This is a genomic window from Kocuria sp. WN036 (genome assembly GCF_002287015.1).
Classification (GTDB): domain Bacteria; phylum Actinomycetota; class Actinomycetes; order Actinomycetales; family Micrococcaceae; genus Kocuria; species Kocuria rosea.
The window spans coordinates 1-57,213 of the sequence record NZ_NSKF01000024.1 but is presented as its reverse complement, the minus strand read 5'-3'; the positions used below and the strand labels follow the sequence as shown (position 1 = coordinate 57,213).

Sequence of the window (57,213 nt, the reverse complement as noted above, 5' to 3'; positions counted from 1 at the left end):
GCGGCGAGGTCCACGATGGTCTGCAGCACCTCGCGGGAGTAGACCGCGCCGGTGGGGTTGTTCGGGTTGATGATCACGATGCCCTTGGTGTTGGGGGTGATCTTCGCCGCGAGGTCCTCGAGGTCCGGGTTCCAGTCGTTGTCCTCGTCGCACCGGTAGTGCACGGGGGTGCCGCCGGACAGAGCCACCGAGGCGGTCCACAGCGGGTAGTCGGGGGACGGGATGAGGATCTCGTCGCCCGGGTTGCACAGCGCCTGCAGCGTCATGGTGATGAGCTCGGAGACGCCGTTGCCCAGGTAGACGTCGTCGGTGTCGAGGTTCATGATCCCGCGCGTCTGGTAGTACTGCACCACGGCCGTGCGCGCGGAGTAGATGCCGCGGGAGTCCGAGTAGCCCTGCGCGTGGGGCAGGTTCTTGATCATGTCCACGAGGATCGCGTCGGGTGCCTCGAAGCCGAACGGCGCGGGGTTGCCGATGTTGAGCTTGAGGATCCGGTGCCCCTCCGCCTCCATGTGCTCCGCCTGCTCCAGCACGGGGCCGCGGATGTCGTAGAGGACGTTGGCGAGCTTGTCGGACTGCTGGAATCTCTGCTGGTTGTTCATGGATGCGGTGTCTTTCCGGTACGGGTGGTCGGTGCGTGGGTGGTGGGGGAGGGGCGGGCTCCTCGGTGACGGCGCCGTTCCTTTAGGTTCTGGCCGGTGCGGTGGTGCCGAGCCGGATGCGCACGGCCAGAGTCGCGCAGAGGATCACGGCCACACCGCCGAGGACGGTGGTCATGGTGAGGTGCTCGCCCAGCAGCCACGCGGCCCAGAGGATGCTCAGCACCGGCTGGACGAGCTGGATCTGGCTGACCTGGGCCATGGGTCCGATGCCCAGACCGCGGTACCAGGCGAAGAAGCCCAAAAACATGCTCACGACCCCGAGATAGGCGAACGCGGCCCACTGCACCGACGTCCCTGCCAGGGGTTGTTGGATCATCGCCACGACCGTGAGGGTCACCATCACGGGGGCGGCCAGCACCAGGGCCCAGGAGATGGTCTGCCAGGCGCCGAGCTCCCGGGCCAGCAAACCACCCTCGGCATAACCGACGGCGGCGGCCACGACTGCGGCGAACAGCAACGCGTCCGCCCAGTGCAGCTGCCCCAAGCTCCCGGACTGCACGGCGGCGAAGGCGATCGCCACGACCGCGCCCACCCCAGTCATGACCCAGAACGCCTTCGGAGGGCGCTCACGGGTCCGCCACACCACCACGACCGCGGTGGCCGCCGGCAGTACAGCGATGACCACCGCCCCGTGACTGGCGTCAGTCGTGGTCAACGCGTACGAGGTCAGCAGCGGGAAGCCGGCCACGACCCCGCCGGCGACCAGCGCCAGCCGTAACCACTGGGTCCGGTGCGGAAGGTGCTGCCGGGTCAGCGCCAGAGCGGCGCCGGCCAGGGCGGCGGCGATGACAGCTCGTCCTGCGCCGACGAACAGCGGGGAGAGCCCGTCGACGGCCACCCGGGTGAACGGCACCGTGAAGGAGAAGGCCGTGACTCCCAGCAGCCCCCACCACAGTCCTGCGGCGGAGCGGGACGATATCACAGGATACGCAGAGACAGTAGCGCTACTATTGCTAGTCATGAACAACGATAACAGTTCACGGATTGTCGAGGGGTTGCGGAAATGGATCGGTGCCGCGGCGCCAGGGGCCCGGCTGCCCTCCACCCGAACGTTGGTGGCCCAGTATCAGGCCAGCCCCGTGACCGTGCAGAAAGCCCTGCGGACTCTGGCCACCCAAGGCCTGGTCGAGACCCGGCCCGGGGTGGGGACCTTCGTCCGCGCCGTACGCACGGGACGCCCGGCCGACTACGGGTGGCAGACGGCCGCGCTACGGGCCCCGCACGCACCGGCCCGGTCGGTGGCCACCGCTCTGCGCAGCGCGCCCCACGACGTGATCGGCTTCCACTCCGGCTACCCCGACCGGGAGCTGCTGCCGGAGCGGCTGGTGCGCACCGCACTGAGTCGGGCAGCACGTTCGGAAGCGGCCATCGCCCGTCCCCCGGTGGCCGGGCTGCCAGAACTCCAGTCGTGGTTCGCCCATGAACTGCGCGCGGCCACCCCGGTCGGTGTCACCGCACCCACCCCCAACGACGTGATCGTGCTCCCCGGTACCCAGAGCGGGCTCAGCTCGGTGTTCCGTGCCCTGGCCGGTGCCGGGCAACCGGTGATCATGGAGTCCCCCACCTACTGGGGTGCGATCCTGGCCGCCTCCCAAGCCGGAGTGCATATCGTCCCCGTGCCGACTGGGGTGGATGGCCCGGATCCGGCGGAACTGGACCGGGCCTTCCATGACAGCGGTGCCCGCCTGTTCTACGCCCAGCCGAACTACGCCAACCCCACCGGTGCACAGTGGCCGGCCGAACGGGGCCAGCAGGTGCTCGAGGTGGTGCGCGCCCACGGTGCCTTCCTCGTCGAAGACGACTGGGCCCACGACTTCGGCATCACCACCACCCCCGTGCCCCTGGCTGCCGGCGACGACTCCGGGCACGTCATCTACCTGCGGTCCCTGACCAAGAGCGTCTCCCCAGCCCTGCGGGTGGGCGCAATCATCGCCCGCGGCCCAGCACGGGAACGCATCCTCACCGACCGGGCCGCCGAAGCAATGTACGTCTCCGGGGTCCTCCAAGCCGCCGCCTTGGACGTGGTGACCCACCCCGGGTGGCAAACCCATCTGCGCGGGTTGCGCCACCAGCTGCGCACCCGCAGGGATCTGCTGTTGGCCAACCTCACCGAGCACGCCCCGCGGGCACACGTCGAGCATGTGCCACCGGGCGGATTGAACCTGTGGGCACGCCTGCCCGATGACACCGACCTGGCCCAGCTCACCCACGACTGCGAGCACGCCGGCGTCATCATCGCCGCCGGCACCGAATGGTTCCCCGCCGAACCCACCGGCCCCTACATCCGACTCAACTACTCCGGACCCAATCCCGCATCCTTCCTCGACGGGGCTCGAATCCTCGGGGCAACCCTTGGACGCCACCACGGCTGAGACCGAGCCGCGAGACCAACCCTGCAGAGCGCGAAACTCGCCCGCTAGCTACTCAGTGCTCCAGCGTTGCAGTTGGGGTTCGTGTCCGCGGGGCCAGCGCCACAGCAATACCCGCCTGCCGTACGAGCCGACGGAAGCCGCATCTGGGCGGACAGACCGGACCGGAAAGGCCTCGCGAGCACGACGGGGCGTCCCATCAGCGGAAGTGGGGACATGATGAAAGTCGATCTTTTCCTTACTGGTCGGTACGGTTGGGTCATCGCGCACGGTGCTCAGTCGGGGGGCTGACCCACCCAGCGTGGACTGTGTCGGAGTGCTCAGCCGGGGGGCTGACCCGCTCCAGACCGGTCGAATGACCGCCGTCCTGGCGGCAGAAGACCTGGGGGCCTTGGGCTCCGTCGTCGGGGGGCGACTCTTCTGCCGCCAGAGCGGCGGCCCCACACAGCACCCATGACAAGGCCTCTGGCTCTGTGGCGGCACGAGGACCACCCTCAGGTAGTTGTCCCGGTTGAGGAGGCCCGCATGAACGATCTCTACCGTGCCGGGGAGCACGCTAGTTGGGCGAGTCCCGTGATGGATCCGCTGTCCCGGGCAGCGGCCTTCGCAGCGCTGCGCCCGGCCCTGGAGGCCCTGATCCACCAAGCCGGCGCCGACTCCCGGCTGAGCCCGGAGGCCCGTCGAGTGCTGCGCGCGGTGGCCCGCACCCGTCCCGAGCACACGCTGGCCCTGGCCGAGCTCGCCGCCCGCGCCAGCACTGCCAAGGCCCGGGTTCCTGTCGCGTTGACCGAGCTGGAGACCTGCGGCTATCTCGCCCAGCTGGCACGCATCGCCCCGCACCTAAGCGCAGCACTGCCCCCACAAACCCCCTGCACCCCTGCAGCGACCGCCACGGTCGACCCCGTCGAGGCAGACACCGCCTGAACCTTTTCGCACCTATTCCGGTCTCCGTGTGACGACCTCACGCCGGATCCGGTGGCGCCTGATGCGGGGAGGGTTCGGTGTGGGCTCATCATTCGTTGATGCCCACGACCGTGGTGTCGGCGGGTACATCGTGGGTGACCACAGCACCCGCGCCGATTCTCGCCCTGGGCCCGAGCGTGACGGGGCCGATGACCTTGGCCCCGGACCCGATGAGCACCCCGTCCCCGACGAGGGCGTGGCGCCGCCCCGGGGTGCCGTCGCCGACGAAGCTCGCACCTTGGTAGATGGTCACGTCGTCGCCGATCACGCTGGTTTCCCCGATGACGACCTCGCTGCCGTGGTCGATGAACAGCCGATGCCCGATCACCGCACCCGGGTGAATGGTGATACCGGTGACCTTCGCCGAAGCGGTGGCGATGGCCTGGGCGCCCGGTTTGCCCCACCGGGTGGACCACAGGCGGTGGGCGAGTCGATGGGCGGCCACCGCGTGCAGGCCCGGGTAGCTGAGGAGGGTGGCCGCGGTGCCTTGCCCGGCGGGGTCGGCAGCGGCGATCGCACGGGCATCTGCCAGGACACTGGGACGGGTGGAGGCGGCCATGGCCACACCTTAGAAGACATCCGGTCCAGGTGGCCTACCACCCGCTTTACGTATGGCCCGGTTAGCGGCGTCGAACCCCCGGGAGTCCGCGCATCTGGTGGAACCCCGGCCCGTGGGTTGATAAGGGCATGAATCCCTTGGTAGAGCACCGCGGATGGGTGCGTCCGTGCCATACGACTGGCCTGAGACAGTCGCACGCGGCGGTCAATCCGCGTCGATGCCAGCGATCGTGTCCTCCAACGGTTGCGGTGACACGATTCCCGAGATTCGGCCGGGCCGCCCTGGACGGCGCTCCACGACGCCGTGCACAACAACAGTTGTCCCATGATCCATCCAGTGATGGATCTGAGAGAGCTCCTCCTGGCGCACCTGTGCCTCTACACGGCCGAACCGTGGGCCATTCGGGCTCGGCGTCTGGATCGCGATCTCACCGAACACGTCGCCCGGCGTGTGGCTGATGTGAATGATCGGTCCCGTGATGACGCGCAGAGGCTCGTTCTTCGGGGCCGAGAGTAACCGAACGGACCTCGTAACCAGCTCGCGCGCCTCGGTGTCCGCCGGGATCATTACTTTGCTCGGCGATTCCGCCGCCGCCGCTTCGATCGGCGCCCATGTGAATCCGGTCTCCAACCATGAGACCCCCGGTTCCGCGATCGCGCGACTGATCTGCGCGAACATCTCCTTCGTGCCACCTGCAATCACCACGGGCGTAAGGTCGCGCATGCGTGGCTCGCGCGCGGGCTGGATCACGTGTTTCTCGAACGCGGCGACAGCCTGAGCCAGCGTCCGCGTCACGCGCCGCTCCGGGGATTCAGGCCTTACGGACTCGACGCTCACGCCCGGTAGCGGCTGCTCAACCTCGGGAGTCGGGTCGGGCTCGCTCACTTTCAGCACGACGGGGAAGACGAACGAACCGACCTCGGTATGAGCGAGCCGGGCCTCGCGGACGATCTCGTCGCCCAGCTTGGAGTAGTTGCTCCCGATCGACTGTCGAGGGCGACGCGCGGTCGTGGCCGCGGCACGAAGCATTCCGAAGGCAGAGCCCACGACAGTGGCCCCGGCTTCGAGAGGGATCGTCAGTGCGCCGGGATCGTCGTTGTCCACGCGGAACCGTGTGACATCGAAGCGGACGAACTCGACTGCCCGCTCTACCGACGACGAGTGCTCGTCGTGCGCAGCCGCGATCCGCTCTGTGAGGTCGCTCCACTCGAATGAGCCCTTCCTCACCACAGGCGGCAGGTACATCTCTGCACGATTCCTGAGCGACCAGAGGTTAGAGCCGTTCGCGTTCTCCTTGGCGACGGACCAGCCACGCGTACGGAGCAGCGCAGAAAGGTCGTCTGCGACGTTCTCGCTCATGCGTTAATTCCAGTGCGGTTCTCGTGGAATTCGTAGACCTCGTCGCGCCAGTCATACAGCGATTCGGCCGTCAGCAGGTTCTCGCGCGTGAACTGCATCGTCGTGGTGTGGACGCTGCGGTCGAAACGCTTGCCGAACGCCACCGTTTTGTGGAGCGTGCTCGATGGCCTGCCCTCGATCCATTCACCGACATCCGATGGGACCTTCACAAGGACCACGTACACCGGGTGGAAACTGCTGGCCCATTTCCGGACCCACTCCGGTTCGAGCTGGAGGGTAGCCTTACCTGACCCGACCTTGAATTTACCGGTGCACTTCACCTGCACTTCGGCACTCGCTCTCCCGAACCTCAGGATGACGTCGATTGCGTCTACGTCCTCGTCCGGCGAGTTCTCGGTAAAGCCGACTCCGGCGTGAGCCGCAAGCGACCGCAAGTATGCGACCCCGTAGCGACCTCGTCGGCCGTTGTCCGTGAATCGTGGATTGGCCGCCGTCCCCAGACGCGATGGCAGAGGGTCCGGGCTCGGACCGGCGGTGCTCGATCCGGCGGTTGTCATCGCACTTAGATTAGCCACGCCGCCTGAGTCGTTCAGATTAGCCACGCCGCCCGAGCGGTATCGATTCGTGGGACGTTGAGCGGGGGCGGGCCCGCCCTCCTGGCTGGATGAGTCAGCTGCAGGTTTCATGCGCTCCAGTAGTTGCGGCGCTGCCTGGCATTCAGCGGAACTCTATGGGGATCGGCTGATTGAGCAAGCGCTGGCCCTCCGATCGAAGCTGCCGGATCCATCGACTCTCTGCGTCGTAGGCGTCGCGCCGTCGTCCATGGACCTGTTCCAAGAGACGGATGCCAGGCCATTGTTCTTGGGCTTGCAGTTCCTGGATCCATTGATTCTTGGCTGTGCTCTTGCGATGAGCCTCCTGGCAATGGGCCATCAGGCGCTTGTCTAGGCTCTCGCTGGTTTGGCCCACATACCGGGCTTCGTTGCTGTGGGGATCGAAGAGGGCGTAGACGTTGAACGCTTGGATCTGCCGCGATGCGGGGCTCATGGCCGAAGCGTATTCCCGGTACTCCTTAGCGCCCGCGCCAACGCGCGTGATGCTTGCTGGGTGCCGAGTGTCGCTGACGAGACCGCCAGCCTTTTACCTCGACAATGCGTGCTCTACACCGTGGCGAGGCGGGCAAGGGCGCGGACCCCGGCGGTGAACTGGTCGAATTTCAGGCGCACATGGCCGTTCTGGAGGCCTTGTCCTTTGACGCCGAGCTCGCTGAGTTTGAGCTCCATCAACTCCGCAGGGACGAGGCGGGGCTTGGTGATGTTGACCCAGGGCCAGCGGTCGATGACGCCGGGATGGGTTTCTCTCATCTCTTCGATGTAGCTGGCCGGCTGGAAGAGTGGATCGGAGACCACCTCGACGACGGCGTAGCAGTCGCGGGTGTCCTGGGCGCAGATGAAGACGAGGTCCCCGGGTTTGAATTTGGGTTTGCCCTTTTTGGGGCTCGCGAACCGCGACTCTTCCCGCCACCCCTCCAGTGAAGGATCCCCGTATTCGAGTTTCAGCCACAATTCTCGTCCGGGGTCGCGAGCATCATCGAGCAGCTGCTCGGCCAGCTGGAGCGCGGAGACCGCATCCAACCGGTTCTGCTGCGTGCGCTCCGTGCGAGTGAGGTCCTTCGACCGCTCGAGCAGCTGATCGAGATCGCCTGCGTCTGCGGCGCGTGCCGGCCATGAGGCGATCACGGCCCGTGCTGAGGCAGTCTGCTCCTGGTCCAGCTCTACGCCAAGCTCACGGTTTGAGCTGGACGAGCTTCCCAATCCCGCTCCGGTGAGATTGGCAGAGCCCAGCATGGCGCGGTGGCCGACGATGAAGCATTTGGCGTGCAGCCGTTCGACGTGCCGGATCTCGACGCCGGATTCCAGCATTCGCCGGAGACCTTCGACTGAGAGATAGCCGTTGGCCACTGCGCTCGGGTCCAGTGTTGTCACAAGCGTCCAGCTCACCTGGGAGGATCGCGCGGCCGTAGCGATCTGCTGGCATACGTTGAATGCCAGATACGGGCTCGTGAGGACGACGTCACCGTCCGGATCGGTGATGGCGGCTTCCAGCCACTCCGTCGCAGCGTGAATCACGCGCCCCATTGAACTCATGAGGTGACTGTAACGACCGTCTCCAGGATGGGTCCGCCGGCGCGCGCCCTCTGTTGAGGTGTGGTCTTTCTGTGTGAGGGCCCTAAACGGCCCTATTCACGTACGTTTCGGGAGCCTGTCCCTCGATGCACGAATGAAGTTCCTGGATGTGCGTGGAGGAACAGGCAGTGCTTCAGCCATAATGTTGACATATCAATATTCTGTGAGTTAGCTTGTGCGTGTTCTCGAGGAAGGCTCTGGAGCGGCTGGGTAGCGTGTGTGAGAGCTTCCCGACCGCACTCAGGAGACCCCCCATGGCCCGAGCCCGCAAGAGGAAACAAGTCGAGGGGCAGTTGAGCATTGATGCCTTTCTCTTCCCGGAACCCGAGGAGGTTCGTGATGAATACGTACGGCAAGTTCGCTCAGGAAGCGTGGAGGATGACCGCGCCGGCGGAGTACGCCCTGATCCCGGATCCGGACGCGTGGTTCGAGAGGCTGGGGGAGGAAGCGACCCAGCGGGTGGGCGAGCTGATGATGGAGCTGGCCGGCCCGGACCCGGTGGGGGAGACCTACTTGGAGAAGGTGGGGCGGTTGAACGCGTCGAAGATGCAGGCCGAGGAGATCGTGCGGGCCGAGATGCTGACCCCGGATCCGTCGGTGCGGCAGGAGCCGGAGGAGGAGGACGAGGAGGAGTCCGGGGTGGCTCAGATGCTGCGGGTCGTGGAGCAGCTGAACCGGGAGGACCGGGAGTACTGGGACGAGGTGGCTCGGAAGGACGCCGAACAGGCGTAATCCCGGCTGAGTCTGAGGGTTCGGGGCGTTTCGTCCCCCGCGCCCAGGACGATCTGGCCCCCTCTGGGGCCCAGGCACGCTTCCGGGCCAACCTCGCCGCGCTGCGCGTGCTGCGCACCATCCAGGCCGAAAATCGGACGGCCACCTATGCTGAGCGCACCACGCTGGCCCGGTGGGGGTCCTGGGGCGCGACCGGGGTCGCGGAGATCTTCGACGAGTCCCGCACCGAGTACGAGGCCGACCGAGCGGAGCTGCGCGAGCTGCTGGATGAGACCGAGTACGCGGCCGCGCGCCGGACGGTCATCAACGCCCACTACACCGACCCGGCGATCGCCACCGAGGTCTGGGACGCCTTAGAGCGGCTGGGTTTCCAGGGCGGGCGGGTGCTGGAGCCCGGCTCCGGTGCCGGCACCTTCATCGGCCTGGCCCCGGACTGGGCGCAGATGACCGGGGTGGAGCTGGATCCGGTCACCGCGGCGATCTCCCAGGCCATCTACCCGGAAGCCATCATCCGGACGGAGTCATTCGCGGACACCCGGATGCCCGGAGGGGTCTTCGACGCGGCGGTGGGCAACGTCCCCTTCTCCCGGAACACCCTGCACGATCCGCGGCACAACGCGGCCGGGCACTCGATGCACAACCACTTCATCCTCAAGTCCTTAGCCCTGACCCGGCCCGGTGGGGTGGTCGGGGTGCTCTCCAGCGCGTTCACCCTGGATGCGCAGAACCCCGCAGCGCGCCGGGAGATGGCTCAGACCGCCGACCTGCTCGGCGCGGTGCGACTGCCCACCGGCGCCCACCGGCGTGCCGCCGGCACGGACGCGCTGACCGATGTGCTGATCTTCCGTCGCCGTCTGCCCGGAGAGGAGCCGTTGGATCAGGGGTGGGTGGAGACCGCCCCGGTGGAACTGAATGGGGCGCAGGGGCGCATGAACGCCTACTTCCTCGCCCACCCCGAGCGGGTGCTCGGTGAGCCGATGATCGGCAACGGGATGTACGGCTCCGCCACCTTGACCGTGCGCGCGGAGGACCTGACGGCCACGGGGGACCGACTGCGTGAGCAGCTGGCGGAGATCACCGAGCAGGCCGTGGCGGCTGGGCGTGGAATGGCCGAGCGTAGTGGCGAGCAGGAGCTCGAGGTCGCTGCCTTGATCCCGGCGGGGGAGCAGGAGCAGATCGGGCACATCACCGATCGCGGTGCGGAAGGCTTCACTCAGGTCACGATCGAGAAGGTCCACGCGCCGCTGAAGGTGGCACGTACCCGGCACGGGGAGCTGCGGGCATTGCTGGGCCTGCGGGATGAAGCCCGTGCCGTGCTGACCTTGGAGGCCGCCAACGTCGATGACACCCCTGAGCTGGACGCTTTGAGGGCTCAACTGGCGGCCAGCTACCGGGCCTATGTGGATCGCTACGGGCCGATCAACCGGTTCACCGAACGCCGCACCGGACGCACCAATGAGGCCGGTGAGGAGATCCTGGCCCGCATCACCCCACCGGCGGTGGCTCTGCTGGGGGATGATCCGTTCGGGCCGCTGGTGCTGGCCCTGGAGCACTTCGATGAGGGCACCGGCACTGCGGCTCCGGCTGGTCTGCTGTCGCAGCGGCAGGTGCAGCCGCGTAAGCCCGTGCTCGGGGTGGACACCGCTGATGAGGCCCTGGCCGTCACCCTGGACACGCTGGGCACCGTGGACCTGGCCCATGTCGCCCGCCTGCTGGGCACCGATGAGGCCGGGGCGCGAGAGTCCCTGGGAGGACTGGTCTATGAGGTGCCCGGGGAGGACGGGGTCTATGAGACCCGGGCGGAGTACCTGTCCGGGGATGTGCGCGAGAAGCTGGACACGGCCCGCGCCGCCTCAGCCGCCGATGAGCGGTTCCAGGCCAACGTTGAGGCGCTGGAAGCAGTGCTGCCGGCCCCGCTGGGAGCCGATGAGATCGAGGCCCGGATCGGGGCGGTGTGGGTGTCACCCCAGATCCATGAGCAGTTCCTACGCCACATCATCAAGGACCCCTCCGCCCGGGTGGACCGGATCAGTGGCGCGACCTGGGACGTGAAAGCCAGCCGTCACCTCTTCGCTGCCCGCAACGACTGGGGCACCGACCGGATGGCCGCCGGGGACATCTTCAAGAATCTGGCCGAGCAGCGCCGGGTACAGGTCACGGACCCGGACCCTACCGACCCCGAAGGCAATCGCCGGGTCGTCAATGCCACCGAGACCACCGCCGCCCAGGAGAAGGCGGCACTGATGCAGGAGCGGTTCGGCGAGTGGGTGTGGGCGGACCCGGCGCGGGCGGCGGGGTTGGTGGATGAGTACAACCGGCGGTTCAACTCCATCGTGCTGCGCGACTACTCCGTGGAGGGGGAGCGGCTGAGCTTCCCTGGGCTGGTCAAGGACTTCACCCCGCGCGGCCACCAGCGGGCGGCGGTGGCGCGGATGCTCTCGGAGCCCTCGGTGGGGCTCTTCCACGAGGTGGGGGCGGGCAAAACCGCCGAGATGGTGATGGGTGCGATGGAACTGCGCCGGTTGGGGATGGCCCGTAAACCGGTCGTGGTGGTGCCCAACCACATGCTCGAGCAGTTCACCCGGGAGTGGCTGCAGCTTTACCCCCAGGCGCAGATCCTTGCCGCCTCCTCGGCTGATCTGAAGGGCGAGAGGCGGCGGGTGTTCGTTGCCCGCGCAGCAGCTAGTGACTGGGACGGGATCATCATGACGCGCACCGCGTTCGAGCGCATCGAACTGTCCCCTGAGTCGAAAAGCGCCTACAACCTCTCAGAAATCGGACGTCAGCGAGCCGAGCTGGAAGCCGCCAATGAACGGGCGGCCGCCAGCGGGGCGGACACTATGTCGATCAAGCGCATGGAAGCCCGCTTGCAGGCGAAAGAAGAGAAGCTGAAGGAGAAGATGGATCGGGTCACCGATCCGGGGATCACCTTCGAGCAGACCGGCATCGACTACCTCGTGGTAGACGAGCTCCACGACTTCAAGAACCTCTCCACGCCGTCGAACATCCAGGACGCGGCCATTGATCCGGGGTCCGGCAGAGCCACTGACCTTCACATGAAGGTCGAGTACTTGCGGGCCAAGCACGGAGACCGCGTGATGACCGGTGCGACCGCGACACCGATCGCCAACTCGGTCACCGAGATGTATGTGATGCAGCGCTACCTGGGCCCGGAGCGGTTGGAAAGAGCCGGAATCCACGACTTCGACACCTGGGCGGCGACCTTCGGTCAGGTGGTGACCGAGATGGAGCTGTCGGTGGCCGGCGGGGACCACTTCAAGCTGAAGGAGCGCTTCGCGAAGTTCCAGAACGTGCCCGAGCTGCTGAAGATGTTCCACACCTTCGCCGACGTGAAGACCGCCGAGGACCTGCAGCTGCCCACCCCGGATTTGGTGGAGCGCGAGGACGGAAAACGGCTGCCGCGCATGGTCCCGGTGGAAGCCTCGACGGAGCTACAGGACTACATCGAGGACATTGGTCGGCGCGCTGAGGCGATCCAGGCGCGGCTGGTGGACCGGACCGAGGACAACATGCTCAAGGTCAGCTCCGATGGGCGCAAGGCCGCCCTGGACATGCGCCTGGTGGATCCCGAGCTGGGATCGGTCGTGGCGGAGAACAAGGTCAGTGTGACAGCGGACCTCATTGCCCGGGTGCACGAGGAGCACCAGGACGACGTGTTCCTGGATCCGGCCAGCGGCGAGGAGCACCCGACCCGGGGTGCATTGCAGATCGTGTTCTGCGACCAGAGCACCCCATCGACGGAGAAGTGGAACGTCTACGACGAGCTCAAGGATCAGCTGGTCGCCCGGGGCATTCCAGCGGAGAAGATCCGATTCATGCACGAGGCCAAGAACGATGCCGAGAAGGGCCGGCTGTTCTCCGCTGCCCGCTCGGGAGACATCGCCGTGCTGATGGGCTCGACCCAGAGGATGGGGGTTGGCACCAACATCCAGGCGAGGGCGGTGCACCTGGTCGACCTGGACGCTCCGTGGCGTCCGGCGGACATCGCGCAGCGGCACGGGCGCATCATCCGGCAGGGTAACCAGAACCCGGAGGTCGCTATCTCGCAGGTGGTCACGAAGGGTTCGTTCGACACCTTCATGTGGCAGACGCTGGAGCGGAAGTCGAAGTTCATCGACCAAATCATGCGCGGCCGGTTGGACGTGCGTGAGATCGAGGACGTCGGGGACAACACATTGTCCTTCGCGGAGGTCAAGGCCATTTCCAGTGGCAATCCGCTGATCCTGGAGAAGTCGAAAGCCGACCAGGAGCTCGCCCGGTTGGAGCGGCTGAACCGGGCCTGGCACCGCAATCAGTCCTCGTTGGTGTTTCGTAAAGACGCGGCTCTGTCGCGCGCGGAGGCACTAGAGCGCGAGCTGCCGGTGCTGCGTGCGGCCGCCCAGCGCACCACCGATGAGTTGGGCGGGGAAAGGTTCCGCATGACCATCGACGGAGTCACCGTGGAGAAGCGCACCGAGGCCGCAGAAGCGTGGCAACGGTGGGCCGGGGTACACGCCACCGCGCGTCCGCCCCGGGCTGGAAAGATCGACCTGGGGGTCGCCGGCCGGATCGGTGGCCACGACATCCGAGTGGTGCAGCGGTCAGGGAACCTGGCTGATCTGAGTGCTTCACCTGTGGAGTTGCGCATTGATGATGCCCCCGGTGTGGCGGTGGAAGTCACCCGGGCGACATCGTTGAATCCAAGTGTGGGCATGATCCAGCGGCTGGAGAACCAGGTGCTGAAGCTGCCCGAGGCAGTAACCAAACGGGAGACCGACTTGGCGGCCTCGCACCAGGAAGTCGAGGACGCCCGGGCTGCACTGGACGTGCCGTTCAAGCACCAGGAGGCCCTGGACGCTGCCCGGTGGGAGGTGGAGCGCATCGACCGTGCGATGCGCGGAGAAGAGACGCCGCAACCAACTTTGGATCCGGAGTTGGAGGCGTTGAAGAAACGGATGCGCATCAACTTCCCCAATGCTCCCACCGCGGGGCGCAACACTGCCGGGCGTGGTGGAAACGGCCCCGGGCGTCCGCTCGAGGTGGCGCGGCGGCACGACGAGCAACGTCCCCAGCAGGGCGGCTTGGAGCTGTAAATACTCGCTCTGCTTGGTCTGTTCAGATGGACGGTGCCCGCTCCCCATTGGGGGAGCGGGCACCGTCGTTGCGTGGTGACCACCTGCTCGGGAAGCCGTCCACAGCCGGCGGGAACGGAAGTGCGACGGTCGGACGTGAGGTGACCTGCCGGCTGTGGTCGGGTGGTCGGATGGGGTCCCCGCTGTCCATCATGGGTGCGGGCCGAACCGCGGAGCGATGGAGTTCGGGCCGTGCCCATGTGGGCACGGGGCCAGCGACTCAGCCACGGTGGTCCATCTCGCGGTCCGCTCGACCCTGGCGTGCCTCACGCCAGATCACGAGCAGCGAGGCCACCAGGAGTAGGCCAGTCAGCATTCCGATCTTCGAGCCTTGGGCCACCAGGATGATGGAGAGAATCAGGAGCGCCCCGTAGCAGGTAGTGAGAACCCAACGACTGGGCGTCACTGCTCCGACTCGGTGCCGCCACCGTTCTGCGCGGACGAGGCGTGAGTGTCCGGGGAAGTCGATGTGGCCTTTCGCCGGCGTTGTACGCGCTGCACCTTATCGGGTGCCGCCAGCCCGATCTTCTTCAGCTCCTCGGCGGTCCAGCCGCCGTTGTTCACCGCGGCTTGGAACGCCTGGACGTCGTTCTTCTCTGCCTCCTTGAGGGCTTCGCGTGCCTCGTCGAGGGCGCCGCGTGCCGTGATCGCCCGGCGGATGTAGTCCATCCGGTCGTTGAGCAGCCGCTGGGCTGCTTCTTCTGCCTGCTGGGGGTCGGTGAGCTTCGCCATGCCCCTAGGTTAACGGACGCACACCGTCCGTTCTAGAACCACCACGCGCTCCGCCGGCGCTTCGCACCCGTGGTGCCCCAGCGGAGCAAAGCTATGTTTTATGTGCCATAAAACGGGTCCACCGCTGGCCCTGCCGGTTTTGCGGTGGCACACTGGTCGTGTGGGGCCCACCGGGGTGGGGGCGCTGCGCTGGGCCGGTAAGGAGAGGGGAGGTGCTGTGGTGGAGCAGGAGAATCCGCGCCACGTGTGGAAGTCCCGTCGGAAGCGGATCGAGGGCAAGACCCAGTACGTCCGGGTGTCCATGTCCGAGGCCGAGCGTGCTCAATTGATGGTGCTGGAGCAGCAAACCGGGCTCTCACCCTCGGCGCTGATGGTGCAGGCGGTGTTCGGGTCGGCCGATCCGGTGGCGGTGCAGCTGCGGCGGAACCAGCTGGTCGAGTTGCTGGCGATGCGCCGGCTGATGGCCACGATCGCCAACAACGTGAACCAGATCGCCCGGCACGCCAACAGCACCGGCGAGGTCCTTCCCGAAACAGCCGAGACGATGCGCGAGGCCCGCCGGTTCAGTGAGGAAGTGCTGGCCAAGATCGAAGAGTTGATCCCGTGATCCCGAACATCACCAAGGGCGACAAGCCGGTCGGGCTGATGATGTACTTGGTGGGTCCGGGCCGGGCCAACGAGCACACCGACCCGCACCTGGTGGGCGGCTCCCCGCTCATCATGGCCTGGCACGACGACGCGCAGCTCAACGAGGAAGCCGCGATGTCCATTGCCGGCGAGATCGACCTGAACCGGCGTGTCTTCGGGGTGGACGCCGAGACCAAGTACATCTGGCACTGCTCCCTGTCGATCCCGTACCAGGACCGGGAGGTCACCGACCAGGAATGGGCCGACATCGCCGCCCGGTTCATGGACGAGATGGACTTCACCGAGGCCGGGGCCAAAGCCCCGTGCCCGTGGGTGGCGGTGCATCACGGGCGCTCCACCAAGGGCAACGACCACATCCACATCATGGCCTCCACGATCCGGGAGGACGGGACGAAGTGGGCCGATGGCAACGACTACGCCCGCGTGCAGAAGGTCGCCCGGGGCATCGAGAAGGACTTCAACCTCATCCAGCTCGGCAACCACTCCGAACGGTGGCTGCAGCAGGGCGAGATCAACCGGGACAACACCCGGGAGCCCACCCGGTTCGCGCTGGAGCGCACCGTGCGGGCGTGCGCGGTGGCTGCCGAATCGGAGGCGCAGTTCGTGCGGCAGATGCGTCGGGCGAACCTGCTGGTGCACCCGAGGTTCGCGGCCGGCACTGATTCGGTGGTGACCGGGTACTCGGTGGCGGAGCGTCCGCCGAAGGGGATGCGGCCGCTGTGGTTCGGTGGCGGCAAGCTCGCCCAGGACCTCACCCTTCCCTCTCTGCGGACCCGCTGGCCGGACACCCCGCACTCCTCTCAGGAGGCGTCGGAGGAGTGGATGGCGGCCAAGCGGCACCGCCGCATCGTCCACCCCGACGCCCCCGGTGCGGTGCTGGATGAGGAGACCGCCCGGCGGTTGGCCGGGGAGCTGAAGGAGGTGCGCCGGCGGCTGGTCAAGATCGCCCCGGACGATCACCAGTCGTGGGCGCACGCGGCGCGGGAAGCCTCCGGAGTGTTCGCGGCGTGGTCCCATGCGACCGAGGACGGCCAAGGGCCGCTGGGACGCACGGCCCGGGTGCTGGCACGGTCCGCGCACCGGTCCGGGGTGAAGATCACCACCCCATTGGAGGCGCCGCTGCGCACCAGCGGCACCACGGCCTTCTTGTTGGCTGCCACCCGCGCGCCTTCTCCGATGGCGCAGGCGCTCATCATGCAGCAGATGCTGCGAATGACTCGGGCGTTCCAGGACATGCACCAGGCCAACAAAGAGCTGCGCGAGACGCAGCTCATCAACGACGCCTTCCAACAGCACCTCTCGGTCGTGGCAGAGCCCCTGCCGGATGTGAAGCGTGAGGCGACGCAGAGTGCCGCGCACGCCGGTCCCACCCGCCACCGTGGTGCGCTGCGTGAAACCCAAGGCCCGACAGCTGAGCACCCCTACGTTGATCACACCCCCCGCACGGACCACGGAATGGAGCTGTAAGTGATGAGCACACAACCCGACGGCGTGAACGACCTGCTCTCCCGAGACCTCCAGGCGGCGATGGCCGTGGCCGGCCGATGGGGCGAGATGATGGCCCGCCAACGTGCCGAACAGGTCCGCCAACGTGTCACGGAGCAGCAGCACCGGCGGCGTGAGCTGGAGGAGCGCTTCGAGGCCGAACGCGCCGTGATGCGCACCGAGCTCGCCCCGGTAGAGCAGGACCGGTTCTGGGAGAACGCCAAGCCCGAAGACATCGCGGCCCACTACGGGCTGGCCCGGCAGTGGGAGCAGCACGACGAGGTCGCCCGCACCGCGCGAGGACGGATCGAGGCGGAGGTGAAGGGGCGCCACGGGTTGAGCGTGGAGGACTACCTCGAGGAACGTACTCCGGAACGTCAGCGCACTGATTCCGTGGGGCAAGAGACCGCCGCACGCGAGGCAGTGGACGCGCAGCGTGACCACGCCGCCGCTCTGCACGCCGCTGAGGTCCGCCGTGGCGATCTCCAGAACGACACCGATGCCCGCAATGCTGCCGCTGAAGCTGAGGAGCTGTGGGACTCCGGGGACCGTCGCGCCAACCTGGCCAGTCGGCTCATGGCCGCCCTCGGCGGCACCGAAGAAGGCCGTGATGGCGTGCGGGCACGGCTGGCGGCGGACCGGGACCAAGGCGCGCCCCCGATCGAAGCGGTGCGGTCCACCCAACGCGGCCCCAAGGCGCGCAAGATCACCGGGCGCGTGCAGGAACGCGAGAGGGACCTGGGGTTGGGATGAGGCCTGCAGCGGCTCAGAATAAAGGGTGCCACCCATGATGGGGTTACCGTGAGTAGCCCCAAAATGGCGACGGGGTAGGGTGTTTCGAATAGGTATATCAACCAGCTCTTGAGTGCACAAAAATAACGTTGGTTGCGGTCGATATAATTTTTCCTTCGGCACTTTACGAGATAAACTGGAAGTATCTCAAACTTATACTGAACACCTAAGGGCAATGAGTCTACAGACCATAAGAGTATCGGGTACTTTCCATAGAAAGCGACCAGAATGAGTCTTATTTCTGAGGCATCATGCAATTACCCGTCGCTCGCGTGCGCAGGTAACGATAACTAAAATGCGTATGGTGGGATAGAAGCCAAGCTTGATATTTAATATTCAAGACTATGACAGGTCGACAGCCTTCGATAATTACTGTAAGACCTACTCGATGCCTCGAGTCAAGCTATGATCCGTCGCCATCTGCTTGTAGGAGAGGCACGCCGGCCACATTGAGAGCAGGAATGGCGCGGTTCACATGAAGGGCATCCACCAAGCTCGCCTCTTGTGGTGCGTGTAATTGTGTGGCCACATCTTATGCATTCATATGTGCCTTTGGGAGACTTGGCTTGTGCCATGAATGGTGGCTCAGGTTCCAACACAGCGTTTGCGCCACCTTCCGTCATCGCAGCAAGTCCTTTTGCCACCAACTCCGCACGTGTCATTAATAGAAGTACTTCTTGAGCCCCAGAGCGCGTGCTAAGGAGGTAGTCAGATGCGCGACCTGAAGGGTAACTTTTTTTATTGGCCAACTTTTCAAACTCTTGCCGTGCATGGTCACTAGGATGTGCAATTGCGTTGCGTACAACCGTAAGCTCTTTTAATTCATCCGTTTCTGTTTTGCGATATTGAAGTCGACTAAAGGGATGCCCTTCATTGAGGTATGTATCGGCTAGATCCAATGTCTGATCAAATGGCAACCACGAAAGATACTTCACTCGCTGTTTACCACCAGAGGTGAGTACCAGCAAATTAATTTCTTCCTGTGTAGATACAGGGATGATGGAGCCTGTGCCCGCTACAGATGGGTCATTACGCATACACAGGTAAAAAAGCTCCTGAAGAAACGTTTCCAAGGACGAAAAGGCCCTTAAGGTGGCCAGTTCCACCACATTATTCAGGGTTTCAGTGGATACATTCTTTTGTTGGGCATCCAAAATGGTGGACTTCAGGCCGTCAATGTCCTGTTGCAGGACGCTTAATAGATATTGACCGGTCGGCACGTGTTTACTTCGCCTCAATCCTTTTTCTGAATCGAGGCGAGAAAGTCAATGCGAGCTTTACGGCTGGCCCGATCGGCAGTTGCACCACGCAAGATTTTTGCAATGTCCTCATCGAGAGCATCCGACCTAAGTGCCACCTCTACTTGCTCCAGTCGTCCCACCAGTTCTCGTGACGTTATTTTCCCGTACTCACCAGATGCCACGGCGAATACAGAATAGAACCATGCAGTGGACCTGAATCTGCGCAAATTGGAACGAGAACCTCCTTCACCATAAACCCCCTCAAGAACATCAAACGTACTTGTGAATGCTTGTTCTACTTCTTCGCGCTGAGGATAAATTTCGTCATAATCGCGATATAGGGCATTTATGGTCGCTTTGCTACGGGCGGTCACGCCACGTAACAGAAAACCCATCAAGTCAGCGGTTAGCTCAACCTCCTTCATCTGAGCCACTTCTTGACGCGAAAACACTCCCCATTTTTGCCAGCGTTGATTTTGACTGTATGCAAGTGCGTAAGAACTATCTTTGAACTCACCAAAGTAGGTGGCGTTCCTGATCTCTTGGTCGTTCAGTTTTAATCCAGTAGAATTCATTCGCTGAAAAATTGACAATACCGTCACGTCATCAACGTTCGACGGAAGGACATTTACTGAGAGCTCTGTTTGAAGTATTCGCCCTTGCACATCTTCAGGGAGTTGATTGAATGCTAGCCCCGCGTAATCTCGGTTATGCGTGCGCATAACTGTAAATCGGTCCCACTCTTCGACTTCACGCAAACTATCAATGTCAACGTAAGAAAGAATAGTTCTCAGTCGTTGCTGTCCATCTACAACTTGGCGAATAGTCTTTGATGTCGTTACGTCTAGGCGATTATGAAGAAACACCAGAGGAAGGGGGAATCCGCGCAATAAGGAATCGATTAGCAAACTTTTAACTTTTGGATTCCAAACCGCCCTGCGTTGATAGACGGGCTGCAGATCTAGACTTCCTTGCCGCTGCCATTCCAAGAAATCTACGACAGTATAGGTTGTTTTGTTTACGCCAAGGGGTTGGTCCATGCATCGCAGTATACGGGCGGACTGCATCAATGCTGGGCAAGCACACTACCTATGCTTCCCCCAAGGATTCCTCTGGCGTTCGTAGCGCCTGCTGAATCGGTAGCTACTCTGCCGCAGATGCCTGAATCAGTCGAAGAGTCCTGCTGGCGGTGGTTCCAAGGTCAGGGGCACTCCTTTGGGGCTGTGCGCCCTGGGGGTGCAACCGTGAAAGGGCCCTTTCTCCTCGAAAAGCACACGCATCGTGGGATCGGCGTAGTCACGCCACCACACGGCCAATCCCGTGGACGGGTCGGTGCGTAGCTTCTCCCACGCCCGCCACAACCCCGTCAGGCGGCTCACCGCTTCCTCATGTCGCCACCACTGGGCGCACCAGGTGAACGTGGTCGAGCGACCCGCAGGGTCCAGCTGACGTCGGTACACCGGCGCCAGCTGCTCGGTCACGAACTGGGCCACGTTCGCGTAGAACAGCTGTGCAGGAGGCTGTTCCTCGACGTCCTCGTTGCCTTCGGCGGCTTCCTCTTCCCAGTTCATGTCTACTCCTTCACCAGCGCCGCCCACCGGTTTCCGGCAGGCGCGGCCGCCGCTGGTTCAGCAGTCGGCTTCTCGGGCTCGTCGCCCGGGTCGACGGTGGCCGCTGTCGGGTTGTTGTGGGCGTCTTCGGAGGCCCTGGAGGCTTCCGCGTAGGGGCGGTGGTCAATCGGGATGGTGCGCAGCAGCACGGCCCTCGCCCCGGAGCCAAACATCACCGCCCTGCCCTTGGGCAGGGCGGACAGGTCAGCCACCGACATGATGTCGTCGGTGGCGTCCTGCCGGGAGGTGGACCCGGAATCCTTCTGCCTCGAGGAGGAGACCGAGGTGTAGGTGTACTTGCCGATCAGCTCCGAGAGCATCTTCAAGTAGCCCTCCTCCTTGACGTTGCCGCCGTAGGTGACGACGTTGGCGGTGGAGAACAGCTTGCGCATCCCGGACTCGCCCCACACGTCCACGCCCTGGGACCAGGACTGCAGGAACGTGGAGACCACGATGCCGCGAGACCCGTAGTGGCTGTAGAGGTTGGGCAGGTTCATCCATCGGCAGACGTTGGCGGCCTCGTCCAGCACGCAGAGCATAGGAGTGGCCAGTCGGCCCCCGGGCTGGGTGACGGCGTGCTCCTCGGCGGCGGTCACGGTGGCCACGGTCAGGGCGGTCACCAGGGGCCCGGCGGTGCCGGCCCCTTCCTTCGACAGTGCGTAGAGGGTGTGCTTGCCGGCCACGAACGCCTGGGGATCGAACTGCGGCCGATCGTCGTCCGGGCCAGTGGGGTTGACCCAGGCGGCGATCTTCTCGTTCTTCAGGCACGCGGCCATCTGCAGGGCGGTGGAGTAGACGCTGCCCCGGTACTTCTCCGGTTGCTGGATCGTGCTGGCCACCGAATCGGCTTCCTTGGTCCACCCGTGCTCATCCAGCAGTAGTGCCGGGGTCTCATCGGTGGAGCGGGTCAGCCAGTAGTGCACCCGCTCGATGGGCTCCCCGCCCACGGCGGCCGCGAGCAGCAGCCCGGCCAGGAGGTCCTTGCCGGCGGAGTCGAAGTGACCATCGCCCTTGGCTCCGACGTCTCGGGAACCAGCGGCGAAGTTGTTCGCCATCTCGGCGGCGCGCTCACTGTCGGTGACGTAGGTCAGCGGGTTCCACCACCAGGTCGGTTTCTCCCCGGCCACACCTTGGGGGTCGAAGACCCAGACGTCGCCGTCAGCGGCGCGGAGGTCGCGGGTCAGGTCGGAGAGGTCGCGTTTGTTGGAGGTGGCGATCACCGGGCCCGGGGCCTCGATGATCGCCGGGGCTGCCTGGGAGGTGGTCTTGCCGGTACGGGTGCCCCAGATGTGCAGGAGGGTGTCCTCCCAGGAGGCATACAACGTATGTCCGCCGCGGACCATCTTCCCGAGCATCACCCCCGGGGTGTCGACGCCGAAGCGATCCGCTTTGGCGCGCGCCTGCTTCTCGGTGAAGGGAGCGACGTCACGGACTGAGGCCATGCGCGGTGCGGCACGGTCGTGTGTGACGACCTTCTGGGACTTCTGGTGGCGCTTGAAGCCCCACAGCACGAACAGTGCCGCCGCCACCAGCCCGAGGGCGGCGGCCAGGACGATCTCGGTGGTGCGCCACGGAAGGTCTCCGGTGACCACACCCAGGGAGCGTTCCCAGTAGCCGGTGGGCAGCGGCTCGGTGCGCGGGGTGAGGGCATGTCCGGCGCTGGCGACGACGTAGAGGATGGCCGGGATGCCGACCAGAATGAGGAGCAGGGTGAGCAGCAGGGCGACCTCCCCGCCGCCGGCCTTGTACTTGCGGTCCAGGGAGCTCATCGTTGGCCCCTCTCCTGGGCGGCGCGGGACTTGGCCTCGTGCCACTTCTTCTCGGTGTCGTGGACCTGGGACCGGCGTTCGGTGGGGGTGAACTCCATCGAGAACGGGATCCCCGCCCTCGCACCGACCTTGATGAAGAACTTCCCCTGACCCGGCGGCGGGGAGGTGGTGCGATCGTCGAAGTACCACTCCCGGTTCTCGGGGTCCTCCAACCAGGCCCGCAGCTCGGCCTCATTGATGGCCGATGCGTCGGTGGAGGCGTACACGTCATCGTTGGTGTACTGGATCTCCTCGTCCCCCCGGCGGTTCCAGGCCGGCGGGTCCTGCCAGGCGGCCAGCTGTTCCTGCTCGCGCATCGACAGCGGCACGGACTCGGTCAGCAGCGGCATCTCCGACTTGGCCAGCCCGCCGAGGATCTTGATCCCGCAGCGGTCCATGATGCCCTTGGCCTTCGCCCGGTCCTCCTCACCGCGGACGGCCATCAGGTCGGAGGGGGTGTGGGAGGCCATGATCTGCCCGACCCCCATCTCCCGGTTCAGACGGGTCAGCGCGTTGACCTGATCGACGATGCCGGGCCCGGCCGCCAGGGTGTTCCACAGCTCATCGAGAATGAGCAGGAACCTCTGGCGCTCAATCACGCGATCGTCGGCCAGCATGTTGGAGGTCCGCACCGTTCCGGTGCCGATGGACCAGCACGCCAACAGGGTGGCCGCCCGCAGATCGGACTCGGACTGGGAGATCCGCGAGAGGTCGAAGACCATCGGCCTCGAGGCGTCGATCTTGTTGGTGGAGGGGCGGGCGAACATCTGCCCGAACGCCCCGGTCCCGCACAAGGAGTTCAGCGAGGACTCCAGACCCTCCGTGATGGCCTCGTAACGCTCATCGTTGCCGCGATCCAGGGAAACCTCGCGCACCTCGGCCGGCTTGTCCTTGAGCACCTGGCGCAAATCCGCCATGACCGGGACCGTGCCGGAGACGGCGTGGCGGGCTTCCAGGACGGTGAGGCACCGATCCAGGATCTGATCCTCGCGCTCGTCCAGCGGCTTCTTGCGCAGAATCGCGATCAGCGACCGGATCAGGTCGAACCGCCGGGTGTGCAGATCGGCCAGCAGCTCCTCCGCCTTCGCGGCGGAGAGCAGCTTGGCCGCTGCCACCGCTCCGGCGTCATCGAGCGGGTTGATGTGGCCGACCCCGCGCCCCAAGGGCAGGACCGCTCCGCCGAGGGCTTCGATCATGGCGACGTGTTCGCCCTTGATGTCGCCGAGGACCATCGGCCACACCCCGAAGGCGGCCAGCCCGATGGCCATCCGGCGCAGCAGGGAGGACTTGCCCAGCCCCGGGTTGGCCATGATGAAGGCCGAGGGGTTGGCGATCACCCGCAGCTTCTGGAACCAGGAGATCGGGTCACAGCACACCGGCTCCCCCGAGAGCAGGTTGCGCCCCAGCGGGACCCCTTCCAGCGGGGAACCGCCGCCCATGGGGAAGGGGAAGAGCCCGCAGACCTGGTAGTTGGTGCCGCGCATCTCGCGGATCGGGTGCAGCAGCTGCGCCTCGCCCAGTCCCCGGCCCTTGTGGCCCCGCGGGCCCGGGCGACGGGTGGAGGAGGCAGTAACCGAGGTGCTGCCGGTGCGCTGGGGCTTGGCGAAGACTTTGCCTAGCTTCGTGCGGGCGAAGGCACGGTCCAGGACGGTGGTTGAGGCGTTGCCCCGGCTGGCCGGGAGGATGATCTGCTTGACGTTCTTGGTGGCCATCAGAGGGCGTTCCTCACGGTCGAAGGCAGGGCCAGGTGGTCCGGGATGACCACACCGAGGGGCAGGCCGGCGGCGAAGGTGGAGTCCTGGGCGCCGTAGGCCTCCTCCAGGCGGATCCTCGCGGAGGTGCCGAGGTTTTCGATGATGGCTTCGGCCTCATCGAGCTCGCCCCGGGTACGGACGGTGGCGGTGACCACGAGCCCGAAGTTCAGCAGCCCGGCCCCGTCGGCCTCCTCAGCCGCGGTGGCCTGGGCGGCCCGGGTTTCGCGGGTGTCCCGGGCGGTGGCGCGGTTGCGGGAGGAGGCGTTGAAGGTGGCGGTGTTGATGTCGTTCTCCACCATCTGCGCCGCCCGGGCGGGGTCGATGGGGCGGTAGAGCAGCGTGACGCGCTTGCGCACCAGCTCCGGGTTCGGAGCGATGAGGGCTTGGAGCACGTTGGCCTGAACGGTGGAGCGCGGGGGCACGGACATCGCCCAGGACTTCGACCAGGAGTTGTTGTGGTGGTAGCAGTCCCAGAAGGTGTCGGCGGCCTGCGGGCCGACCTCACTCCAGTCCAGTTCCGGGGCCACCCCCTGGGCGTGGGCCCGGTCGAAGAGGATTGCCTCTCCCGGGTCGTAGGCCACCCGGATGACCTCGCACAGCTGCTGGGCCGTGAGCGGGGCGGCCACTCCGGCCCCGGTGTCGTTCAGGGACAGGGTGAGGTTGGGCAGCCGGGCGGCCAGGTCATCGGCGACCTCGGCTGCGTTGCGGATGCGTCCGCCGGCCCGCACGGAGGCTTTGAAGGTCACCGCGATGTAGGCGCGGGTGACGGTGGCCCCGGTGGGCAGCATCTGCACGGTCTCGTTGATGACGTCGCGGGCGAAGGCCGGGGCGTTCTCAGCCATGCGGGCCTCGATTTTCCGGGCCAGGCGGTATCCGGAGTCCGGGGCGGTCTCGATCGTCACCGAGGCGGCGGTGAGCCCAGGTTCGTCGGTGAGCATGCCCAACCAGTGCGCCCAGCGGTCCACCCACCGGTTGATGTGCTCCTGATCGACCATGCCCCCGCCGTCGGGCTCGGAGGAGAACACCACGGTGTAGTGGTGCTTCTGCGGGACCTCGAGCAGGGCGAAGGGGCGGCCGTAGCCGTCGACGTGCTCAGTGATCCTGGACCGGGCCGAGACCCCGGGCAGCTTCGTGGTCCCTGAAGGCACCCGGGACACCGGCCCGGCCCGGTAGACGTTGGCGCCGGAATAGACGGCGTTGGCCCACCCGGCCCGCCGGACGATGCGCTCGATCAGGGTGCGCCCGTGCTTGTTCTTCTGCATCGAGAGCGCGATCAGCGTCAGGATCACCGCTTCGAAGCCCAGGGCCACCAGCCACAGGTTGAGCATCATCAGCAGGATCCCGCCGACCACCCCACCGATCAGCAGCACGGTGCCGGCGGTCGACAGCCCGGCCAGGCCCTTGGAGGTCGGGGTGCGGAAGTTGCCGTACACCCGCGGACGGTTCTCGGTTTTAGCTTCGGTCTGCGCCATCAGGGCGGCCCTCGTTTCCGGTCTCGTTGGCGATCTGCGCCTTGAACGCACGCGCCTGTTGCTGGACGGCCTTCGCCGACTGTCTTGGGCCGGCGGGCCCCGTGGGACGGGCCCCGGAGCGTGCCGGTGCTGCACCAGCACCGGACCCCGGCGTGGGACGAGCCCCTGTCCTCGAAGCGGGCCCAGCTCCGGGACGGGGCGTTGCCCCTGCCGCCCCGGGGCCTGTGGCCGGTTGCGCCCCGGTCCCCGCAGCGGACTTCTGCGCACCGTCCTGGCCGGGGGTACTGCCCGTCGAAGCCGCGCCTGCCGGTCCGGTGCCGCCGGTGCTTCCTCCGGTGCTGGAGGTGCCCGCCGTCGCGCTGGACTCGGTGGCCTGGGAGACGGCTTCCCCGGTTTTCTGCACGGCGGTGGCGGCCGCCATACCCGCCGCCACGGGCGCAGCTGCAGCGCCGGCCGCCGCAGCACCAGCGGAGCCCGCCGTGCCCGTGGCACTGGCCCCAGCGGTGCCGCTGGCCCCACCTGCAGCTGGCGACGGACCGGCGGGCGCGGAACCCGATCCGCTCTTCGAGGGCGGCGTGGAGGAGGAGTCAGAGCCGAACCCGCGTCCCGAGCGAGCCAGGTGGGAGGCTCCCTGCGGGATCGCCGCGCCCATCGCTGCGATCCCCAGCGCCCCGCCGCCACCGCTGCCGGAGGAGGACATCGAGCCCAGCACGGGGCTGAGGAAGCCGATGAGCACGGGCAGGGCGAACACGGAGGCGACGATCATCATCAGCCCGGCGGCGAACTGGATCAGCCCGCTGCCGGAGTCCTCCCACACCCCGGTGGTGGACATCTTGATCGCCAACCCGTAGATCAGGGCCGCGGCGGGCTTGTAGAAGGCGAAGGCCAGGGTCCAGGCGATGACCTTCTGGAAGAAGTTCTTCCCCGTCTCGGTGTTCAAGAAGGCGGCGGAGAGCGGCAGGATCCCGGCCATCAGGAACAGCATCCCGGTGCGCAGCACCATCAGCATCAGCTGGATGATGTTCACGATGATCGCCACGATCCCGCCGACGATGATCAGGATGACGTTGCCGCCCAACCACACCGGATCCGCCGCCCCAGTACTGGTGGCGTTGTCCAGAGCCAACAGCTTGAGCACATCGGTCTGGAAGTCCTCGCCAATGGCGGAGTCGATGATCTGCACCGCCAGGGCGTCGGTGCCGGCCACCAGGACGTTGAGGATCGTCACCCCCGAGGCCGTGACCACGGCCAGGGTGAGCAGATTCTTCAGCAGGTCCCGGGCCGGTTCAGCCCGCTGCGTCCAGGCCATCTGGGCCCCGGCGATCATCACGCTGAGTGCGGCCACGGCCAGGGTGAGGTAGAAGGTCTGGTCCTGGATGAAGCCCACCGACCCGGACAGGTTCGGTGCCCGGGCCGGGACGAGGAAGCCGATCAGGCTGGTGGCCCCACCGATCAGGGCCGCCCCGGAGGCCAGCACGGTGGCCGTGTTGACCAGGCCGGCCCCGTCGCCGCGGCGGGCGTTGGTGGCCAGCACGATGCCCAGGAACAGCACCCCGAACACGCACACCCCCAGCCCGATCCAGCTCGCGTAGCTCAGCAGCAGATCGACCTGATCGTTGAACGCGCCCCGGACCGGCGCGTCGGCAGCGCCGCCGTTCTCGCTCGTGAGGCTGGCGCTACCAACCGTGGTCCACATCGACCCCAGGGAGGCGATCGTCTCGACCACGGCCGAGGTCACACCGTCCGCGATCTGATCCAGCGCATCCCCGGCCGCCCCGCTGAGCGTGCTGCTGATGCCCTCCTTGGTCTTACAGATGACGTCGATGGGGTTGCAGTTGTTTTCCTCAGCCATCGTGAGGACCCCACTCGATGTACCCGCTCAGGTCTGACACCTGACCGGACACCGGGCCGGGATCGCCGTTCTCCTGGAAGGAGACGTGCCAGTCACCCTCCGTCCATACGAGGTCAACGCCGGTGGTCATGTAGATGTCCTCGGTGCCGTCGTCGGCGGCAACGACGACCTCCACGGACGCTTTGTCTGCGGTGTAAGACAGCAGCCGGAAACCGCCGACTTCCAAGGGAACTGTCGCAGTGTCACCTGAGCTCAGTCGTTGCTGGACCTGGCCGATGGCCACGTCTCTGCCCGGGCCGTCCACGGCCTGCGCTTTGATGGTGTCCAGCAGTAGCTGCGGGTCATTGCCCGAAGTCAAGATGTTCGTGGTGGCAAGAAGTGCGCCCTCGGGGGTGTGGGAGTAGCAGGAGCGGACGCCGGTGGACTCATCCACGGTGCCAGGCCCGTGCTCCTCCGAGGACGGTGCGTAGATCGCCCCGAGAGCGGTCCATTCGAGGTCCTCGGGCGCTTTCGTGAGCGTGGTGCCGCCGGAGGCGTCCAGGCCGCACACCGACTCCGCGCCCGAGACCGGTTCGGCGGTCGTGGCCGGTGCCGGGGCGGCCTGGGTGGGCTCTTCACCGTCGGGCCACAGCCACAGAACTACCCCCAGCACGATCAGCAGCGCGACGAGGACGGCTGAGATGAGGAAGCGGGGGGCCTTCCACCAGGTGTTGTTGTCGTCGGTCTCGATCTGATCTGTCACCTGCTGCTCCTCTGCTGCGGGGGGTTGGTCTTGCGGAGGTCAGAGGTCATGCCCCGGAGATGAAGGAGAGGATCGAGGCTCCGCCGGAGATCAGGGCCACGGCCAGCACGATTTTGATGATCCCGGAGACCTCCTCGGTGGTCTCCCCGCGGCGGGCGTCGAAGGCCATCTTGCCGCCGACCACCAGCAGCCCCAGGACGGCGATGCCCAGGGCGATCCATTTGCCGACACCGACCATGCGGTTCCAGGTGTCGCCGATCCCGGGAGGGGCCAGCGGGTCGGAGTCGGGCAGGGCGGCCGGCAGCGCGAGCACGGTGTCCTGTGCAGCCAGTACGAGGTCGATCATTGGGGGGTCCTCTCAGAAGTTGCTTCATCGGCTGCCTCACCCAGGGCGGTGAGGACTTTTCTCGGCTCCCGGGCCATGGACGCCCAGTCCACGGCTCCGGTGAGCCGGAGCTCTTCGATCCAGGGCACCACCCAGGTGGAGGGGACACCACCGGAGATCACCCGGGTCGCTGCGGCCAAGGACTTCGGGGTGCGGCCCGGGGCATCAGCCACCAGGACCAGGCCTTGGAGATCGACATTGGGGTGGGCGCCGGCGGCCCAGTCGCGGGCGGCGAGACGAGCGGCATCGAGGCCCCGCTTGTTCTGCCGGGCCACGAGGAAGACCGGCGCTGGGACGTGCTGGATCTCCTCATCAGGGCGGGCGGGCCACCGGTGGTGGCAGGCCACGCCGCCGAACAGATCGGCCAACACAGACTCCCCGGCCCCACCGTGGACACCGAGCCAGAACACGTCATGGGCGTCGGTGAGAAACCGCCCCAGTCGCCCCTCGTCCTCGGAAAGACCGGCCACGCCTCGCTGGGGTCCCGAGGCGCCACGGAAGACCGTGACGGTCTCCTCGGGGACGTCCTCGAAGATCGGGCGGGTCTGCTCCTGGGTGGAGGGCGATACCAACTCAGCCCAACGGTTGTCCATCACACCTCCTCGCTTGCAGGGCCTCCAATAGACTGGACCCTATGTGCATTAGACAACACTGAGAGAGGATTAGCAATGTTAAACAATATTAGACAACAAACAAGTATGACTGTGTACAGTGACCATTATGAGGGCGCAGGTGATCGTCGTGTCTGACGCGCTGGACCGGCTCTTCGAAGGTCTGCCCGAGCGGCTGACCGTCGACCAGCTCGCGCAGGTGCTCGGACTCGGTGATCGCACCATCACCTACCGCTGGTTGCGCGACGGCATCGTGCCGGCGATCAAGCTCGGCAAGACCTGGCTGATCCTGCGTGACGACATCAAGGAACACCTTCGCTCTCAGTACAACGTCCCCCATTCCACCGACAATGACGGGGCGCACACGAACGAGGAGTAGGGAGAGCACCATGGCTCAGGCACTGGAGCGGCCGGTCTGCACGGCCAGGATCGCCGCCGACGACAGCGTGGAGGTGACGATCGACCGGGTCCCCTACGAGTTCGCCTCGATGCCGGCAGCCATCGCCCACGTCGTCTCTATCGCCGATGACCTGGGGCGACCTGTGAAGCTGACGGCCATCGACCCGGCCTCGGTGACCGAGCCGGAGACGCGACTGATCGTCGCCGCGGACGGATCCGTGACAGCAGATGCCAGTGCCTCGATGAAGAAACGACCCTCCCGTGGAGGTTCTTCACGTGTTGTCACAGTCGACGACCTCGTACCGGAGCCTGAGGAGACGACACGCCCAGTGGTGGCCACCGAACCAGCCGCTGACCTGAACGAACACCAGCCCGCGGAGCCTTCCACCGATGCGGAGACCCCGCAGACGCTTCCCGAGGCCGATGTCCCCCATTCGGGGGACGCATCCGAGCTCTCAGATGCGGACCCACGGCCAGAGACCACCGCGGGCGACACGCCCGCCGACGACCCAGCGAGCAGCAGCTCCACACCGACCCCGGTCGTCGCCGAGGCCGGAGATCCCCGCCTGCAGCTGCGCCGGGAGACGACCACGGATCAGCCTGAATCCCCCGCCCGGTACGGGTGGCGAGGATGGTGCAACCAGAGGCTCGGACTGTCCCTGGCGGCCTCGGCCGCCGAGCAGGCGTCCCGTGCCCGCCGGGTGCGAATCCAGCGGCCGCTGGAGACCCACCGCACCGTGGCCGTGCTCCAGCTCAAAGGTGGGGGCGGGAAGACCACCACGGCCTACCACCTGGCCGCCACCGCAGGGCGGGTGCGCGGGGGCAACATTCTGGCCGGGGAGTTCAACGAGAACCAGGGCACCCTGGCCGAACGCTCCCTGGCCGGCGGCCACGACCGCACCACCCTGGACCTGATCCGCAACCTGGACACCGTCACCCGCCGCACCGCCGACCTCGTGCGCTACGTGCGCCCCCAGGGCGACGACCGGATCCACGTGCTCGCCTCCCCACCCGAGGGCACCGATCGGACCCGGGTGGACGGACGCTCCGTGCGGGCCGCCCATGAGATCCTGCGCTCCCTCTACAGCCTGATCCTGCTCGACACCGGTAACTCCGCCCAGTCCTCCACCTGGCGCGCCGCCGTGGATGTGGCCGACTCCCTGGTGCTGGTGGCCCACAACCGCGAAGACGACGCCCGCCTGCTGGAAGCCACCGTGGCCGCCGTCGCCGCCGAAGGCCACGGGCCGAAGCTGGCCCGGTCCGTGCTGGTGGTCTCCAACACCGCCACCAACAACGCCGAACGGCTGACCCGCCTGCGCGAGTACGCCCAGGCGGTCGGGTTGGCGGGAACTGTCGTCATCCCCTTCGACAAGTCCCTCCAGGAAGGACGGGCCTTCCACTACGACGCCCTGCACCCAGCCACCGTGCGGGCCTACGAGGAAGCCACCGCCACCCTGATCGACCAGCTCTGACCCACACCCCCTCCCATCCCCCCAGGAGGCTGTGATGTCGGCTGGATCCTCGCGCGCCCTCGGCACCCTCGTGGCGCTGCTGCTCGTCTTCGCCATCGGCTCGATCGTGGCCCTCACCGTGCTCATCGCCACCCTGGCCGAGGACGAAGAACAGGCCTCAGCCAGCTCCTGCACCGTCACCGCCGTCACCACGGGCAACGACAGCGGTGAGGAGCGGGCACCGAACATCCCCAACGGCTGGGCACTGCTGGTGGAAGAAGCCGCCCAGACCGCCGGGCTGCCCGTGAGCGTGGTGGCAGCACAACTGGCCCAAGAATCCGGGTGGAACCCGCACGCCACCAGCCCGGCCGGCGCCCAAGGCATTGCCCAATTCATGCCCGCCACCTGGGCCACCTACGGCAACGGCGGGGACCCCTTCGACCCCGAGGACGCGATCCCCGCCTACGGCCGCTACATGGCCGCCCTCAAGACCGAAGTGCGACCGATCGCCGGCGAGGACGCCGGTGAGCTCGTGCGCCTGACCCTGGCCGCCTACAACGCCGGCCCCGGGGCCGTGGAGCAGCACCGGGGTGTGCCGCCCTACCAAGAGACCCGCGACTACATCGACACGATCCTGGACACCGGCCAGTCCCAGTTCTCCGCCCACTGCCAGGCCCCCACCGGGGCCCTGGCCTGGGACGGAGACCTCGGCGACGGCGAGTGGACCACCCCACTGCCCGGGGGCGTATTCACCTCCGGATTCGGCGGCCGAGCTTTGGCCGGAGTCCCGGGTTGGGCCAACCAGCACGAGGGCGTGGACATCGCCACCCCCGGGGCCGGCAACGGCCGCGGTGGAGCCGTCGTCGCCCCTACGTCCCTGCGGATCACCGGGTTCAACACCACCGATGGGTGCGTGATCGCCAAGGAGAACGGGGACGACCCCGACTTCGGCTTCGCCTTCTGCCACCTGCACTCCTGGGACGTGGCCAAAGGCCAGCAGCTCAAACGCGGTGACGTCATCGGCACCGAGGGCAACCGCGGACGGTTCGGCATGGCCACGCACCTGCACTTCGAAATCTACAAACCCGACGCCCCCGAGGTGGTCTTCCCCTACCAAGGGCACAACATCGACCCCGAGCCCATCCTCAAACAGAAAGGAGCATGGCCGAAATGACCCGACACCGCCTGATCACCGCCCTGGCCCTGTGCCTCCTACCCTTGACCGCCTGCGGGCCCGATGCAGCGCAACAGGCCAGCGAGCAGACCACCACCCCCGCCACGGCTACTCCCTCCCCCACCGAGCACACCCCCGGGCAAGGTTCTTTCCCCGACCCGGACACCGTGGACCGGGCCGATGTGGAGGCCACCGCCGAAACCGCAGCGCTGATGCTGCACTCCTGGGACGCCGCCACCGACCGCACCCAGACCGCCGCTGCGATCCGCGCCAGACCGTTGATGTCAGAGGATTGGGCCGCTAATCAGGTCGAGCCTGAGCGCAACGGCAACCAGGCCGCCTGGCTGGAACCCGCTGAGCACCAGGCCTACAGCGCACCCAGCCTTGTGCCAGCCGTTGGCGACGTCTCCCGCGACGTCGCCACAGACAGAGCCATCCGCGCCTACGACCTCACCTGGCGGTGGATCAGCCGCGACGGTCACGAGATCGAGGCCACCGGCCAACGCCAGGTCGTCATCTACCTCGAGAAGCACAACGGGCATTGGGACGTCGTTGGCCACCAGACCCATGACATGGGCACCAGCAAGTAAACCCGACACGGACACCCGATGCTGTTCAATGTCATGTACATGTGGCAGGCTGAGTCCATGAAGGAATACGAGCCCCCCAAGATGATCGGGCGCAGAGTCCCGTTCAGCATGCGGGTGCTTCCTGAACAGCACCGCCGCGCTTTCGAGAAGGCGGCCGCTCTCGGCCTGTCCCAGGCTGATTACATCGGTGCGCTGATCGACCGTGACTACGGATTACCCAACGCGATAGACGACCGGCAGAACGCTGAGGAGCTCCCCATCACCAAAACCGCTTAAACGACTGACGGCCCGCCGTGGAGGGCGGGCCGTCGAAGTCAATCAGCTGTCGCAAGTTTGCCGACCGAGACAGCTGGTTCAACAGAAACCGGATGAGAACCGCATATGAACCCATTACCAGGGGACTGTTGTGTCCCCTAGTGTACCTGAGGCGCGTCCGCAAGTGGACCCCGCCTTGCTGGATATTGCCCTTTTTTGCCCCGAGACCCCGGCCCGCCGGTTTCTGGCGCACCACCGGATCGAGTACTTCCGGTGCGGTCAGACCAAGTCGCAGGCGTTCCCGAACCGTGGGCGGCCTGCTGGTGACTTCGCGTTCATCCAGCTCAACCCGGCCGATTGGTTGAACTTCCTCGTCGTCGACGTCGATGACGAGGACGCATTATTGAACCTGATGCACCCGGCCGTACCCGAGCCGACCTGGATCATCGAGAACCCGGACACCGGTCATGCCCAGGCCGGGTGGGCGATCGAACCGGTCTACCGGGGCGAGGGTGCTCGGCCGGGTCCGATCCGCTACGCGGAGGCGGTGCAGCGGGCCCTGGACCGGCTGGTGGATGGGGATCCCTGCTTCACCCGGTACCTAGTGCGCAACCCGGCCGCTGCGTTCCCGGCCGGGCGCGTGTGGTGGGGCCGCAGAGCCAGCCCATGGTCCCTGGGGGATCTCAAGGCGCACATGGCCGAGTACATCGATCCGTTCCACGACGAGGCCATCGACGGGCCCGCCACACCGGCCTGGGACCCCGGCATGCCCCTGCTGGGGCATGCCGGCATCCCGCGGGTGCCTGTCGTGGACACCGCGACGGAGGTGGGGCGCAACACCGCGGTCTTCCGCGCCACCCGTCGGTGGCTGTGGGACCAGCGGCAGGCCCGCCACCAGACCCCGACGGAGGCCGCCTCGATCGCCCACGCTCGGGCGCTCAACGCCCAGCTGCCCCACCCTCTGGCTGATGGGGAGGTCGCCTGTCTGGCGCGCTCGGCCGTCCGTCAGGTCAACGCCGGCAAGGGACGCCCCACCTCCACCAGTGGTTCCGATGCTGCACACGAGTATCTAGCGCGGATGGGCCGCCGCGGCGGGAAGGCCAGGACCGAGGCCAAGGCGCGTGCGGCGGCAGACAACGCCGCCCAGGCCCGCCAGGCCCGCACCCGCCGTGTGGGGCAACTGCGGCCTCTAGCGGTGCAGTTACGGGCGGCGGGGGCGACCTACAAGGCCATCGCCGAGGCCGTAGGGCGTACTACACGCACCGTGATGGCCTGGTTGAAAAACGAGCCCACCACACCCGCTGGCGGACCCGTCGAGGAGGGTGAAATTCTCCAAGCAACAGGTACTGGTTCCGCCCCCACGGTGTGCCCCACCCCCTCCCCTAGCCTGGAAGTGCCCCCCGGACCTGCCAAGGAAGAGGATGCCCCCGTGACGAGTGAACCCGCCTACCAGTGGCCCGAAGGCGTCCTGCCGGGAGAACCAGACCCCGACTTCCGAGCTCGGCTCCTCACCGAGCACCGCGGTCTCACCCTCTGGGTGCCCCTGGACTACCTGGAGGACCACCCCATTGGCTCTGGGTACTGGTCTTTCACGACCGCCTCCGACTACTGGGAGACAGTCAAGGACGGACCGTTCCACGGCGCTGCGCTGGGTGGGCGAGAACTGCACGTCATTGAAGTGGGGGCCCGTGTCGGAGAACTTCACGGGCTGCGCTTCCCACACCTGACCGCCGTCTCCTACGAAGTCACTCGAGTCGCTGGCGACTCCCGGTGGTCAGCACGGTTCCCCGGCTACATCGTCCACTGACGCGTCGCGTCCAAGGTCAGTGTCGTAGTGCTCTCAGGGACTTCGCTGTCCTCGGGCCTGTCCGACCACTAGCTGGTCCGGTCAGGAACGCGGCCGACGGTGGTGAGGTGCGGGAGTGAGGATCACCGCGAACATCTCCTGCAAGGCAGCGAGGTCATGGTCTTCGGCTGCGGCCCGGGACGCAGCGTCGTTGACCGCCCCGGTGATCTGGGTCCAGTCCAACCACCAGCCGGCGGCTACCGACAGACGATCGAAGAAGAAGCGCTGGGTGCGCCCGTTGCCCTCCCGGAACGGATGCAGATAGTTGACCTGGTCATAGTGATAGGCCAACCGTTCGATGAACCGGTCCCGATTCAGGTGCTGCAGGTAGCGGTCCTGGCGGAGCTGATCGAAGACGAAACCGGCCGAGCGGGTAATCATCGACACCGGCAGGAACGGCTGCGCCCCCGGGACCGTCTTGCGCAGATCCACGGTGCGCAGCTGCCCCGCCCAGGGATAGACGTCCTGGAACAGGTGACGGTGAATGGCTTGCAGCTCGACCAAATCTCGGGTGGGCGCCGGTGGATGGCGCCACAGCTGTAGGGTGCGGACCGCCACCAGGTCGGCTTCCGCGGCGGCGAGCTCTACGGCGGTGCGTGCGCCGATCAGGTTGGTCAGAATCCCGGTGTGCGGGTCCAGATACGGGTCACGGTGCGGGCCGGGGGCCTCACTCAAGGCCGTAGCGGGCGCGCGTGCGCCGAACCAGCTCCTCGACCTCGAGCCCATCCTCGGCGAAACGATCCAGCTCCGCCCGGGTCGCTGTGGTGACGTGAAGTCCTTCCAGGGCAGCACTGTGCACCACGGAAGCTACCTGCTGTGCCCGGTCCACCTCGAGAGCCGGTGGCAGAATGTGCTGCTGTGCCATGGAACCTCCCCGGTGGTGTGTGGGCCGTGCTATGCGCTCTAGTCTACCAAGCGCCCCTGACCAGCATCTGGGGTCGTACGCGCCGGGGACGCCAGCCTCGGTTGTGAAACGCACTCTCTGGCCCAGGATCCCTGTCCACGACGACACCCCAGAAGCATGACCTGTAGAATTAATGGTAGATAGCTAGCTAGTAAGCATGCTATATAACTAGCTATTTAGCTAGGTAGCAAGCGAGCTGGCTAGACAGATGGCTTGATGGCCCGCAAGCTTGATAGCTTGAAAGCATGCAAACCCTCATGGTGTACAGCGAATCCGGTGGAGTCACTAAGACCACCACCGCCGTCTCCCTAGCAATGGTTGCCGCCGCCGAGGGACGTCGAGTCGTCCTCGTTGACCTCGACCCCCGCGCGGCCTCCACCAAGTGGTTTGGGGTGGAGCCCTCGGCTGAAGGAATGCACGTTGGGGCAATCCTGGGCGATGAGAACCCCGAAGGCTGGGCCGAAGACCTCGCGGTGCCCAGCGGGTGGCACCCCAACCTCCGGGTGATTCCTTCGGCCCGCAATGTCTCCAACCGCGAAGCCGACCGGGCCGATCACGCAGAGCTACGGCTGAAGATCTCCCTGACCGGTCTGCAGGCGGATGTGGTGGTCATTGACTGCCCAAACCGGCAGGGTGGCCCGCTGACGCTGTCGGCTCTGAACGCGGCGGACACCGTGGTCTACGCCGCCACCGCCACCAGCGACGGTATCGACGGGGTGGACGGGGCGAGGCGCACGGTCGCCCAGTTCCGCCGGCACCGCCAGCAGCTGGGCGCCCCGGACACCCTCACGGAGGCCGGCATCGTCGTCGGTGGGGTGAAAGAGACGATCATGAGCCGGGCGGCGGTGGCCAGCCTCGAGGAGCTGCGGGCCACGGGGTTGTTCTTGGAGCCGTTGATCCCGGACCGGGCGATCGTCCAGGAGGTGCGGATCTCGGGGGAGTGGTACGGCCAATACCGCAAGGGCTCCCGTGTGCTGGATGCTTACACCGCGATCGCGAAGAAGGTGCTGCGATGACCGAGCAGCCCGAGCGCCCCGCTTCGCTGGCCCGCCGCCGGCCTCGTCCGGCTCCGGATGAGCACATCGACCCGGTCGACTACACACCCCCACGCGCTACCTCACCCCAGCCGGCGACACCGGTGGTGTCGTCTCCGCCGGTGCAAGCGGGACCGGTGGCGGAGCCCCCGGTCGCTGCGCCGAAGCGTGGGCGTGGCCGGCCGCGCCGGGAACCCACGATCCAGCTCGGGGTGCGGGTGGCCCAGGACGTCTCCGATCTGATCGAAGAGCTCACCGAGCACGACGGCACCGCCCGAGCGGTGATCGAGAACGCGGTGCGCGCCTACGCCCAACAGCTCAACCGATAACACCGGCCCCGATAGGGGAGGGGGGCGGCCGCGGGCGGCTTTCCCATGGTCCATGAGGGAGGAACCCGGCTCACCGCTGCTGGTGGGCCGGGTGCCTCATTCTTTGGACAGACGGCGGGATGGGGTAGGTGGTCCCGTTGGCCGTCGATCGACGCGGGTGCCCACTCCCCGTCCGCAAGGGGCCAGGGCTGACCCCCAGCGAGGCCTGCTCCCGGGCGCCAAAGGGACGACCAGCGCTGTCCAGGCTGGACGCGGGGCGTCCCGGGGGCACCGTGGCCGGGAACGGATCCTCAGCCCGTCACCGGCTGCTGATCGTGCGGAGGGGCCACGGTGAGGGCCCTGGTGCTCGAGCCCTGCCCCGAGACGTTCCCCGGTCATGCCGCGGCCGTGACCGCCGGCATTAGACCCCGCTGTCGCGGAGCACCCGGACAGGCCAGAGGCGGTGTCCGGGTGGGGGATTGGGGCCTACTGGGCGGCGTAGTAGGCGTCCTTGACTGACTGGTGAATGCGGCCGCGGTCGGAGACCTCGTAGCCATTCTCCTTCGCCCAGGCCCGGATCTTCGCCGTCTCCGGGTTACCACCAGTGGAGGAGCGGGGCCCGGTGGTCCGGGTGGACTTGGACTGGGCCCGTCGGCCGGTGGCGGCGTAGGGGCGCAGGGCCTCCCGCAGCTTCTCCGCGTTAGCGGTGGAGAGGTCGATTTCGTACTGCCGGCCGTCCAGACCGAACTGGACGGTCTCATCGGCAGGACCGCCCTCGAGGTCGTCCTCCAGAATGATCTGCACGCTCTGGGCCATCACAACACCTTTCCTTTGATCTCGTCATGTCTTGCGCCGGAATGCGCCCACGATCCTAAATACCGGCACTGGCCCGCTTTCCTACATGCTTTAGGGAAGCTGAGCTGGTGCCGATTGTGGGAAGCGATTCAGCACACCGGTTACCCTACCGGGAATTTCCTCGTCCCCATGGTCGCAGGACGGCGGTTATCCGGCTGCACCGGTGGTAGTGGGCCTAGTTTCTCCTTCTGGCTACAGGCGATGAGACGGAGCGGGCGGTCGGATTGTTCTGCTCTCGCGCTGGTGTTAGTTCTTCATTAAACCTACCGTTGTCGTGGTTCCCAGCACGCTGACCTTGTAGCGGATGGTGTCACTTTCGTACGTGAACCATTTGGTGTCGTCGGTGGATGCCAAGAGCGCGGAGTCAGTCGCCGCAGCTTTCCTCTGTGAGGTCCATGTGTGCGGTTCGCTCGCGTCGGTCGGCGCTTCGAACGTTCCTACCCAATAGGGGCCCTGGCACACACGTCTCACGTTTCCTTACCACTGTTCGGTGTTGTAGCAAGGCAGGCGATCTCACACGGACAAATGAATTAACCTACCCTTGACAAATGAGCATGGGTAGCGAGGGCCTGGGCGCGCTCCTGCAGATGCAGTTGGGTCAGAACTCCAAGATCGTCGCGGCAACCAGTTGATCCTCGAGGAGGAAATCTGAGCGCCGCAACGTCGGCTACTTGTTACCCTTGGCGCGGTTATGCGTCTGGCAGAGCATCTCCAGGTTGGTGAGGTCCGTTGCCCCGCCCATTGACCACGCCGTCACGTGGTCAGCGTCCATCTCATGGGGCTTGTAGATGCGCGTCTTGTTGGCGTTGTCGTTGACCGCGCATGTCGGGCAGTTCGACACGCCGTCTGCCTTAGCCTTCTGCGTCTGCTGCTCATACGCAACACGCTTCATCTTGTCGTCGAACAGCCTGATCGCCAGCAGTTGCTTGTCCTTCTTGCCGCCCAGCAGATACTCATAGATCCCCTTGAGGTTGGTGACCGCGGGGTCACCGCGCAGGTCATCCACGTCGGCGTCGATGGAGGCCGCGTTGTATGCCGTCGAGTGGTAGAGCTCGTACAGCCGCCCCCATTCGAGCCCCTTCATCTCCTTATCGGGCGGACGCGTGAAGACGCTGCCGACCCAGTCGATCACCGAGGTGAAATAGGTCTTGAGCCCGGCAATGTTGGTGTCCTGGCGATGCTGCGCGAGGTAGGCGTCGATGCTCTTGCCCTGGGAGGACGAAACCCAGCCCAGCGCGACCTCGAGGACCTCCTGGCGCTTCGGATCGCCCTTGATGTACGACGACCACTTCTGCATGTTGGCGTTGTTCGAGTTGCTGAACTCAGCCTTCGCCTTAGTCATGAACGGGCCCGAGTAAATCGCGTTCAAAAGCTCCTGTCTGTTGAGCGGGACGCCAGCGATGTTGATCGTCTGGAACCACTCCTTGATCTCCTTCTCGGTGCCTTCGCACTCATAGACCAGCAGCTCGCTCTCCTTGAGGAGCTTTTGGTCTTCCGGGGGGAGCGACGAGAAGGTCTGCTCCTTGCCATCGACCTTAATCGCGAACTTGCCGGTGATGAAGCGACCGATGCTTGTGATGCGCTGCTGGCCGTCGAGCACCTCGAGGACGTCGCCGTCGACATTAAAGTAGATCAGCCCGAGCGGGTAGCCCTTGAGCAGAGACTCGATGACGGCGACGTCCTTTTTGCCGTCGTTGTAGATGTAGTTGCGCTGGAACTCCGGCTGGATGACGAGCCGGCCGCCGAGGCCGTACAGACCCCTGCCCTCAAGCTCGTTATAGACGAATCCCTCGACGATCTTTGTGACGGTGTACTGCTCGAGCTCGGTCTTCACGAGGCGTCCTTTCGACGGATGAAGATTCGCTGGTAGGCAGACTGGATTACATGTCCTTCATCATTAATGAAGTAGTTTTTTTTGCCGTCATTCCCAGCAATGTTCGCGTTCTCGTTGGTCTTGTTTCCTGACGAACCGGTTGGCGTGCCATCCTGACGCATTTCGCGATAGTCGTTGTACTTCTTAAAGTCGGGAACATCGGCGTGGCATCCGCGTTGAGTTGCCCCAAGAATCTCGAACTGGTCGGGATCATGCTTGTCCAAAAACGTGATAGGCACACCCATCACGCCGTCGTAATCACTTGGGATCGCGTCGATGAACGGCACTTCAATGGCATCATAGTTGTCGTACTTGCGATAACCGACAGAACGAACCTCCTTATGTCTGCTGAACTTGATGTTGTCCTCGGTGGACATCAACTGAAGCGGCTGATGACGCCGACCATGGTCCAGGTTGGTAAACCAGCATGAGTTTCCTAAACGCGTGTAGTCGTACTCATCGTTCGGTGGATACCCGAGTTTCTCTGCTTTAAGACGATCGGAATCTTTCACCGGCGCGCCCTTCGGAACACCGAAGACCATATCCGTCGCATTGGCCGTCGCACCCTTCCACATGCGATTCGCTTTAATCAGCGGGAAAATCTCCCGATAGGTGGTCGCGTTGCTGTTAGCGATTACGGAGAATTTCTTGTCGGCGGCGACAACCCAGGCCGTGAAATCACGAAAGAGGCTGAACGGCGGGTTAGTGATTACGATGTCCGCCTCGTCGCGCAGGGCTGTCACCTCCGGACTACGGAAGTCGCCATCGCTCTCGAGGTACTCCCATTGGAGGTCGTCGATGTTAACGATGCCGTCGTCGTTGATGTCTTTCGGCTCAAGAGTGAATTTTTTGCCGTTGACTCTGGTCCTTTTGGGGTCGAACTTAGGATCGTCGAGTTCGAAGTCAGTGGGCTCGTGGAACGCGCCGGCAGGGTTGCTGTCAGGGGCGTACGACGTCGAAATCAGTTTCTTGATGCCGTATTCCATGAAGTGCAGGGCGAAAAACTTGGCGAAGTTGCTCCACTCGGGGTCATCGCATGGGAGCAGGACGACCTTGTCGCGGAAGACATCCGGGTTGTACTCGAGGTAGGCGTTCATTTCGCGTTCGATGTCAGCCCACTGGGTGTAGAACTCGTCGTTCTTCGCGCTCTTCGCTGCAGACAGGTGACTGTTCGCAACCGTTGTCATTCTGGTCCTTGCTCGTCTGGGATGCACCACCAGGACTGGGGCACGCCTGGCATCCTATCGGCGCGCAGCATCGAATCTTCGCAGACGAGGCAGGCGATGACGGGAGAATCAGGACAACGCCGGCATCAGGGGTGGTTATCGGCATTCAGTGGCAGTCAACCGACGCAGTGCTCTAGCAGATGTTCACGGGGTACCGCAGATCGTGCACGCCCACCAGGGCACCTCAATGACCTCCAAGCCGGTGGCCGCGCTGCTGGCCGACCTCGGTGTCACCGGTCCGATTCGGGGCCCAGCGTGTCGAACGACAATCCGTACTCGCCAGGCGAGGTGCAAGTCGATGAAGTACGCTCCGGCCTTCCCCGAGCGCTTCGGTTCGCTGGCCGACGCCCGGACGTTCATGGCCGATTTCATCGAGGCGTACAACCGCGACCACCACCACGCCGGAATCGGGTTGCACACCGTGGCCGATGTCCACTACGGCCACGCCGCAACTGTGATGAAGCAGCGCTCAGCGGCCCTGGCCACGGCCCGCGCCACCACCCCGGGCGCTTCACCACCGAAGACCCGAGAGTCCCGGGCTTCCTGTCGACGCCTGAAGCAACCGCCCACCGGCCGCAAAACCCAGAGCCGCCTGGCACCCGTTGGCCTCAAATACCTTGAAAATCTCCATGGGACGCACTAACGATGCAGTGAGATCCGCCACCTGAGCCAGCAGGCGGGGCAAAATGTAGCTCATGGGGATTGGAAAAAGGGACTGGCGGCGGCTTGGCTGGGGTGTCGCGGTCGCGACATGCTTGGTGTTTGTATTGGTGCTTGTAGCGCAGGCACTTGGGGCGACCGGTAATGAATTTGACCGATGGGTGGATTGGGCGTCTATCGGTGGATTGGTGGTCGCTGCGGTCACTCTAGGGCTAACAAGGTGGGGGCCGCGTATTCACGCTGAAAGAAATGCGGCTGAGATGGCGGATATGTTAACGCCCGAGGTGCTCTCAGCGGAAAAGGAGTCATTGCGTCAGTTGCTGTATGCGGGCGAGGCCCCAGGACGTACAGCAAATTTGACCTACCAGTCAGATCGGGCTGTGGGGGATTTGGTTGGCATACGTGATTTCTACATGGAGCGCACGGGGAGGCGAATGCTCATACTGGGAGCGCCGGGAGGTGGGAAGTCCATTCTTGCCTTGCACCTACTGTGCGAGCTAGCGCGAGAACGGCCCGGTCTTAGTGAGTCCGCGCGGGCGAAAGCTCCGGTGCCGGTGCGGTTTGACTTGGCCGATTGGGATGTTAGATATTCCTTTGAGGAATGGCTGACTTTGGCCCTGATGGGCCGGTATACCAATTTGACAGAGGAAGCTACGAAGAGACTAATTAACGCGGAACTGATATTACCGGTATTGGACGGTCTCGACGAAATGGACTCGCCTAGTATGGAGCCGGTTCGTGCGCGAGCTGCTATCGAACATCTTAACCGGTATGGGGGTGGTGACCCAAACTTACCAGTGGTAGTGACATGCCGAAACGTGGAGTATTGGCGTATTCATAAAGAGTTGGTGGATTGTGATTTGGTGACTATCAACTCCTTGGATAAGAACCATGTTTCCACCTATATGAGCCGGGAGCTAGGTGCAACCCAGGATCGGGCGGCTCTAAAGGAATGGGAATCCCTAAGTATTGCCGTCGCCAGTGAGTGGGTATTTGACCTATTGGAAACACCGTGGGTACTGACTCTCGCTGTAGCTTTCTTGCGACATGGCGGTTCGGCAAAAGATTTAATGCCTCTATCAGACGAATTGCGTCAAAGCTACAGATTGCGGATACGGGGAACGCTCTTGTCTCAATACGTCATGGTTCGAACTTGCGAGAGCGGCATGACTCAGTCCTTGAGAAACAGCGAGGCATACACAACTGAACAGGTTGAAAGGTGGGCTGCGGCTCTTGCCCGGAATCTTGGGGACAGAGTCGACATTCGACTGACCGACTGTTGGCGTATTGGCGGTTTTAATAAGGTGCGGGTAATGCACGTCTTTATAGGCCCAATTCTGTTTTTTTGTGCTCTTTCGATGATAGTAATGAGTGAGTTCTACTGGGACATCGAATTTTTGGTTCGGGAGTTTTTTAATTTGCCTCAAATTATAACCAATACCCCCATTGGCTGGATTATCGGGGCGGTTTTACTTTGCCTAGGCGCTGTAGTACTTTTTGGAAGATCCCTATGGTTGGCAGCATCCGCACGCATCTATCCGATACAGCATCCAATTTCTTTGACATCCTTCCGTACATTGAAATTTTGGAAAGTATTCTGGGTAACGTTCTTGTCCGATATTGTAGCTATGTGCGTATTCTGGTTTTTGCTTGAATTGGTACTCGAGCCGGCTGTGGGGCTCGAAGTCGGTCTCGCGTTTGCCCTCATAGTTGGAATCTGGGACGGGGTCACAGACGGGCTGAGTACAAGCATCTATATCGTGTCTCCGGCGAGCCCGGTGTATTCCGACCTTTTAAAGTGGCTGGGAAACGTGCTCGTGACCGGATTTGCAGGCGCAATTGGAGGCATGATTGTGGCAGGAAATGAAGTTGGTTTCATGGCCGCGTTTGGGCTCGGGTTAGTGATCGGTTTCGGGTGTACTCTTGGACTCGGATTCGGTCAAATTTGGTTGCGGTACATGATCGGTGGGATTAACGCGGCCATGCATGGCATGTTGCCACTACGGCTCAATCGATTTTTGGTATGGGCCGTTCGCTCTGGACTTATGCGTCGCTCGGGGTCGGCATACCAGTTCCGGCATCTCAGCCTTCGTAACCACTTCCAGGGGAGACCCCCATCGCCTGCAGATTGACAAGATTCATCGGCTCGAACTTCCTCTTAGGCCAATAGCTACTAAGAATTGCACGGCAGATCCTGCCTTCAATGGATGCAATCAGGTTTGCGGCCGAGGCTAGCGAGGCGATCTTCTCCTGTTGCTATTCTTCATGTCCGATAATTTTCCCCGGGTCATTTTTCCCCCTGTAGCAGTGGTGGTTTGGGCCCTCTGTGCCTCGTGCAGTGGCGTAAGACTGGATGTGTTTGTCTCGCTATGCCGAGTCCGTCAGAAGCGGTCCTCCCAGACCTCGTCAGCGGCGGCGTATTAGGATCCCCTGATTTGCTACTGACTATGTCCGTGGTCGGAGAGGAGCGGAGGCGATTGCATCGCGTTCGCCATATCGTGTCTTGGAACGCATGGGTTGCGAGGCGGATTAGATGTAAGACAATCCCTGCCGTGGTCGGCACCTGATCGTGCATCAGTCCCGTGTGCGTCCTTGACCGGGTCGGTGTGGGTGGTCAGGCGAAGAGCCATCCGAAGGTCGCCAGTACGAGGTAGGTCATGGGCATGAGGAAGGCGGGGAGGATCGTGACCCAGTGCTGGTGGATGCCTGCGGTTTCGGATGTGCCGGGTTCGGGGGACAGGGGTGAAGTGACCAGGTCCGCGTCGAGGTCCCGGCCCAGCTCCCGGTACTCTCCCCAGGCCAGGACCAGGACCACCACGAACAGGCCGATGGCCACCGGTGCGGCGGGCAGGACCAGCGCGACCGGCAGCTCCAGGCGGGCGGAGAACGCCGAGCCCAGGGCCAGCAGCGGGGTCCCGCAGACCAGAGGGATGCCCACCGCCCAGGGGCGGTGCATCAGTGGGCGGAACAGCTTAGGCAGGCACAGCAGCACGAGCACAAACAACCCCAGCAGCCCGACTTGGACGAGGTTGTAGGTCAACTCTTCGCCCCGGGCCCAGGTAGTGGCCGCGGCGGTGCCCACCAGCAAGGCCGCCACCTGGGTGGCGGAAAGGACCGTGATCCTCCCGACTCCGGACACTGGCTGGGTGTCGGTGGCCTGGGCGATCTGGGTGGCGTAGGCGGCAGGCTCGCCGAAGGCCTCCTCCGGGGTCTCACCGGTGGCCGAGCAGTGGGTCTCCACCTCGCCCAGGTGGTCACCGATGACGGGGCCGGGGACGTCGATCAGGCGCAGTTCCACCACGAAGTCATCGCACCAGTCGTGATGGGCCTTCACGAACGGGCGCTGCCAGACCTCGTGGGACACGGGTTGCGTGTTGGGGGTGGTGTTCATGGTGTCCTCCTCGTGGAGTACGGGGGGCCGGTGGGCACCGATTTCTCGCCGATGGTGCTGGTGGAGAGGTGATCGGTGACGACGGCGGAGAACTTCTGCCACTGAGCAATGCCGTGGGTGAGCTCGGCGCGACCGGGTTCGGTGAGTGCGAAGTACTTCCGGCCAGGCCCGCCTTCGCCGGCTCTCCACGCGACGGTGACAAGGTTGTTCTTCTCGAGCCGGGCCAGCAGTGGATAGAGGGTTCCGCCCTTGATGTCCCCGAAGCCTGCCTCGGCGAGTTCGGCCGCGATCGCATACCCGTAGGTGGGCCCCTCGGCCATGGTGCGCAGCACGCACAGCCCCAGAACTCCGCGGAGCCACTCGCTGTGCTGGGTGGTGGTGCTCATAGGTACATAGTGGCCCTACCTAGTGTGTCTGTCTACATGGCGTGGGATGTTGGCTCATCCACCAGTCAGTGCCGAGGAGCCCGGCTGGCACGCGGCCACCGGCACGGCCTGAGGTCGTCTTCCGGCACGGCATGACAGTGCCGCACACGGCAGCGGAGCTGAAGGCAGCCCTGGTGGATCGCTCCGTGCCGGCGGACGACCGTGACGGGGTGGCTGTGGCTCAGTATCTGCGCATGGCCGCTGATGCGTGGGCGGCGGCGAGGACCGAGGAGATCGCCGATCGAACTCTGGGGCGATCGCGGTTCCTGCGCCTGTTGGAGCGCGGGGCCAGCCTGGCACTCCATGATGCTGTGCAGGATGTCCGGGGGGAGCGGGGCCTCGTGGATCGGGGTGGGTCGGGCGTTAGAGATCTCCCGGCAGAGTGCCTATGAACGGCTCACCGACTGACATTGCATCTGGTGAGGGTGCGTCAACGGTGAGACCGAGTCTTAGGAGTTGTTGGTGCGTTGGCGCGTCTCGCAGTCCAAGGGATACGAGGCGTTCGCGTTACGAGACACTTGTCGATATCTTTCACGCCTCAGGTAGTCGTATCGAACCGTTTCAGCCGCGTGACCTTCTCGACAAGGACACAATAATGCACTCAGTACCGGCTCTGCTCGAGCGTGCACCTCACATGTCAGCGATAGGCTCTGGCTTGAGCTTGCACGAACGTCACCTGGCAACCAAACCGCGTTTTGCGCCCCAAAATCGATCATCCGGGGAAGCTCGACCAGCTAGATCGCGATCGAAAGCGGCTGGTCGCCGGCTTCATCGCCGCGAATAGTGTAGGAGTCGAAGTCGAGCCGCGTGTAAATCCTGAGCATGCTGATCGGGACGTCGTCTTCAGATTCAACGAAGTAGTCGTCGACGTTGATCCCTTTTTCGTCGTTCCAAAGCTCGACGATCTGATCGGCGGCCTTGTTCGCGTCGGCCCATGCAGAGGGGTCCTTGGCCACCTCTGGGAGGGTAGTGAACAGCAAGGTGACTGCATAGGCTTCGTCGTCTTCAAGCTCCGCGTCTGTCACATCGATGTATACCCCCGAAAGGTTTGAGCCAAGCCGCTTCAGGATGTTGTTGACGCGTTTTGACGATGGTTGCCTGCGGCTGTTGAACGCATCCGGGAAGAACGACCGGGAGTATCGGTTGCCCAACCACTGAGCGAACGTGCGGGCCGACCTCTTGTCCAGGTTTCCGGCGGGCGTAGCGTTTCCGAGTAGGTCCCGCTGGAGTGTCCGCCGACCGATCAGGTCGGCTTCGAATGCGCGTCCAACGATGGCGACGTGCAGTTTTCTGGGGTTCCCCCCGAAGGCGTAGGTGCCCTCAACTGCATCGATCAGGCGCACGGGCACAACATCGACGAAAGGTTCGTTGTCCAAGCTCCGGGCGACTACGTCACACGGGTGAGACGCGATGAGCCATCCGTCGATGCCGCCACCGTCGAGTCCAAGGTCGCGCGCGGCGTCAGCGCTGAGAAAAGATCCCTGTGTCCATCCGTTCGCAGTGATTGCCTCGAGCTCACTGAAGCTCATCTGACCGACTGGGGGCCGAGGGGTCTTCCTGTCGCAACGTCAAAGTTTGACTCTGAACGTCGCGGGGTACGCGACTTGAGGTCTTCCCGGAAGCGGCTACGACGCGTGACGCTACTCGCCGCCGTCGCCTCATCGGCCAGTGCCATCCAAAGACTATCGGCGTCGAGAACTTCGGAGGACAGAAGTGCGACGAAGCCCCTCGACGGTGTTGCACCACGGAGGGAGGCAGGTCCTGGCGTCCCGGGCACAAGCTTTAGCCACTCATCGGCCAGCGATGCCATAAAGTGAAGGCGTTTTTCATTCTCTGGGCGAAGCTCGGGATTTTCCTTTAGCCACGAGTAGATCGTTGGACGCTTAACGCGCAGCACCAATGCGAGATCGGTGACAGACAGGTGGAATGCTGACCGGATAGTGTTGACAAGCTCGGAGACAGGACGACGCTCTGAGACGGGTACCTGCGGTTCCAGGTCGAACAAGGACCACGACCTGGTCGATGACATGTGACTGCAGTATGCCAGCCACCGAAGAGGGTCAGATCCCGTCCCTAAGTCCGCCGAAAGCGCCTCGACCAACTGCCGTGTAACATTCGCCCCGCTGTCGGTTCCCGCAGCCAACGGCGTGAATGCCCATTGCGTTCCCGTCCGCGGACGTTCGAGTATGTCGGTCATTTCATTTTCCTGTCTGGTTGCTTGGCACGAGTCCCCACTTTTCCATGGCTGCGGGCCTCACAGATTTCCAGAACGCGGCGCTGGCCGGCCCATGCACCGCCCAGAGTCGAGGCTCGATCACGTCGAAGTTGAAGGCAGTCCGGGACTCATCTGAGCTGTCAATATCCAATATTGCATGGATACCCGGCTTTACGGCGGCCAACTGTGGAAAGTCGGGTGTCAGCAGATCCGGCGGAAGAATCGGGGTGTTCTCCACCTGGTTCATTCGGATTAGGAGCTGACCGACTGCCGACCGGGCGAGGATTTGCTGGCTGGACAACAGCGATTCCACCCCCAATTCCTCCGGGCTAAACGTCGTGACGGCTTCTGTGAAGATCTCCGTGAGATCGGAGCCGACGTCCACGACCGCGTCGACATACCTTAAGCCGATCCGGTCGGCGTAGCTAGGTTGAACCTCTCGGCTCAACACATCGACGACGAGTCGCAACGGCTCTTGAAAGTCCTCGAACGTCTGGTAGTCGGTCACCTGCAAAGCAATCGAGGAGGTTGTCAGGGTCATCACGCGTTTCTTGTCGGCCGATGCGAACGACCACCGAAGACTCGGCTGCAGCTGGACGCCTCCTTCGGCGCCGAACTGAATCTGTTGCTGGGTAGCGACGGAGTAGTCGGGGAAACCGTTGTTGCGAAGACGGTCCTGAATTGCGGTGACGTGTCGATCAATCGCCAGTACGGGAGAGAAGCGAATTTCGCAGAGGACGAGCACTAGGGGCGAGTGCTCCAAGTGGGGACGACGTGGAGCGGCGACATCAGTCATGACCGCAGTTTACACATAACTTTACACTCCGAAGAAGGGTGGAAGAAGGACAGGGGTGCGTCATGAGCCGAGCCTGTCCGTCTGTGTCGCCAGGCGCGGTCCAGAGCTGTGTCTCGCATCCCATGGGATGCGAGACGTCTCGTCCGGAAAATTTGCGCCCGCATGAATCCGCGGTTGGGCATGTCTCGCATCCTTGTGCTTTATCCATGACTCTAGAATCGGCTACTCAACGTCGGTTGCGAGACAGATGAGGTCGACATGGGGAAGCTGATCGGGTATGCCCGGGTCTCGACACCGCAGCAGGACGCCGACCGTCAAGTGCATGACCTGCTGGGTGCCGGCGTCCGGCACGATGACCTCTATGGGGACCATGGAGTGTCTGAAGGGCGCGCATTTCGTCCGGCCTTCGACAAGGCGGTGGCCGCCCTCAAGGAGGGCGACACGCTCGTCATCACCACGCTGGACCGGTTGGGGCGGTCGACGCAGAACATGCTGACCTCGGCCGAGGCGCTGCGGGGGAGAGGCGCGGGATTGCGGGTGCTGAACCTCGGCGGGGGACACGTGGACACCGCCACCCCGATGGGATCGATGGTGTTCACGGTGATGGCTGATTGGGCGCAGATGGAGCTGGAGATTAAGCGGGAGCGGATCACCGACTCGGTAGCCAAACGCCGTGCCGCCGGCAAGGACCTGGGTGGGCGGCGCCAGACCTTCACCGACTCCCAGATCCGCAACGCGCTGCGCCTGATCGAGTCCGGGGATCCGGCCACCCAGGTGGCCCGGGACTTGGGGATGTCTCGGGCCACGCTGTACCGGCGGATCCAGGAGCTGCCCTCCATTGTGAGCTGAGGACCCAAGCGGTATTCTTGGTCGTTTCTCGTCCAGCACAGGATTTAGAAATGGTTTCAATAGTTATGGCTGAGGCGTTGAGTGGAGTCAGCCGGGCTGGTGATCATGACTGCCATGGCGAGTCAGAGAGCGTCCGGACGACTGGTCAGCGACCAGTTGTGGGAGTTGCTGGAACCGCTGATCCCACCTCTTCCGCCGACGAAGAACGGGCGCACCGGGCGGCCGCGGATCGATGACCGGGCCGCCTTGGAGGGCATCCTGTTCGTGGCCGAGAACGGCATCGCGTGGAAGAAACTCCCCACCGAGCTGGGCTTCGGTTCCGGGGTCACCTGCTGGCGCCGACTGCGGGCCTGGCAGGAGGCCGGGGTCTGGGAGAAGCTGCACCACGCCGTGCTGGACCAGCTCGGGCAGGACGGGGCGCTCGACTGGTCGAGAGCGACTCTGGACTCGGTCAGCGTCCGGGCCAAAGGGGGGGCGAGCTGACCGGCCCCAACCCCACCGACCGCGGCAAACTCGGCACGAAGTACCACCTGCTGGTCACCGCCGACGGGCTGCCCTTGGCAGTGGCGATCACCGGGGCCAATCGCCATGACTCCATGCTCGTAGAGCCGATCCTGGACGGGCTGAGCCCGGTCAAGGGTCGAGGCCGGGGACGGCCACAGCGCCGTCCGGGGAAGCTGCACGCGGACAAGGCGTACGACAACCGGCGGGTGCGCCGCTACCTGCGCCGGCGCGGGATCACCGCCAGGATCGCCCGGATCGGTGTGGACTCCAGCGAACGCCTGGGCCGGCACCGATGGGTCGTGGAACGCACGATCTCCTGGCTACTGGCCTTCCGCCGCCTGGCCGTGCGCTACGACCGCAGCGCCACCACGATCACCGCACTGGCGACCTTAGCCATCACCATCATCTGCGTCCGGCGACTGCCCCGGAAAGACTATTGAAACCACTTCTTTGAGAACGGGCGTGGCCCCTCCGGCCTGGGTGGAGGGGCCACGCCCGTTTCTGAGCTGTGTACTGATTCATCGGCAGATCTGACCCGGTTTTTGTCACACAAAAGGTGTGTGGTGCAGGATGCCGAGCTGACGTCGTTGACGCTGGATCAGCAGAGTTGTGCGGCTTCAGCTCATTGGTCGAACTCTAGGCAGTGAGCTCGCGATCTTGGACTCGTTCCACCTTCCCGACGAGCAGAACGTAGGACAGCACGCCCAGGGCTGCGATGACGGTCATGTAAACGAAGGCCGGCGCGAAGCTGGTCTCGGTGATCAGCAGGCCGATCACGATCGGGGTGGCGATAGAGGACAAATTGCCGATGAAGTTGAACATTCCTCCGGTGAGGCCGATCAGACGCATCGGTGCCAGCGCGGAGACGAGGGACCAGGTGATGGAGGCCAGGCCGTTGCCGAAGAAGGCGAGGGACATGAAGGTGATGACCCAGGCCGTGCTGTCGGTGAAGTTGGCGCCGATCATGGCCATGGACAGGAGCAGCCCGGTGATGATCGGCAGCTTCCGAGCCATGCCTAGCGTGGCTCCGCGGCGGACGAGGAAATCGGAGAAGACACCGCTGAGCAGCACCCCTACCAGGGCCGCGACGAAGGGCAGGGAGGCCAGGAACCCGGTCTTGATGTAGTCCATCCCGCGGTAGTCCACCAGGTAGGTGGGGAACCAGGTGAGGAAGAACCACAGGGTGGAGGTGAGGCAGAACTGGCCGAGATAGATGCCCCACAGCTTCCGGTGCCTCAGGACCACGCCCAGGTTGGCCCAGGAGAGCTTCTGAGGAGTCTGAACTCCTGACTTTTCTAGGTCGACTAGTCCCCCGCCATCGCGGATGTACTGGACTTCAGCTTCGTTGGCGAGGCGATGTTCCCGGGGGGTGCGGTAGAAGATGTACCAGATGACTCCCCAGACGATGCCGACGAGCCCGGTGACGATGAACACCCAGTGCCAGCTGAAGGTGTGCTGCAACCAGATCAGCACGGGTGTCAGCAGGGCCAGGCCGATGAATTGCCCGGAGGTGTAAAAGCCGATGGCGGTGGCGCGCTCCTTCTCGGGGAACCAGCTGGTGGCCACCTTGTTGTTGATGGGGTAGGCCGGGGCTTCGAACACGCCGACGGCCAGGCGTAGCACAAACAGCGCCACGAAACTGCCGGCCATGCCCATGAAAACCGTGGCCAAGGACCAGAGAATCAGGCAGAGGGGGTACAGCACCCGCGGCCGCACCTTATCGACTAACCAGCCGCCGGGGATCTGCATGGCCGCGTAGGTCCAGCCGAACGCGGACAGGATTAGCCCCTGCTGGGCTGTGCTGAGGCCGAACTCGTCGGCGATGGCTGGTGCGGCCACGGACAGGTTCGACCGGTCCATGTAGTTGATGACCACGGTGATGAACAGCATCACCATGATGAGGAAGCGGGCGCGGGAACGCGGCTGGTCGGTGCCCACGGTCGAGGTGTTGATGGAAGTCTTCATGAGGTCACCATTCTGCGAAGGAGCCGTCGGCGTGGCGCCAGACCGGGTTGCGCCAGCGGTGGCCCTTGCGGGCCCGTTCCAGGACGTAGTCCTCGTTGACCTCGATGCCCAGCCCGGGGCCGCCGGGGATGCGGACCATGCCGTCCTCGTAGTCGAAGACCGACGGGTCGGCCAGGTAGTCCAGTAGGTCGTTGCTCTCGTTGTAGTGGATGCCCAGGCTCTGTTCCTGGATGAAGGCGTTGTAGCACCCGGCATCGATCTGCAGGCACGCGGCCAGGGCGATGGGGCCCAGGGGGCAGTGCAGAGCCAGGGCGACGTCGTAGGCCTCGGCCATGTGGGCGATCTTGCGGGCCTCGGTGATGCCGCCGCAGTGGGAGGGGTCGGGCTGGATGATGTCCACGGCGCCGGAGGCCAGGACGTCCTTGAAGTCCCACCGGGAGAACAGCCGCTCGCCCAGGGCGATGGGCGTGGAGGTGCTGCGCAGGGGATCGAGGAAGCCGTCGACGTTCTCACTGAGGACGGGCTCTTCGATGAACATCAGCTTGTAAGGCTCGAGCTCGCGCAGCAGCACCTTCGCCATAGGCTTGTGCACGCGGCCGTGGAAGTCCACCCCGATGCCGATGTCCGGGCCGACCGCTTCACGGACCGCCCGCACGCTCTCCAGGCACAGGTCGACCTTGTCCCAGCTGTCAACGTACTGCAGCTCCGCGGTGCCGTTCATCTTCACCGCGCCGAAGCCTCGCTCCACGGCCGCCCGTGCCGCCGCGGCGGTCTCGGTGGGGCGGTCCCCGCCGATCCACGAGTAGACGCGGATCCGGTCGCGGACTTTCCCGCCGAGTAGCTCGTGCACCGGCACCCCGAGGGCCTTGCCCTTGATGTCCCACAGGGCCTGGTCGATGCCGGCCAGGGCGCTCATCAGGATGGGCCCGCCGCGGTAGAACCCGCCGCGGTACAGCACGGTCCACAGGTCCTCGATATTGCGGGGGTCCTGACCGATCAAGTAGTCCGAGAGCTCCTGGACGGCGGCGGCCACGGTCGCCGCCCGCCCCTCGACGACCGGTTCACCCCATCCCACGACGCCCTCGTCGGTCTCGATCTTCAGGAACAGCCACCGCGGGGGAACGGTGTAGGTGGTCAATTTGGTGATTTTCATGTGCTCTCCTTGCTTATTTCTCGTCGTCGCCAGTCGCTGACCGCCACGCCCGGATCAGGGCGAGGGCACGGGATGACACGTCTTCCAAGGTGACTCCAGGTTTGTAGAGGGACGAACCGATGCCCGCCCCTGAGGCGCCTGCTGCCACCCATGCCTCCAGATTGCTGGCATCAATGCCACCGACGGGGAGGAATTCGATGTCTGCTGGCAGCACTGCTTGCCACGCCTTCATGCCGGATATTCCGACCGCGTCGGAGGGAAACAGCTTTAGGCTGCGGGCTCCGGCTTTCACGGCAGCGAAAGCTTCGGTGGGCGTGGCCACGCCGGGATAACTGCGCATTCCCAGGCGGACGGTTTCAGCGATGACCTCCGGGTCCATGGTTGGGGAGACGATGATGCCGGACCCCGCTGCGTGGGCTGCGTGGACCTCTTCAACAGTCAGCACCGTTCCCGCTCCGACCGCGCAGTTCTGGGGGAGGTTCTCGCGAAGAAGGCTGATGGAGGTCAGGGGGTCTGGGGAATTGAGGGGAACTTCCAGGGCGCGGAAGCCCGCATCGTAAAGTTGTTGTCCGACCCCTGGAGCTTCCCAGGGGGTGAGGCCGCGCAGAATGGCCACGAGGCCAGTCGGTGTGTGGTTCATGCCTTTCCTTTCAACTGATGCTCAAGGAGGCCTGCAGATAATGCGATACGCCACAGGCCGTGGGTGACGACGTCGCCTGCCACCACCAAGGCGTCAACGTCAAACTGCTGCAGAGTGCGTTGATACCGTCGGCAAAGCTCCGGCTCCCCGCACAGCAACACCTGTGCCGATGGGGTGTCGAATCCCGTGGATAACCAGCTAGCGACACAGGAGGCGACCTCGGCGCCGATCATGAGCCCGGAGATGTAGTCGTTCACCTGCTCGGCCGGCATGCGTCCGGTCAGTGGCAAGGTCCGTGCCGTGAAGAGACTTGCCAGAATCCCGCCCTCCGGACCGGTTTCCAGCGACGTCTGGACGCCACGGTCGAAGGCACCCAGGTCGGGTGCCTCGGGCTGGCTGGCTAGGTGGGCCAGGATGCTGTGCTGGGTAAGGAGTCCGTAAATCTCCCCGGTCATGCTGGTGAGGAAATCGACGACGTCGACTCCCTGGACGCGCACCCATTTCGTGTGGGTCCCAGGAAGCACGATGACTCTTTCGGTGGGGCCATCACCGCCATCGACAGCGGCTGTTCTCTCCAATATGCCCAAAATCTGCGTTTCCTCCCCACGCATCACCTGGGGCAGCTCTCCGTCATCCAACAGGCCCGGCACGATGTGCACTCGTCCACGTTGGCTGGGGACTTCGACCAGTGCATCGGCCAGGGAAGTCAGATTTTTCGGCAGGCGCTGATAGGGCACGTCGACCCATCCCTGGTTGCTGCCCACCATGCCACTGGCTAGAACAGGCATCTCTGGATGCTCGTCCAGCCAGGACCCGCACATCCGCTCGAACTCTTCCTCGAACGCAGCGCAATGGTCCTCCGCGCTCGTTGCCCGTTCCGTGACCGTGAGAATGCCGCGGCCGGCGGGTCCGGTGCGCAGGATCCTTCCTGTGTCATCGAGCAGGTAAGCCCGTGCGGAAGTGGTCCCCCAATCCAGAGCGATGAGTCGAGGATCCCCCGAGGTGGAAGAACAGGGAGAGGTGGTTGAGATCTGAGTCACAGCAGTAGTTTGACGTGAACATCCCACTATGTCCATTATCGTCGTATATATAGGGATAAGTGGTGTGGTGGGACCGTGGGAAGGGGGTACGACCTCCTTCTAGACTTTCCTTCGTGACATCTGATAACGACCTGTCTCTGCCCCCTCCCGTGCCTCAGGGAACCCGCACCCTGGCCCGTGGTCTTGACGTCCTCCAAGCCATCGCCGAAGGCGCCCACGATCTCAAGACTGTGGTGGAGGTAACCGGCGTTGGTCGCAGTACAGCTCATCGCCTGATCCAGCTGTTGGAGCTCAGGGGGTTCGTCCGGGTGGTCAATGGCAGCTCGTACACCCTCGGCCCACAGCTCATCGACTACGGTTTCCGATCGTTGCACCAGAACCCGTTGCCGGTTTTGGCCCGACCGATTTTGGAGCGCCTATCAGACACGGTCAAAGACACCGTGCACCTGGCGGTAGAGGACGCCGGGGAAGTGCTCTACCTCGACAAGATCCCGGGATCACGCGGGGCCGAAATGCGTTCACGCATTGGCCTGCGCATGCCGATGACCCGAACGGGCATTGGCAAGTCCCTTCTGCTGGATCAACAACATCGATGGGCCGGTCAATACGCCGCAGAACACCCAGGGGCGCACTCTCCGGGCGAGCTCGCCGAGTTCATCAAGTTGATGCACAACTACGCCACCCAGGACAGCACGTTGGACCTGGAGGAGAACGAACCCGGGATCCGATGCGTCGCAGCACCCATCCGCGACGCTCGAGGAGCCATCGTCGCCGCCGTCAGCGTCGCAGCCACGCAACCCTATATGCCCGCGCAGCGCATGCAGTCCCTCGTGCCGGTCGTGCGACAAGCCGCCCAAGCCATCGGACGTGAACTTGGGCGGAATGTGTAATCGGGAGGGACTGATGCACCGATAGGTGACACCTGATCTGGCTTGCCCGCAGGGCGGCCTGGAAGGATGTTGCTGTGCCCGCTCCCTATCCCCAAGAGTTCCGTGACGACGTCGTTCGCGTGGCCCGCAGCCGCGCAGACGGCGTGACGCTGGCCCAGATCGCCAAGGACTTCGGCATCCACGAGATGACCCTGTCGAAGTGGATGCGCCAGGCCGACGTCGAGGACGGCGAGAAGCCCGGGGCCACCAGAGCCGAGTCGGCCGAGAACCGTGAGCTGAAGAAGCGGATCCGCCTGCTCGAGCAGGAGAATGAGGTCCTGCGCCGGGCCGCGGCCTACCTGTCCCAGGCGAACCTGCCGGGAAAAGGTACTACCCGCTCGTGACAGAGCTCGCCGCCGACGGGGTTCCTGTCGCGGTGACGTGCCGGGTGCTCAAGCTCTCCCGCCAGCCCTACTACCGCTGGCTGGCGGACCCAGTCACCGATGCCGAGGTCGTCCAGGCATACCGGGCGAACGCGTTGTTCGACGCCCACCAGGACGACCCGGAGTTCGGCTACCGCTTTCTGGTCGATGAAGCCAAAGAGGCCGGCGAAGTGATGTGTGAGCGCAGCGCGTGGCGGATCTGCCGGGACAACGGTTGGTGGTCGGTGTTCGGGAAGAAGCGCGGCAAGAACGGGAAGAAGCCCGGACCACCGGTGCACGACGACCTGGTGGAGCGCGACTTCACCGCCGGCGCGCCGAACCAGCTGTGGCTGACCGACGTCACCGAGCACAAGACCGCCGAAGGCAAGCGGACAAACAGCTCAAACTTCGAGCGGAACCGACAGTGTCACTCATCTGAGGACCCCGGAGAGCACCTCACTCGACAGGAGCACCACCATGACCCACCACCAGCAGAGCCCCAAGGAAATGTGGGCCCAAGCGAAATGGGTTGCCCTCAACCCCGAGTTCCAGGCCAAAATCGAGCAGGCTCTCCTCGATGGTCCGTGGATGCGAGTGCGTTCTGAAGCTCTCCTCGAGGCAGTAGCGGCCGCCCAGCGCGCCGGTGAGGACCCGAACCAGTACGGTTCCCCGCAAGCACTCGTAGAGGCATACGGGCTGGAGTGGCCCACTGAGCCGGAATCGCCCACCGATGGACAGCGCGTCAACGGCGAGTAAAAGCGGATCCCGAGGCTGCCGCACGAGCAGATGACGTTGACTTGGCTTGCCCATGGGGCGGGCACTGTCGAGATCCGGGGTGCGGCTATGCGGTCGCTCGTCGGCCTGTGGACACCAAGTGCAGGGCGGCCCATATCCGCTTTACATATGGCCGGTTAGCGGCGGACCGCGTTGCAGTGCAGGTTCGGTCACTGGCGGTAGTTGCCGAGGAACTCCTCGATCCGGTCCAGGGCCGTGGCCAGCATCTCCACGGACGGCAGGGTGACGAGCCGGAAGTGGTCGGGCTCCGGCCAGTTGAACGCCCGGCCGTGGCTGACGAGGATCTTCTGCTCCTTGAGCAGGTCGAGGGCGAACTTCTCGTCGTCGACGATGTTGAACTTCTCCACGTCGAGCTTGGGGAACAGGTACAGGGCGCCGTCGGCCTGCCGGCAGGACACGCCGTCGATCTCGTTGAGCCGCCGGTGGGCGAGGTCGCGCTGGGCCTTGAGCCGCCCGCCCGGGAGGATGAGGTCGTTGATC

At 64.7% G+C, this 57,213-nt stretch carries 51 protein-coding genes and 2 pseudogenes; 21 read left to right on the top strand and 32 right to left on the bottom strand.

The genetic code is table 11. The annotated features are described in order from the left end of the window. Both CK505_RS14150 and CK505_RS14145 read right to left on the bottom strand, forming a co-directional pair. Positions 1–602 (bottom strand): aminotransferase class I/II-fold pyridoxal phosphate-dependent enzyme (locus CK505_RS14150; protein WP_141246838.1); only part of this gene is annotated, 602 nt, incomplete at its 3' end. Between the two features lie 82 nt (positions 603–684). Continuing rightward, positions 685–1,623 (bottom strand): DMT family transporter, encoded by a 939-nt coding sequence (locus tag CK505_RS14145; protein WP_095651502.1) that lies wholly within the window; start codon positions 1,621–1,623, stop codon positions 685–687. Between CK505_RS14145 and CK505_RS14140 the strand changes: the two genes are divergently transcribed. Together CK505_RS14140 and CK505_RS14135 are read left to right on the top strand one after the other, a co-directional pair. Then, the gene (locus CK505_RS14140) at positions 1,622–3,034 is read left to right on the top strand and encodes a PLP-dependent aminotransferase family protein (RefSeq protein ID WP_095651501.1); all 1,413 of its coding nucleotides are present in this window, start codon (positions 1,622–1,624) and stop codon (positions 3,032–3,034) included. The genes CK505_RS14145 and CK505_RS14140 overlap by 2 nt on opposite strands. Before the next feature lie 522 nt (positions 3,035–3,556). Next, positions 3,557–3,955: a helix-turn-helix domain-containing protein gene (locus CK505_RS14135; RefSeq protein WP_095651500.1), complete on the top strand. Its 399-nt coding sequence runs from the start codon at positions 3,557–3,559 to the stop codon at positions 3,953–3,955. 88 nt (positions 3,956–4,043) lie between these two features. Here CK505_RS14135 and epsC read toward each other — a convergent pair whose 3' ends face one another. The 5 genes from epsC to CK505_RS14110 form a co-directional block, all read right to left on the bottom strand. Further along, complete coding sequence (gene epsC, locus CK505_RS14130; RefSeq protein ID WP_095651499.1) at positions 4,044–4,553, bottom strand: serine O-acetyltransferase EpsC; 510 nt, start codon at positions 4,551–4,553, stop codon at positions 4,044–4,046. A gap of 204 nt (positions 4,554–4,757) precedes the next feature. Then, positions 4,758–5,912 carry a hypothetical protein gene (locus tag CK505_RS14125; protein ID WP_141246837.1) on the bottom strand — a complete coding sequence of 385 codons (1,155 nt, stop codon included), beginning with the start codon at positions 5,910–5,912 and terminating at the stop codon, positions 4,758–4,760. Next, a complete protein-coding gene (locus tag CK505_RS14120) occupies positions 5,909–6,469 on the bottom strand; it encodes a DUF4365 domain-containing protein (protein ID WP_176475370.1) in 561 nt (186 codons plus the stop codon). Before CK505_RS14120 ends, CK505_RS14125 begins: the two co-directional genes overlap by 4 nt. A 160-nt stretch (positions 6,470–6,629) precedes the next feature. Then, positions 6,630–6,959 carry a GIY-YIG nuclease family protein gene (locus CK505_RS14115; protein WP_095651496.1) on the bottom strand — a complete coding sequence of 110 codons (330 nt, stop codon included), beginning with the start codon at positions 6,957–6,959 and terminating at the stop codon, positions 6,630–6,632. Between the two features lie 113 nt (positions 6,960–7,072). After that, on the bottom strand, positions 7,073–8,059 hold the full coding sequence (locus CK505_RS14110) for a phospholipase D family protein (protein WP_095651495.1): 987 nt from the start codon (positions 8,057–8,059) through the stop codon (positions 7,073–7,075). Positions 8,060–8,437: 378 nt separating this feature from the next. Between CK505_RS14110 and CK505_RS18545 the strand changes: the two genes are divergently transcribed. Together CK505_RS18545 and CK505_RS14100 are read left to right on the top strand one after the other, a co-directional pair. After that, complete coding sequence (locus CK505_RS18545) at positions 8,438–8,830, top strand: TnpV protein (protein ID WP_176475369.1); 393 nt, start codon at positions 8,438–8,440, stop codon at positions 8,828–8,830. A gap of 107 nt (positions 8,831–8,937) precedes the next feature. Continuing rightward, complete coding sequence (locus CK505_RS14100) at positions 8,938–13,923, top strand: helicase-related protein (RefSeq protein ID WP_176475368.1); 4,986 nt, start codon at positions 8,938–8,940, stop codon at positions 13,921–13,923. A gap of 441 nt (positions 13,924–14,364) precedes the next feature. Here the strand turns inward: CK505_RS14100 and CK505_RS14090 are convergent, their stop codons facing one another. Next, positions 14,365–14,694: a hypothetical protein gene (locus tag CK505_RS14090; RefSeq protein WP_095651492.1), complete on the bottom strand. Its 330-nt coding sequence runs from the start codon at positions 14,692–14,694 to the stop codon at positions 14,365–14,367. Between the two features lie 217 nt (positions 14,695–14,911). Between CK505_RS14090 and CK505_RS14085 the strand changes: the two genes are divergently transcribed. From CK505_RS14085 to CK505_RS14075, 3 genes are read left to right on the top strand one after another with little or no spacing between them, the layout of a single operon-like run. Continuing rightward, on the top strand, positions 14,912–15,301 hold the full coding sequence (locus CK505_RS14085) for a MobC family plasmid mobilization relaxosome protein (RefSeq protein ID WP_095651491.1): 390 nt from the start codon (positions 14,912–14,914) through the stop codon (positions 15,299–15,301). Continuing rightward, positions 15,298–16,809 (top strand): relaxase/mobilization nuclease domain-containing protein, encoded by a 1,512-nt coding sequence (locus CK505_RS14080; protein ID WP_095651490.1) that lies wholly within the window; start codon positions 15,298–15,300, stop codon positions 16,807–16,809. The genes CK505_RS14085 and CK505_RS14080 overlap by 4 nt, the downstream gene beginning before the upstream one ends. A 3-nt stretch (positions 16,810–16,812) precedes the next feature. Beyond that, the gene (locus tag CK505_RS14075; RefSeq protein ID WP_095651507.1) at positions 16,813–17,580 is read left to right on the top strand and encodes a hypothetical protein; all 768 of its coding nucleotides are present in this window, start codon (positions 16,813–16,815) and stop codon (positions 17,578–17,580) included. A 437-nt stretch (positions 17,581–18,017) separates the two neighbouring features. Here CK505_RS14075 and CK505_RS18245 read toward each other — a convergent pair whose 3' ends face one another. From CK505_RS18245 to CK505_RS14030, 10 genes are all read right to left on the bottom strand, one after another. Beyond that, complete coding sequence (locus CK505_RS18245; protein WP_141246835.1) at positions 18,018–18,839, bottom strand: hypothetical protein; 822 nt, start codon at positions 18,837–18,839, stop codon at positions 18,018–18,020. A gap of 14 nt (positions 18,840–18,853) precedes the next feature. Beyond that, positions 18,854–19,900: a DUF262 domain-containing protein gene (locus tag CK505_RS14070; protein WP_176475367.1), complete on the bottom strand. Its 1,047-nt coding sequence runs from the start codon at positions 19,898–19,900 to the stop codon at positions 18,854–18,856. 126 nt (positions 19,901–20,026) lie between these two features. Continuing rightward, a complete protein-coding gene (locus tag CK505_RS14065; RefSeq protein ID WP_095651488.1) occupies positions 20,027–20,431 on the bottom strand; it encodes a DUF4913 domain-containing protein in 405 nt (134 codons plus the stop codon). A 2-nt stretch (positions 20,432–20,433) separates the two neighbouring features. Next, complete coding sequence (locus CK505_RS14060; protein ID WP_095651487.1) at positions 20,434–22,239, bottom strand: type IV secretory system conjugative DNA transfer family protein; 1,806 nt, start codon at positions 22,237–22,239, stop codon at positions 20,434–20,436. Then, positions 22,236–23,990 carry an ATP/GTP-binding protein gene (locus CK505_RS14055; protein ID WP_095651486.1) on the bottom strand — a complete coding sequence of 585 codons (1,755 nt, stop codon included), beginning with the start codon at positions 23,988–23,990 and terminating at the stop codon, positions 22,236–22,238. Before CK505_RS14055 ends, CK505_RS14060 begins: the two co-directional genes overlap by 4 nt. Further along, complete coding sequence (locus CK505_RS14050) at positions 23,990–25,504, bottom strand: SCO6880 family protein (RefSeq protein WP_095651485.1); 1,515 nt, start codon at positions 25,502–25,504, stop codon at positions 23,990–23,992. The genes CK505_RS14055 and CK505_RS14050 overlap by 1 nt, the downstream gene beginning before the upstream one ends. Continuing rightward, complete coding sequence (locus CK505_RS14045) at positions 25,485–27,356, bottom strand: type IV secretion system protein (RefSeq protein ID WP_095651484.1); 1,872 nt, start codon at positions 27,354–27,356, stop codon at positions 25,485–25,487. The genes CK505_RS14050 and CK505_RS14045 overlap by 20 nt, the downstream gene beginning before the upstream one ends. Then, a complete protein-coding gene (locus CK505_RS14040; protein WP_095651483.1) occupies positions 27,349–28,098 on the bottom strand; it encodes a hypothetical protein in 750 nt (249 codons plus the stop codon). Before CK505_RS14040 ends, CK505_RS14045 begins: the two co-directional genes overlap by 8 nt. Before the next feature lie 46 nt (positions 28,099–28,144). Continuing rightward, a complete protein-coding gene (locus tag CK505_RS14035) occupies positions 28,145–28,444 on the bottom strand; it encodes a hypothetical protein (protein ID WP_017832684.1) in 300 nt (99 codons plus the stop codon). Further along, positions 28,441–29,076 (bottom strand): DUF6668 family protein, encoded by a 636-nt coding sequence (locus tag CK505_RS14030; protein WP_095651482.1) that lies wholly within the window; start codon positions 29,074–29,076, stop codon positions 28,441–28,443. Before CK505_RS14030 ends, CK505_RS14035 begins: the two co-directional genes overlap by 4 nt. Positions 29,077–29,203: 127 nt before the next feature. Between CK505_RS14030 and CK505_RS14025 the strand changes: the two genes are divergently transcribed. The 6 genes from CK505_RS14025 to CK505_RS14000 all read left to right on the top strand — a co-directional run bounded on the left by CK505_RS14025 (position 29,204) and on the right by CK505_RS14000 (position 34,770). Beyond that, on the top strand, positions 29,204–29,473 hold the full coding sequence (locus tag CK505_RS14025) for a helix-turn-helix domain-containing protein (RefSeq protein ID WP_095651506.1): 270 nt from the start codon (positions 29,204–29,206) through the stop codon (positions 29,471–29,473). A gap of 10 nt (positions 29,474–29,483) precedes the next feature. Then, entirely contained in the window at positions 29,484–30,965 is a 1,482-nt protein-coding gene (locus CK505_RS18240) for a hypothetical protein (RefSeq protein WP_141246834.1), read from the top strand. A gap of 34 nt (positions 30,966–30,999) precedes the next feature. Continuing rightward, the gene (locus tag CK505_RS14015) at positions 31,000–32,118 is read left to right on the top strand and encodes a transglycosylase SLT domain-containing protein (protein ID WP_095651480.1); all 1,119 of its coding nucleotides are present in this window, start codon (positions 31,000–31,002) and stop codon (positions 32,116–32,118) included. Next, complete coding sequence (locus tag CK505_RS14010) at positions 32,106–32,708, top strand: hypothetical protein (RefSeq protein WP_255250965.1); 603 nt, start codon at positions 32,106–32,108, stop codon at positions 32,706–32,708. Before CK505_RS14015 ends, CK505_RS14010 begins: the two co-directional genes overlap by 13 nt. Before the next feature lie 18 nt (positions 32,709–32,726). Then, positions 32,727–32,984, top strand: a complete 258-nt coding sequence (locus CK505_RS14005; protein ID WP_231738461.1) for a hypothetical protein — start codon at positions 32,727–32,729, stop codon at positions 32,982–32,984. Positions 32,985–33,147: 163 nt separating this feature from the next. Continuing rightward, positions 33,148–34,770 carry a replication initiation protein gene (locus CK505_RS14000; RefSeq protein ID WP_095651478.1) on the top strand — a complete coding sequence of 541 codons (1,623 nt, stop codon included), beginning with the start codon at positions 33,148–33,150 and terminating at the stop codon, positions 34,768–34,770. A gap of 81 nt (positions 34,771–34,851) precedes the next feature. Here the strand turns inward: CK505_RS14000 and CK505_RS13995 are convergent, their stop codons facing one another. Next, entirely contained in the window at positions 34,852–35,484 is a 633-nt protein-coding gene (locus tag CK505_RS13995) for a Fic family protein (protein WP_095651477.1), read from the bottom strand. Next, a complete protein-coding gene (locus CK505_RS13990; protein ID WP_095651476.1) occupies positions 35,477–35,674 on the bottom strand; it encodes an antitoxin VbhA family protein in 198 nt (65 codons plus the stop codon). Before CK505_RS13990 ends, CK505_RS13995 begins: the two co-directional genes overlap by 8 nt. 284 nt (positions 35,675–35,958) lie before the next feature. Between CK505_RS13990 and CK505_RS13985 the strand changes: the two genes are divergently transcribed. Both CK505_RS13985 and CK505_RS18235 read left to right on the top strand, forming a co-directional pair. Then, positions 35,959–36,729, top strand: a complete 771-nt coding sequence (locus tag CK505_RS13985; RefSeq protein ID WP_095651475.1) for a ParA family protein — start codon at positions 35,959–35,961, stop codon at positions 36,727–36,729. Then, positions 36,726–37,076, top strand: a complete 351-nt coding sequence (locus tag CK505_RS18235) for a hypothetical protein (protein ID WP_141246833.1) — start codon at positions 36,726–36,728, stop codon at positions 37,074–37,076. Before CK505_RS13985 ends, CK505_RS18235 begins: the two co-directional genes overlap by 4 nt. A 465-nt stretch (positions 37,077–37,541) precedes the next feature. Here the strand turns inward: CK505_RS18235 and CK505_RS13980 are convergent, their stop codons facing one another. From CK505_RS13980 to CK505_RS13965, 3 genes are all read right to left on the bottom strand, one after another. After that, entirely contained in the window at positions 37,542–37,871 is a 330-nt protein-coding gene (locus CK505_RS13980; RefSeq protein WP_095651505.1) for an Lsr2 family protein, read from the bottom strand. 706 nt (positions 37,872–38,577) lie between these two features. Next, positions 38,578–39,744, bottom strand: coding sequence for a DUF262 domain-containing protein (locus tag CK505_RS13970; RefSeq protein WP_095651474.1), 1,167 nt, complete (start codon positions 39,742–39,744; stop codon positions 38,578–38,580). Then, entirely contained in the window at positions 39,741–40,970 is a 1,230-nt protein-coding gene (locus tag CK505_RS13965) for an adenine-specific methyltransferase EcoRI family protein (RefSeq protein ID WP_095651473.1), read from the bottom strand. Before CK505_RS13965 ends, CK505_RS13970 begins: the two co-directional genes overlap by 4 nt. A gap of 190 nt (positions 40,971–41,160) precedes the next feature. Here CK505_RS13965 and CK505_RS13960 point away from each other — a divergent pair. Together CK505_RS13960 and CK505_RS13955 are read left to right on the top strand one after the other, a co-directional pair. Beyond that, positions 41,161–41,630, top strand: a pseudogene (locus tag CK505_RS13960) (integrase core domain-containing protein); the annotation flags it as partial. Positions 41,631–41,704: 74 nt separating this feature from the next. Continuing rightward, positions 41,705–43,801 (top strand): NACHT domain-containing NTPase, encoded by a 2,097-nt coding sequence (locus tag CK505_RS13955; RefSeq protein ID WP_095651471.1) that lies wholly within the window; start codon positions 41,705–41,707, stop codon positions 43,799–43,801. Positions 43,802–44,283: 482 nt separating this feature from the next. Here CK505_RS13955 and CK505_RS13950 read toward each other — a convergent pair whose 3' ends face one another. From CK505_RS13950 to CK505_RS13930, 4 genes are all read right to left on the bottom strand, one after another. Continuing rightward, positions 44,284–45,060, bottom strand: a complete 777-nt coding sequence (locus tag CK505_RS13950; RefSeq protein WP_095651470.1) for a hypothetical protein — start codon at positions 45,058–45,060, stop codon at positions 44,284–44,286. Continuing rightward, entirely contained in the window at positions 45,057–45,446 is a 390-nt protein-coding gene (locus tag CK505_RS13945) for a PadR family transcriptional regulator (protein ID WP_095651469.1), read from the bottom strand. Before CK505_RS13945 ends, CK505_RS13950 begins: the two co-directional genes overlap by 4 nt. 773 nt (positions 45,447–46,219) lie before the next feature. After that, the gene (locus CK505_RS13935; protein ID WP_095651467.1) at positions 46,220–47,014 is read right to left on the bottom strand and encodes a hypothetical protein; all 795 of its coding nucleotides are present in this window, start codon (positions 47,012–47,014) and stop codon (positions 46,220–46,222) included. 669 nt (positions 47,015–47,683) lie between these two features. Then, positions 47,684–48,496 (bottom strand): TIGR04255 family protein, encoded by an 813-nt coding sequence (locus tag CK505_RS13930; protein ID WP_095651466.1) that lies wholly within the window; start codon positions 48,494–48,496, stop codon positions 47,684–47,686. Positions 48,497–48,754: 258 nt separating this feature from the next. Here CK505_RS13930 and CK505_RS13925 point away from each other — a divergent pair, with 258 nt between their 5' ends. Together CK505_RS13925 and CK505_RS13920 are read left to right on the top strand one after the other, a co-directional pair. Further along, positions 48,755–49,345, top strand: a complete 591-nt coding sequence (locus tag CK505_RS13925; protein ID WP_095651465.1) for a recombinase family protein — start codon at positions 48,755–48,757, stop codon at positions 49,343–49,345. 114 nt (positions 49,346–49,459) lie between these two features. Next, positions 49,460–50,289 (top strand): IS5 family transposase gene (locus CK505_RS13920; RefSeq protein WP_095651504.1). Its coding sequence is split into 2 segments (ribosomal slippage): positions 49,460–49,814 and positions 49,814–50,289, totalling 831 coding nucleotides; the frame shifts between segments, so codons are not numbered across the junction. Between the two features lie 196 nt (positions 50,290–50,485). Here the strand turns inward: CK505_RS13920 and CK505_RS13915 are convergent. The 4 genes from CK505_RS13915 to CK505_RS13900 are packed head-to-tail and all read right to left on the bottom strand — an operon-like array spanning position 50,486 to position 54,647. Next, on the bottom strand, positions 50,486–51,814 hold the full coding sequence (locus CK505_RS13915; RefSeq protein ID WP_095651464.1) for an MFS transporter: 1,329 nt from the start codon (positions 51,812–51,814) through the stop codon (positions 50,486–50,488). A gap of 4 nt (positions 51,815–51,818) precedes the next feature. After that, positions 51,819–52,967, bottom strand: a complete 1,149-nt coding sequence (gene dgoD / locus CK505_RS13910; protein ID WP_095651463.1) for a galactonate dehydratase — start codon at positions 52,965–52,967, stop codon at positions 51,819–51,821. A 13-nt stretch (positions 52,968–52,980) separates the two neighbouring features. After that, complete coding sequence (locus tag CK505_RS13905; protein WP_095651462.1) at positions 52,981–53,607, bottom strand: 2-dehydro-3-deoxy-6-phosphogalactonate aldolase; 627 nt, start codon at positions 53,605–53,607, stop codon at positions 52,981–52,983. Continuing rightward, entirely contained in the window at positions 53,604–54,647 is a 1,044-nt protein-coding gene (locus tag CK505_RS13900) for a 2-dehydro-3-deoxygalactonokinase (RefSeq protein WP_176475366.1), read from the bottom strand. The genes CK505_RS13905 and CK505_RS13900 overlap by 4 nt, the downstream gene beginning before the upstream one ends. Positions 54,648–54,760: 113 nt before the next feature. Here CK505_RS13900 and CK505_RS13895 point away from each other — a divergent pair, with 113 nt between their 5' ends. Then, entirely contained in the window at positions 54,761–55,537 is a 777-nt protein-coding gene (locus CK505_RS13895) for an IclR family transcriptional regulator (protein ID WP_217987558.1), read from the top strand. Between the two features lie 74 nt (positions 55,538–55,611). Then, positions 55,612–56,327, top strand: a pseudogene (locus tag CK505_RS18940) (transposase); the annotation flags it as partial. A gap of 555 nt (positions 56,328–56,882) precedes the next feature. Here CK505_RS18940 and CK505_RS13885 read toward each other — a convergent pair. After that, positions 56,883–57,213: aminotransferase class I/II-fold pyridoxal phosphate-dependent enzyme (locus tag CK505_RS13885; RefSeq protein ID WP_141246831.1), on the bottom strand; the 331-nt coding region annotated here is incomplete at its 5' end.

Coding starts and splice junctions, on each gene's coding strand:
- epsC (WP_095651499.1), bottom strand. CDS start 4,553: ATGGCCGCCTCCACCCGTCCCAGTGTCCTGGCAGATGCCCGTGCGATC.
- CK505_RS14120 (WP_176475370.1), bottom strand. CDS start 6,469: ATGACAACCGCCGGATCGAGCACCGCCGGTCCGAGCCCGGACCCTCTG.
- CK505_RS13930 (WP_095651466.1), bottom strand. CDS start 48,496: ATGACTGATGTCGCCGCTCCACGTCGTCCCCACTTGGAGCACTCGCCC.
- CK505_RS18240 (WP_141246834.1), top strand. CDS start 29,484: ATGGCTCAGGCACTGGAGCGGCCGGTCTGCACGGCCAGGATCGCCGCC.
- CK505_RS14110 (WP_095651495.1), bottom strand. CDS start 8,059: ATGAGTTCAATGGGGCGCGTGATTCACGCTGCGACGGAGTGGCTGGAA.
- CK505_RS18545 (WP_176475369.1), top strand. CDS start 8,438: ATGAATACGTACGGCAAGTTCGCTCAGGAAGCGTGGAGGATGACCGCG.
- CK505_RS14125 (WP_141246837.1), bottom strand. CDS start 5,912: ATGAGCGAGAACGTCGCAGACGACCTTTCTGCGCTGCTCCGTACGCGT.
- CK505_RS13990 (WP_095651476.1), bottom strand. CDS start 35,674: ATGGCACAGCAGCACATTCTGCCACCGGCTCTCGAGGTGGACCGGGCA.
- CK505_RS14015 (WP_095651480.1), top strand. CDS start 31,000: ATGTCGGCTGGATCCTCGCGCGCCCTCGGCACCCTCGTGGCGCTGCTG.
- CK505_RS13985 (WP_095651475.1), top strand. CDS start 35,959: ATGCAAACCCTCATGGTGTACAGCGAATCCGGTGGAGTCACTAAGACC.
- CK505_RS13935 (WP_095651467.1), bottom strand. CDS start 47,014: ATGAGCTTCAGTGAGCTCGAGGCAATCACTGCGAACGGATGGACACAG.
- CK505_RS13950 (WP_095651470.1), bottom strand. CDS start 45,060: ATGAACACCACCCCCAACACGCAACCCGTGTCCCACGAGGTCTGGCAG.
- CK505_RS14060 (WP_095651487.1), bottom strand. CDS start 22,239: ATGAGCTCCCTGGACCGCAAGTACAAGGCCGGCGGCGGGGAGGTCGCC.
- CK505_RS14025 (WP_095651506.1), top strand. CDS start 29,204: ATGAGGGCGCAGGTGATCGTCGTGTCTGACGCGCTGGACCGGCTCTTC.
- CK505_RS13955 (WP_095651471.1), top strand. CDS start 41,705: ATGGGGATTGGAAAAAGGGACTGGCGGCGGCTTGGCTGGGGTGTCGCG.
- CK505_RS14050 (WP_095651485.1), bottom strand. CDS start 25,504: ATGGCGCAGACCGAAGCTAAAACCGAGAACCGTCCGCGGGTGTACGGC.
- CK505_RS13905 (WP_095651462.1), bottom strand. CDS start 53,607: ATGAACCACACACCGACTGGCCTCGTGGCCATTCTGCGCGGCCTCACC.
- CK505_RS14055 (WP_095651486.1), bottom strand. CDS start 23,990: ATGGCCACCAAGAACGTCAAGCAGATCATCCTCCCGGCCAGCCGGGGC.
- CK505_RS14010 (WP_255250965.1), top strand. CDS start 32,106: ATGGCCGAAATGACCCGACACCGCCTGATCACCGCCCTGGCCCTGTGC.
- CK505_RS14035 (WP_017832684.1), bottom strand. CDS start 28,444: ATGATCGACCTCGTACTGGCTGCACAGGACACCGTGCTCGCGCTGCCG.
- CK505_RS14135 (WP_095651500.1), top strand. CDS start 3,557: ATGAACGATCTCTACCGTGCCGGGGAGCACGCTAGTTGGGCGAGTCCC.
- CK505_RS13925 (WP_095651465.1), top strand. CDS start 48,755: ATGGGGAAGCTGATCGGGTATGCCCGGGTCTCGACACCGCAGCAGGAC.
- CK505_RS13945 (WP_095651469.1), bottom strand. CDS start 45,446: ATGAGCACCACCACCCAGCACAGCGAGTGGCTCCGCGGAGTTCTGGGG.
- CK505_RS14030 (WP_095651482.1), bottom strand. CDS start 29,076: ATGGACAACCGTTGGGCTGAGTTGGTATCGCCCTCCACCCAGGAGCAG.
- CK505_RS14045 (WP_095651484.1), bottom strand. CDS start 27,356: ATGGCTGAGGAAAACAACTGCAACCCCATCGACGTCATCTGTAAGACC.
- CK505_RS14115 (WP_095651496.1), bottom strand. CDS start 6,959: ATGAGCCCCGCATCGCGGCAGATCCAAGCGTTCAACGTCTACGCCCTC.
- CK505_RS14065 (WP_095651488.1), bottom strand. CDS start 20,431: ATGAACTGGGAAGAGGAAGCCGCCGAAGGCAACGAGGACGTCGAGGAA.
- CK505_RS14090 (WP_095651492.1), bottom strand. CDS start 14,694: ATGGCGAAGCTCACCGACCCCCAGCAGGCAGAAGAAGCAGCCCAGCGG.
- CK505_RS13915 (WP_095651464.1), bottom strand. CDS start 51,814: ATGAAGACTTCCATCAACACCTCGACCGTGGGCACCGACCAGCCGCGT.
- CK505_RS13965 (WP_095651473.1), bottom strand. CDS start 40,970: ATGACAACGGTTGCGAACAGTCACCTGTCTGCAGCGAAGAGCGCGAAG.
- CK505_RS13980 (WP_095651505.1), bottom strand. CDS start 37,871: ATGGCCCAGAGCGTGCAGATCATTCTGGAGGACGACCTCGAGGGCGGT.
- CK505_RS14005 (WP_231738461.1), top strand. CDS start 32,727: ATGCTGTTCAATGTCATGTACATGTGGCAGGCTGAGTCCATGAAGGAA.
- CK505_RS14145 (WP_095651502.1), bottom strand. CDS start 1,623: ATGACTAGCAATAGTAGCGCTACTGTCTCTGCGTATCCTGTGATATCG.
- CK505_RS14070 (WP_176475367.1), bottom strand. CDS start 19,900: ATGGACCAACCCCTTGGCGTAAACAAAACAACCTATACTGTCGTAGAT.
- CK505_RS14140 (WP_095651501.1), top strand. CDS start 1,622: ATGAACAACGATAACAGTTCACGGATTGTCGAGGGGTTGCGGAAATGG.
- CK505_RS18235 (WP_141246833.1), top strand. CDS start 36,726: ATGACCGAGCAGCCCGAGCGCCCCGCTTCGCTGGCCCGCCGCCGGCCT.
- CK505_RS14075 (WP_095651507.1), top strand. CDS start 16,813: ATGAGCACACAACCCGACGGCGTGAACGACCTGCTCTCCCGAGACCTC.
- dgoD (WP_095651463.1), bottom strand. CDS start 52,967: ATGAAAATCACCAAATTGACCACCTACACCGTTCCCCCGCGGTGGCTG.